At 74.9% G+C, this 50,747-nt stretch carries 44 protein-coding genes; 15 read left to right on the top strand and 29 right to left on the bottom strand.

From position 1 onward, the window contains the following. Positions 1 to 223: 223 nt before the first annotated feature. A complete protein-coding gene (locus DMH08_RS14630; RefSeq protein ID WP_158642307.1) occupies positions 224 to 1,051 on the top strand; it encodes an IPT/TIG domain-containing protein in 828 nt (275 codons plus the stop codon). Between the two features lie 78 nt (positions 1,052 to 1,129). Here DMH08_RS14630 and DMH08_RS40130 read toward each other — a convergent pair whose 3' ends face one another. Beyond that, on the bottom strand, positions 1,130 to 2,581 hold the full coding sequence (locus DMH08_RS40130; RefSeq protein ID WP_157433146.1) for a hypothetical protein: 1,452 nt from the start codon (positions 2,579 to 2,581) through the stop codon (positions 1,130 to 1,132). A gap of 101 nt (positions 2,582 to 2,682) precedes the next feature. Here DMH08_RS40130 and DMH08_RS14620 point away from each other — a divergent pair, with 101 nt between their 5' ends. Then, complete coding sequence (locus tag DMH08_RS14620; protein WP_125614684.1) at positions 2,683 to 3,486, top strand: hypothetical protein; 804 nt, start codon at positions 2,683 to 2,685, stop codon at positions 3,484 to 3,486. On the opposite strand, the gene DMH08_RS14615 is transcribed toward DMH08_RS14620, so the two are convergent. After that, entirely contained in the window at positions 3,487 to 4,647 is a 1,161-nt protein-coding gene (locus DMH08_RS14615; RefSeq protein ID WP_125614681.1) for an MFS transporter, read from the bottom strand. A gap of 186 nt (positions 4,648 to 4,833) precedes the next feature. On the opposite strand from DMH08_RS14615, the gene DMH08_RS14610 reads away from it, so the two are divergent. From DMH08_RS14610 to DMH08_RS14600, 3 genes are all read left to right on the top strand, one after another. Beyond that, positions 4,834 to 6,108 (top strand): lipase family protein, encoded by a 1,275-nt coding sequence (locus DMH08_RS14610; RefSeq protein WP_125614678.1) that lies wholly within the window; start codon positions 4,834 to 4,836, stop codon positions 6,106 to 6,108. A 77-nt stretch (positions 6,109 to 6,185) separates the two neighbouring features. Then, entirely contained in the window at positions 6,186 to 7,133 is a 948-nt protein-coding gene (locus tag DMH08_RS14605; RefSeq protein ID WP_026404560.1) for an acyl-CoA desaturase, read from the top strand. Between the two features lie 136 nt (positions 7,134 to 7,269). Continuing rightward, entirely contained in the window at positions 7,270 to 9,015 is a 1,746-nt protein-coding gene (locus DMH08_RS14600; protein ID WP_125614675.1) for a fatty acyl-AMP ligase, read from the top strand. 70 nt (positions 9,016 to 9,085) lie between these two features. Here the strand turns inward: DMH08_RS14600 and DMH08_RS14595 are convergent, their stop codons facing one another. After that, positions 9,086 to 10,318 (bottom strand): helix-turn-helix domain-containing protein, encoded by a 1,233-nt coding sequence (locus DMH08_RS14595; RefSeq protein ID WP_051301230.1) that lies wholly within the window; start codon positions 10,316 to 10,318, stop codon positions 9,086 to 9,088. A gap of 239 nt (positions 10,319 to 10,557) precedes the next feature. Between DMH08_RS14595 and selA the strand changes: the two genes are divergently transcribed. The 3 genes from selA to selD are packed head-to-tail and all read left to right on the top strand — an operon-like array spanning position 10,558 to position 14,620. Continuing rightward, positions 10,558 to 11,859 (top strand): L-seryl-tRNA(Sec) selenium transferase, encoded by a 1,302-nt coding sequence (gene selA / locus DMH08_RS14590; RefSeq protein ID WP_034520117.1) that lies wholly within the window; start codon positions 10,558 to 10,560, stop codon positions 11,857 to 11,859. After that, positions 11,859 to 13,622 carry a SelB domain-containing protein gene (locus DMH08_RS14585; protein ID WP_125614672.1) on the top strand — a complete coding sequence of 588 codons (1,764 nt, stop codon included), beginning with the start codon at positions 11,859 to 11,861 and terminating at the stop codon, positions 13,620 to 13,622. The genes selA and DMH08_RS14585 overlap by 1 nt, the downstream gene beginning before the upstream one ends. After that, positions 13,619 to 14,620, top strand: coding sequence for a selenide, water dikinase SelD (gene selD / locus DMH08_RS14580; protein ID WP_026404289.1), 1,002 nt, complete (start codon positions 13,619 to 13,621; stop codon positions 14,618 to 14,620). The genes DMH08_RS14585 and selD overlap by 4 nt, the downstream gene beginning before the upstream one ends. A 31-nt stretch (positions 14,621 to 14,651) precedes the next feature. Here the strand turns inward: selD and fdh are convergent, their stop codons facing one another. The 4 genes from fdh to DMH08_RS14555 form a co-directional block, all read right to left on the bottom strand. Then, positions 14,652 to 17,903 (bottom strand): formate dehydrogenase, encoded by a 3,252-nt coding sequence (gene fdh, locus DMH08_RS14575; protein ID WP_199747793.1) that lies wholly within the window; start codon positions 17,901 to 17,903, stop codon positions 14,652 to 14,654. A 93-nt stretch (positions 17,904 to 17,996) separates the two neighbouring features. Further along, positions 17,997 to 19,769: a hypothetical protein gene (locus DMH08_RS14565; RefSeq protein ID WP_199747792.1), complete on the bottom strand. Its 1,773-nt coding sequence runs from the start codon at positions 19,767 to 19,769 to the stop codon at positions 17,997 to 17,999. 154 nt (positions 19,770 to 19,923) lie between these two features. Next, positions 19,924 to 20,703, bottom strand: a complete 780-nt coding sequence (locus DMH08_RS14560) for an SCO6745 family protein (RefSeq protein ID WP_125614663.1) — start codon at positions 20,701 to 20,703, stop codon at positions 19,924 to 19,926. 107 nt (positions 20,704 to 20,810) lie between these two features. Beyond that, the gene (locus DMH08_RS14555) at positions 20,811 to 22,007 is read right to left on the bottom strand and encodes a hypothetical protein (protein WP_125614660.1); all 1,197 of its coding nucleotides are present in this window, start codon (positions 22,005 to 22,007) and stop codon (positions 20,811 to 20,813) included. Between the two features lie 239 nt (positions 22,008 to 22,246). Between DMH08_RS14555 and DMH08_RS14550 the strand changes: the two genes are divergently transcribed. Continuing rightward, positions 22,247 to 22,816: a hemerythrin domain-containing protein gene (locus DMH08_RS14550; protein ID WP_125614656.1), complete on the top strand. Its 570-nt coding sequence runs from the start codon at positions 22,247 to 22,249 to the stop codon at positions 22,814 to 22,816. A gap of 56 nt (positions 22,817 to 22,872) precedes the next feature. Here DMH08_RS14550 and DMH08_RS42375 read toward each other — a convergent pair whose 3' ends face one another. The 3 genes from DMH08_RS42375 to DMH08_RS14535 all read right to left on the bottom strand — a co-directional run bounded on the left by DMH08_RS42375 (position 22,873) and on the right by DMH08_RS14535 (position 26,047). After that, complete coding sequence (locus tag DMH08_RS42375) at positions 22,873 to 24,039, bottom strand: PP2C family protein-serine/threonine phosphatase (protein WP_199747791.1); 1,167 nt, start codon at positions 24,037 to 24,039, stop codon at positions 22,873 to 22,875. Positions 24,040 to 24,292: 253 nt separating this feature from the next. After that, positions 24,293 to 24,766 carry a MarR family winged helix-turn-helix transcriptional regulator gene (locus tag DMH08_RS14540; RefSeq protein WP_158642306.1) on the bottom strand — a complete coding sequence of 158 codons (474 nt, stop codon included), beginning with the start codon at positions 24,764 to 24,766 and terminating at the stop codon, positions 24,293 to 24,295. 189 nt (positions 24,767 to 24,955) lie between these two features. Continuing rightward, entirely contained in the window at positions 24,956 to 26,047 is a 1,092-nt protein-coding gene (locus tag DMH08_RS14535; protein WP_125614649.1) for an Lrp/AsnC family transcriptional regulator, read from the bottom strand. Between the two features lie 71 nt (positions 26,048 to 26,118). On the opposite strand from DMH08_RS14535, the gene DMH08_RS14530 reads away from it, so the two are divergent. Then, positions 26,119 to 27,342, top strand: coding sequence for a M20 metallopeptidase family protein (locus tag DMH08_RS14530; RefSeq protein ID WP_026404297.1), 1,224 nt, complete (start codon positions 26,119 to 26,121; stop codon positions 27,340 to 27,342). After that, complete coding sequence (locus DMH08_RS14525) at positions 27,339 to 28,766, top strand: MFS transporter (RefSeq protein WP_233617597.1); 1,428 nt, start codon at positions 27,339 to 27,341, stop codon at positions 28,764 to 28,766. The genes DMH08_RS14530 and DMH08_RS14525 overlap by 4 nt, the downstream gene beginning before the upstream one ends. Before the next feature lie 39 nt (positions 28,767 to 28,805). On the opposite strand, the gene DMH08_RS14520 is transcribed toward DMH08_RS14525, so the two are convergent. The 3 genes from DMH08_RS14520 to DMH08_RS14510 all read right to left on the bottom strand — a co-directional run bounded on the left by DMH08_RS14520 (position 28,806) and on the right by DMH08_RS14510 (position 32,123). Further along, on the bottom strand, positions 28,806 to 29,540 hold the full coding sequence (locus DMH08_RS14520; protein WP_026404298.1) for a DUF4184 family protein: 735 nt from the start codon (positions 29,538 to 29,540) through the stop codon (positions 28,806 to 28,808). A gap of 113 nt (positions 29,541 to 29,653) precedes the next feature. Next, a complete protein-coding gene (locus DMH08_RS14515; protein WP_125614646.1) occupies positions 29,654 to 31,153 on the bottom strand; it encodes an FAD-dependent oxidoreductase in 1,500 nt (499 codons plus the stop codon). A 4-nt stretch (positions 31,154 to 31,157) separates the two neighbouring features. Then, on the bottom strand, positions 31,158 to 32,123 hold the full coding sequence (locus DMH08_RS14510) for an AurF N-oxygenase family protein (RefSeq protein ID WP_026404299.1): 966 nt from the start codon (positions 32,121 to 32,123) through the stop codon (positions 31,158 to 31,160). Between the two features lie 134 nt (positions 32,124 to 32,257). On the opposite strand from DMH08_RS14510, the gene DMH08_RS14505 reads away from it, so the two are divergent. Beyond that, a complete protein-coding gene (locus DMH08_RS14505; protein ID WP_034519847.1) occupies positions 32,258 to 32,881 on the top strand; it encodes a TetR/AcrR family transcriptional regulator in 624 nt (207 codons plus the stop codon). Here DMH08_RS14505 and DMH08_RS14500 read toward each other — a convergent pair. From DMH08_RS14500 to DMH08_RS14450, 11 genes are all read right to left on the bottom strand, one after another. Then, the gene (locus DMH08_RS14500; RefSeq protein WP_233617596.1) at positions 32,850 to 33,857 is read right to left on the bottom strand and encodes a TRM11 family SAM-dependent methyltransferase; all 1,008 of its coding nucleotides are present in this window, start codon (positions 33,855 to 33,857) and stop codon (positions 32,850 to 32,852) included. The genes DMH08_RS14505 and DMH08_RS14500 overlap by 32 nt on opposite strands. A gap of 224 nt (positions 33,858 to 34,081) precedes the next feature. Continuing rightward, positions 34,082 to 34,711, bottom strand: a complete 630-nt coding sequence (locus tag DMH08_RS14495) for an SMP-30/gluconolactonase/LRE family protein (RefSeq protein ID WP_125614643.1) — start codon at positions 34,709 to 34,711, stop codon at positions 34,082 to 34,084. Further along, on the bottom strand, positions 34,708 to 35,628 hold the full coding sequence (locus DMH08_RS14490) for a sugar kinase (protein WP_199747790.1): 921 nt from the start codon (positions 35,626 to 35,628) through the stop codon (positions 34,708 to 34,710). Before DMH08_RS14490 ends, DMH08_RS14495 begins: the two co-directional genes overlap by 4 nt. Next, positions 35,625 to 36,299, bottom strand: coding sequence for a bifunctional 4-hydroxy-2-oxoglutarate aldolase/2-dehydro-3-deoxy-phosphogluconate aldolase (locus DMH08_RS14485; RefSeq protein ID WP_233617595.1), 675 nt, complete (start codon positions 36,297 to 36,299; stop codon positions 35,625 to 35,627). Before DMH08_RS14485 ends, DMH08_RS14490 begins: the two co-directional genes overlap by 4 nt. After that, positions 36,293 to 37,438, bottom strand: coding sequence for a galactonate dehydratase (gene dgoD, locus DMH08_RS14480; protein WP_026404304.1), 1,146 nt, complete (start codon positions 37,436 to 37,438; stop codon positions 36,293 to 36,295). The genes DMH08_RS14485 and dgoD overlap by 7 nt, the downstream gene beginning before the upstream one ends. Positions 37,439 to 37,478: 40 nt before the next feature. Continuing rightward, complete coding sequence (locus tag DMH08_RS14475) at positions 37,479 to 38,246, bottom strand: SDR family NAD(P)-dependent oxidoreductase (RefSeq protein ID WP_125614641.1); 768 nt, start codon at positions 38,244 to 38,246, stop codon at positions 37,479 to 37,481. Continuing rightward, complete coding sequence (locus tag DMH08_RS14470) at positions 38,243 to 39,232, bottom strand: DUF4380 domain-containing protein (RefSeq protein WP_125614638.1); 990 nt, start codon at positions 39,230 to 39,232, stop codon at positions 38,243 to 38,245. The genes DMH08_RS14475 and DMH08_RS14470 overlap by 4 nt, the downstream gene beginning before the upstream one ends. Then, on the bottom strand, positions 39,229 to 40,290 hold the full coding sequence (locus DMH08_RS14465; protein WP_199747789.1) for a zinc-dependent alcohol dehydrogenase family protein: 1,062 nt from the start codon (positions 40,288 to 40,290) through the stop codon (positions 39,229 to 39,231). Before DMH08_RS14465 ends, DMH08_RS14470 begins: the two co-directional genes overlap by 4 nt. An 18-nt stretch (positions 40,291 to 40,308) precedes the next feature. Further along, on the bottom strand, positions 40,309 to 41,328 hold the full coding sequence (locus DMH08_RS14460) for an ABC transporter permease (RefSeq protein ID WP_125614635.1): 1,020 nt from the start codon (positions 41,326 to 41,328) through the stop codon (positions 40,309 to 40,311). 29 nt (positions 41,329 to 41,357) lie between these two features. Then, on the bottom strand, positions 41,358 to 42,854 hold the full coding sequence (locus tag DMH08_RS14455) for a sugar ABC transporter ATP-binding protein (protein WP_125614632.1): 1,497 nt from the start codon (positions 42,852 to 42,854) through the stop codon (positions 41,358 to 41,360). Between the two features lie 54 nt (positions 42,855 to 42,908). Continuing rightward, positions 42,909 to 43,916: a substrate-binding domain-containing protein gene (locus tag DMH08_RS14450; RefSeq protein WP_125614629.1), complete on the bottom strand. Its 1,008-nt coding sequence runs from the start codon at positions 43,914 to 43,916 to the stop codon at positions 42,909 to 42,911. A gap of 158 nt (positions 43,917 to 44,074) precedes the next feature. Between DMH08_RS14450 and DMH08_RS14445 the strand changes: the two genes are divergently transcribed. From DMH08_RS14445 to DMH08_RS40125, 3 genes are all read left to right on the top strand, one after another. After that, on the top strand, positions 44,075 to 44,773 hold the full coding sequence (locus DMH08_RS14445; RefSeq protein ID WP_034519851.1) for a FadR/GntR family transcriptional regulator: 699 nt from the start codon (positions 44,075 to 44,077) through the stop codon (positions 44,771 to 44,773). Between the two features lie 133 nt (positions 44,774 to 44,906). After that, a complete protein-coding gene (locus tag DMH08_RS14440) occupies positions 44,907 to 45,209 on the top strand; it encodes a DUF6247 family protein (RefSeq protein WP_026404311.1) in 303 nt (100 codons plus the stop codon). Between the two features lie 363 nt (positions 45,210 to 45,572). Then, positions 45,573 to 45,722: a hypothetical protein gene (locus tag DMH08_RS40125; protein WP_157433127.1), complete on the top strand. Its 150-nt coding sequence runs from the start codon at positions 45,573 to 45,575 to the stop codon at positions 45,720 to 45,722. On the opposite strand, the gene DMH08_RS14435 is transcribed toward DMH08_RS40125, so the two are convergent. The 5 genes from DMH08_RS14435 to DMH08_RS14415 form a co-directional block, all read right to left on the bottom strand. Continuing rightward, on the bottom strand, positions 45,715 to 46,392 hold the full coding sequence (locus DMH08_RS14435) for a TetR/AcrR family transcriptional regulator (RefSeq protein WP_125614626.1): 678 nt from the start codon (positions 46,390 to 46,392) through the stop codon (positions 45,715 to 45,717). The genes DMH08_RS40125 and DMH08_RS14435 overlap by 8 nt on opposite strands. Beyond that, positions 46,389 to 46,829, bottom strand: a complete 441-nt coding sequence (locus DMH08_RS14430) for a Zn-ribbon domain-containing OB-fold protein (protein WP_026404312.1) — start codon at positions 46,827 to 46,829, stop codon at positions 46,389 to 46,391. The genes DMH08_RS14435 and DMH08_RS14430 overlap by 4 nt, the downstream gene beginning before the upstream one ends. Next, entirely contained in the window at positions 46,826 to 47,986 is a 1,161-nt protein-coding gene (locus DMH08_RS14425) for a thiolase family protein (protein ID WP_026404313.1), read from the bottom strand. The genes DMH08_RS14430 and DMH08_RS14425 overlap by 4 nt, the downstream gene beginning before the upstream one ends. Beyond that, positions 47,983 to 49,233: an amidohydrolase family protein gene (locus DMH08_RS14420; RefSeq protein ID WP_125614624.1), complete on the bottom strand. Its 1,251-nt coding sequence runs from the start codon at positions 49,231 to 49,233 to the stop codon at positions 47,983 to 47,985. The genes DMH08_RS14425 and DMH08_RS14420 overlap by 4 nt, the downstream gene beginning before the upstream one ends. A 48-nt stretch (positions 49,234 to 49,281) precedes the next feature. Further along, a partial coding sequence (locus tag DMH08_RS14415) for an MFS transporter (protein WP_125614620.1) occupies positions 49,282 to 50,747 on the bottom strand: 1,466 nt, incomplete at its 5' end.

Here is a 50,747-nt window from a genome sequence, read left to right as displayed (position 1 = left end):
GGGTGGGGGACTGCCGGGTGGGGAGCTGCTGCTGTCATGGCGCGCGTTCCCGTCACTAGAAAGCGGTTCGGGAATCGTACGTCCGGAATGCGAGACGGGAAAGGGGCCGGACCCGTCCGATCCGGCCGCCCGCGAAGCGCTGGGACCGGTGTGCCAGGTGGGGCGAAACGCCGATCTCCCCCCGCGCGATATGCCGCCGAGCCCCCCGGCGGAAAGGAGCCTCGTGGCCCAGTCGTCGTCCGCGTCCGCGTCGTCCGATTCTGCGTCGTCGGAGTCGTCGTCCGGCGCCCGGTACGCCCGCACCCGCGACATCGTCGCCGCGTCGGCCGCCCTGCTCCTGCTCACGGCCGCGCTCCTGGTCGTCCTCGTGCAGGTGTGGCCCCCCGCCCCGGAGGTCTCCCCGGACGGACGGACGCAGCTCCCCGCGCGCGACACGACCGTGCACCTGTTCGGCTGGTCGCCCCGCGTGTCCCGGGAGACGTGCCTGTTCGTCGTCGTGCTGGCCGCCGGGGCGCTCGGCGCGGTCGTCCACGCGCTCCGCTCGCTGTACTGGTACGTCGGCAACCGCGCCCTCCGCCGGAGCTGGCTGATGATGTACCTGACGCTCCCGCTCGTCGGGGCGCTGCTCGGGCTCGTCGTCTACCTCGTGCTGCGCGGCGGGCTGACGTCGCCCACCGGCGCCGCGACCGACATCAACCCCTACGGCGTCACCGCGATCGCCGCGCTCGTCGGGCTGTTCTCCCGGGAGACGGCCGAGAAGCTGCGCGGCGTGTTCGCGGCCCTGCTCGCGCCCGCCCCGGCGGGCCGCGACCAGGCCCTGGGGCCCGCGATCGCCTCGGTGGAGCCCGCGTCCGCCCCCGTCGGCGCGTCCGTCACCGTGCACGGGACGGGCCTCGCGTCGGCCTCGGCGGCGCGGTTCGGCGCCGCCGAGGCGCCGGTCGCCGACGTCACGGACACGCGCGTCCGCACGACCGTCCCGCCCGGGGCGACCGGGCCGCTGACGGTCCTCACCCCGTCCGGCCCGGCCGTGGCCCCGTTCACCGTCGAGTGACGCCCGCGGCCCGGACGCCCGCGCCCCGCTCGTCCGCGCCCCGTTCGCCCGGGTTCCGTTCGCCCGGGTTCCGCGCGGTCACTTCCCGTCCGGCCAGTGGCCGTGCCACGCGTCGTACGCGGCGCCCGGCAGCACCCGGGGCAGCGCCGACGTGCGCAGCCGCCCCAGCTCGGCGCCCGTCCCGGCCGCGCCGAACTGGAGCTCGGTCGCGTAGGCGGAGCGGTCGAGGCTCGCCGGGCCCGCCACCAGGCACGTGTACCGGGGGCCGGGCATCTCCTCGTCCGGGATCGCGTCGCCGACCGCGAGGCTGTTCGCCACCGTCACCCAGGTGCCGAGGCCGATGACCTGCCGCTCGGCGCCCTGCTGCTCCCACCGGAACGGCAGGATCGGCTTGGAGAAGATCGGCACGAGCAGGTGCGAGACGCCGCAGGACAGCAGCTCCCGCTCCCACCCGATCGAGCGGCCGAGGTCCTCGCAGATCAGCACCGCCAGCCGGCCGAGCGACGAGTCGAGCACGCTGATCCGCGACCCCGGCCGCGAGTACTCGTCGGCCGTCCCGTCCGCCGGCGCGTCCGGCAGCCGCCACAGCCGCATCTGCGCCGCGTCCAGCGTGAACCCGGACAGCTTGTCCTGGACGAGCAGTTCCCGGCCGGTCCACCGGTCGATCAGCACCGCCCGGTTCGGCGGCGGGTCCTCGTCGCCGAGCGGGCCGGTGCCGACCAGCAGGAACCGCAGCGGATGCCGCTCCCGGTCGCGCCCGGCCGTGTCGAACGCGACCTCCTTCCAGTGCTCCAGCAGCGAGTCCGACAGCGACGACTCCGGCATCACCGCGAGCCGCGCGCCCGACTCGTCCAGCCGCCGGATGATCGTCTTGATCCGGCTGCGGATCCCGGCGGTGTCCATCGGGCGCAGCCGGTACACGGTCATCCCGTGCTTCTCCTCGAACGCGATCTCCACGTCGTCGAACGTCTCCAGCACCGGGGCGCAGCCCACGGCGACCGGTTCGTCCCGGCTGAAGTGCGGGTCGTGCACCGACGGCAGGATCGTGTGGTCGATCCGGTCCCACTCGGCCTTCGGGACGCGGTGCACGCCGAAGAACTCGGCTTTCGTGCGCCGCCCGCGCGGCCGTCCGGGAAAGGCGCAGCGGGGGAGCAGCGCGCCCTCCGTCTCCGGCCCGTTGAACCGCCCCTCGGTCAGGTAGGTCACGAGCGTCCCGGCGAGCGCGGGCGCGTCGTAGTACGGCGAGTACGGGCTGGCGTGCGCGAGCGCGGCGTCCAGCCCGAGCAGCAGCGCGAACCGTCCGCGGTCGCCCTGCTCGCGGACGATCCGCGCGGTCTCGTCCGGGTCGAGCCCCCCGTCCTCGAGGACGGTCTCGGCGACGGCCTCCGCCGCGGCCCGCACCTCGGGATCGTCGTACCAGCGGGTGGCCGTCCAGTCCTCGAAAACGTCGTCGGACACCGAGTCGTAGAGCCTGACGAAGAGATCAGCTGGTGCGGCCGGGTAGGCGGGAGCCCCCAACTGATCCTGCATGAGCACCCTCCGGGGGAAATCAACGAGCGGCGACATCTGGCGGTAACTCGATGCTAACCGGAGGGGCACCCTCCTTCCGTGGCATCGGATACACTCTTCACTTGACAATCACTTGGCACGGGCTGACCCTTGAGGGGTACGGCCACTTCGTCGACCCGGGAGCAGCCGTGAACCTGAGGGCAGAGCCGACCTCCCCGCCGGCCGGTCGCGCGCGCGACCGCCGCAACGAGGTTCGGCGACTCATCGAGACCATGGAGCACGCCAAGGTCATCAGCGACGGGCACTTCAGTGCGCTCGGCATGCTGATCACCGACGCGTCGCTCACCGCCGACGAGCCCGCGCTCGTCGAGGTGCAAGACGGTCTGCAGTGGCTGCACCGGCACTATCTCGACGTCGACGCGCTCGACGGCGCGCAGCGCGAGCAGCGCGGCCGCATCCTCGGCATGATCGACGTCGTGCACTGGGCGCTGCGCCGGCTGCCGTCCGGCCTGCAGCTCGCCCTGCAGCCCGACGGGCACGCGGCCCGCTTCCTCGTCGCCGTCTGCCGCCGCCGCGGCATGTCCAACCAGCAGCTCGCCGCCGAGCTCGGCACCGACGAGACCGAGATCAGCCGCGTCGGCCGCCGGCTGCTGTCGGCCGGCGTCGTCTGGAAGCGCAAGGAGTGGCGCCGCAACTCCTGGGAGATCACCCCGCGCGGGCGCGAGTACCTCGAGACGTCCGGCCTCCTGCCCGAGGAGCCCGACGAGCCCCGCGCCGAGACCCCGCGCGCCGAGCGCCCGGTCGTCCGCGCGTCCGACCCCGACCTGCACGAGCGCCGCCGCGAGCCGGGCCCCGACCAGCCGGGCCCCGACCGGCCCGCCCCCGGCCGGCCGGCGCCGTCGCGCGAACGGCCCCGCCGCGGCTGATCAGCGGCGCCGCCGCGCCAGCGGCAGCGCCAGGAAGATCAGCACGGCGGTCATGGCGAACGCGGCTTCGTGGCCCGCCCGGTCGGCGGCGACCCCGAACGCCGCGCCGCCGACCCCCATGCCCCCGTCGAAGCCGATGTTCCAGATGGCGCTCACCGTCCCGTAACCCGACAGCGGCACCCGCTCGTACATCATCGCCAGGCTCGCGTTCTGCGCCACGCCGAACCCGGCGCCGAACAGCACCATGGCGGCGAACACCGCGGCCGGGTGCGGCGCGAGCACCAGCAGCGCGATGCCCGCCCCGGCGAGCGCGACCGCCGGCGCGAGCAGCCGCCCGGCCCCGTGCCGGTCCCCGGCGCGCCCGGCCCACCAGCGGGCCAACACCGTCGTGCCCGCCTGCACCAGCAGCGCCCCCGCCGCGAGGCCGGTGACCGCGGGCAGGAACGTGACGAGGACGCCCGACGCCATCGACGTCGCGCCGAACGCGAGCGCGGGGAGCACCAGCACCGCCGAGCGCAGCCCGGCCGCGATGCCGAACGCGGGTTCGTCCGCCCCGCCCGTCCCCGTCCGGCCGGGAAGGCCGGGCAGCACGGCCAGCGCGGCCAGCGAGAGCACCGCGCCCGCGGCGAACACCGGCGCGTACCCGATCCGGTCCGCGAGCCACACCCCGAGCGGCAGCGCCAGCACCGACGGCACGCCCGTCATGATCCCGTACAGCCCGAGGCCCTCGCCGCGCCGCTCCGGCGGGACGAGCGCCGCCGCCATCGCGCCCGTCACCACCACCGCGACCGCGAAGCCGAGCCCCCGCACCAGGCTCACCGCGACGATCAGCGGCATGCCGTCCGAGGCGGGCAGCACCAGCGGCGGCGCCCCGAGCAGCACGAGCCCGACCGCGAGCACCGCCCGGTGCCCGAACCGCCGGATCAGCCGGGGCAGCACCAGCTCGGCGAGCACCGTCGTCAGCATCAGCGTCCCGGTCGCCAGCCCCGCGCCGACCTCGCCCGCGCCGCCGGCCCGCGCGTACATCGGCACGACCGACATCAGCAGGAAGAAGCCGGTGAGGGAGGTCAGCGTGGCCGCGAACACCAGCGCCAGGTGCCGACTGACCAGCCGGGGGCGCCGGTCGGAGGTGGTATCGGAGTGTCGGAGGGCTTCGCTCATTACACCGACGTTAGAAGACTCGGGAGACCGGAGTCGCCGCCGGGTGTCGCGGGGGAGCGCTCCCGGTTTGTTGAGTCCGTTGCTAAGAGCGGCGCCCGACCATATGAGAGGACTTCATTTTCCTCGCGCGCCGCGTGGGACACAGTCGGCTGCATCCGTCTTCCCGGCCCACCCCCTGGAGCGAGGATGCGACTACGGACCCTGTTCGCCGCGGCGGTGCTCGGCGCGGCCGCGACGGCGGTGCCCGGCGCGGCCGCGGTGCCCGCCGCCGCCGCGCCGGCCGGGTGCACCGCCACCGACGAGGAGATCTACGCCGCACCGCCCGCGGCCGTCCAGGGGAACGCGGGCGACCTGCTCGCGTGCCGGGAGGCGGTGCTGACGAACATCCCCGGCGACATCCCGATGAAGGCGTGGAAGGTCCGCTACGTCTCGACGGACGCCGAGGGAAGCAGGAACGTCGTCACCGGGACGGTCGCGGTGCCCAAGGCCGAGTGGACGAAGGGCGGTCCGCGTCCGACGGTCGCGTTCAACCCCGGCACCCTCGGCTCCGGGCCGCAGTGCGCGTTCTCCAAGCAGCTCGCGGGCCGGTACGTCGACATGTACGAGGGCGGGAACCTCGCGCTGTTCCTCAAGGAGGGGCACGCGGTCGCCGCGACGGACGGCGTCGGCTACCTCGACGGGCAGGTCCACACGTACATGGTCGGCGCGAACGCCGGGCACGCGCTGCTGGACATCGTGCGGGCGTCGCGGCGGATCCCCGGCGGGCCGCCGGCCGACGGGAAGGTCGGCATCTCCGGCTACTCCGAGGGCGGGGCCGCGTCGCTGTGGGCCGCGCAGCTCGCGTCGTCCTACGCGCCCGAGCTGGACGTCGCGGGCGCCGCCGCCGGCGGCGTCCCCGGCGACCTGAAGGTGACCGCGAAGGCGCTGAACGGGAGCCTGTTCGCCGGGTTCCTCGCGGACGCGCTCGTCGGCCTGAACGCCGCGTACCCGCAGATGCCGTTCACCGGGCTGATGAACGAGAAGGGCGAGAAGGCGGTCCGGGACGTCGGGTCCCACTGCCTGTTCGGGACGCTCGCGGTGTTCCTGGGCGCGCGGGTCGAGGACTTCACCACCGACGGCCTGTCGCTCGACGAGATCTACGCGCTGCGCGGCCCCGGCGGGACGACGTGGGGCGAGATCGTCGACCGGCAGCGGCTCGGCGAGGACATCGGCGGGCCCGGCTCGGGCGCCCGGTACGAGATCGGCTTCCCGGTGTTCCAGTACCGCGGCTGGTTCGAAGAGATCATCCCGCACGAGACGGAGGACGCCACGCGGCGGCGCTACTGCGCCGCCGGCGTCAACACGACCTGGAAGAACACCTACCCGACCGAGCACCTGACGACCGACTGGGGCGCCGCCGGGGACGTGACGAACTTCCTGGACGACCGCTTCGAGGGCAAGCCCGCCGAGGGCGACTGCTGATCGTCCCGGAGGCCGGGCCGCCGGACGGACCGCGGCCCGGTCTCCGGGGATCCATCCAGTTCAAGGAGAGCATCGAGATGACAGCGGATGTCGCCGAAGCCGGAAGCAGAACCCCGCAGCCGGACCTGTCCGGAACGGTCCCGTGGCCGGAGCGGATCGCGATCGCGGTGTTCGTGATCGGGCCGATCGCCGGGGTCCTGGGCGCGATCCCGTTCCTGTGGGGCTGGGGGATCGGCTGGACGGACGTCGCGATCTTCGCCTTCCTCTACCCGCTGAACGCGATCGGCGTGACGGTCGGGTACCACCGGCACTTCACGCACGGCGGGTTCAAGGCGAAGCGGTGGCTGCGGATCGCGCTCGCGATCCTGGGCGGGCAGGCGATGCAGGGGTCGGTGGTCCGGTGGGTCGCCGACCACCGGCGCCACCACAAGTACGCCGACCGGGAGGGCGACCCGCATTCGCCGTGGCTGTACGGGCCGGGCGTGTGGGGGCTCACCAAGGGCCTCTACCACGCGCACATGGGCTGGCTGTTCAGCAAGGACCGGACGTCCCGCAGCAAGTACTGCCCCGACCTGCTGAAAGACAAGGACATCCGGTTCCTGTCGCTCGACCCCGTGTACGCGCTCATCGTGCTGTCGACGTTCGCGGTGCCGTTCGCGCTCGGGGGGCTTCTCACCTGGTCGTGGCACGGCGCGGTCACGGCGACGTTCTGGGCCGGGCTGCTGCGCGTGTTCGCCGGCGACCACATCACCTTCTCCATCAACTCCATCTGCCACGTGTTCGGCAGGACGGACTTCAAGACCCGCGACAAAGCCCGCAACGTGTGGTGGCTGGCGATCCCGTCGTTCGGCGAGTCCTGGCACAACCTGCACCACGCCGACCCGACGTGCGCGCGGCACGGCGTGCTGAAGGGCCAGATCGACATCAGCGCCCGCGTGATCTGGGTCTTCGAGCGGCTCGGCTGGGTCTGGGACGTCCGCTGGCCCGACCAGGAGCGCCTCGCCGCCCGCCGCGTCTCCCCGTGACCGCGCGTGCCCCCGTGACCGCGCGTGCCCCCGTGACCGTGCGTGCCCCCGTGACCGCGCGTGCCCCCGTGACCGTGCGTCCACCGCACCGCGTCTCCCCGTGAATCCGCGTTCCCCGTGACCCCAGGAGCCCACCATGAGCGACCTTCCCGCCCTCGACCGGACGCCGCTGATCGAGCGGCTCGCCCGGTTCGCCAAGGACTTCCCCGACGACCGCGCCTACACGTTCATGGACTACATGTCCGACCCGGACGGCGTCGCCACCGACCTCACCTGGGGCGAGCTCGACCGGCGGGCGCGCGCGCTCGCCGCCGCGATCCGCCGCGCCGCCGAGCCCGGACGCCGCGTCGCCCTCCTCGCCCCGCAGGACCACCACTACGTCGCGGGGTTCCTCGGCGCGATGTACGCGCGGGTCATCGGCGTCCCGCTGTTCTCCCCGGACCTGCCCGGCCACGGCGACCGGCTCCGCGCCGTCTACGCCGACGCCGAGCCCGACGTCGTCGTCACCACGAGCGCCGCGCTGCCGGCCGTCCGGACGTTCCTGGACGGCGACGGCGTGCGCCCCGCGGAGATCGTCGTCGCCGACGAGATCGACGCGTCGCCCGACTGGACGCCCGAGCCGATCGACCCCGACGACGTCGCCTACCTGCAGTACACGTCCGGCTCGACCCGCACCCCGGCCGGGGTGATCATCACGCACGGGAACTTCGCGACGAACGCCGAGCAGCTGTGGCGCGCGTTCGAGGGCGTCCCGCGCGAGTCGACCGGCGTGAACTGGCTCCCGGTGTTCCACGACATGGGCCTGGTGACGACGGTCGCGCTGCCGCTGGTGTACGGGAACCCGGGCGTGATCATGGACCCGGTCGCGTTCATCATGCGGCCGGTCCGCTGGCTGGAGCTGCTGAGCGGGCAGGACCACGCGTTCACCGGCGGCCCCAACTTCGCCTACGAGTACCTCACCGCGCAGGTCACCGAGGAGGAGAAGGCGTCGCTGGACCTCAGCGGCGTGCAGGTGTTCATGAACGGCGCGGAGCCGATCCGGGAGAGCACCCTCACCGGCTTCTACGAGGCGTTCAAGGACTGCGGGCTGCGCAAGGAGGCGCAGGTGTGCGCCTACGGCCTCGCGGAGGCGACCGTGTACGTGTCGGCGTCGTCCCGGTTCCAGGAGCCGACGCGCACCGCGTTCGACCACGAGGCGCTGCGCAGGGGCACCGCCGACCCGTGCGCCGCGGACGCGGCCGGCGCGATCCAGCTGCTCGCCTGCGGCACGTCCTACGGCCAGCTCGTGGTGATCGCGGACCCCGAGACCGGCGTGCGGCAGCCGGACGGGACGGTCGGCGAGATCTGGGTGCACGGACCGAACGTCGCCGCGGGCTACTGGGGGCGTCCCGAGGCGACGAGGGAGACGTTCCAGGCGGAGCTGTCGGGCACGGTCGGGGACGTGCCGCGCGGCCCGTGGCTGCGGACCGGGGACCTCGGCGTCCGGCACGGCGGCGAGCTGTACGTCACCGGCCGCATCAAGGACCTCGTCATCGTCGACGGCCGCAACCACTACCCGCAGGACGTCGAGTACACGGTGTCGAACGCGCACAAGGCGATCCGGAGCGAGTACACGTGCGCGGTCGCGGTCGACACCGGCGACACCGAGGGCCTCGTGGTGATCGCCGAGCGGAACCGGCGCGTCCCGATCGCCCTGCTGGACGCCGAGGAGGTCGGGCGGGCCGTCCGGGCGGCCGTGAAGAGGGACCACGACCTGCGGGTGCACGACTTCGTCCTGATCGAGCCGGGCGGGCTGCTCCGCACCAGCAGCGGCAAGATCGCCCGCGCCGCGTGCCGGCGGGCGTACCTGGAGGGGGCGCTGCCGCGCACGGAGACCGGCTGAGGAGGCCGGCTGAGGAGGCCGGCTGAGGAGGCCGGCTGAGGAGACCGGCTGACCCGTCCCGCACGTCCGCTCAGGGCCGCTCCCCGTCGGCGTCCAGCAGCCAGACGGGGAGCAGGAGCATCAGCTCCAGGCGCAGCTCCGGGTCCTCGATGTCGAAGTCGAACATCTCGTGGAGCTGCGCCATCCGGTACCGGACGGTCTGGGGGTGCACGCGCAGGGCGTCCGCGGCGTCGGTCGCGTTGAACCCGTGCTTGAGGCATTCGAGGAGGGTCCGCGCGAGCCGGGCGCCGCGGTGCGGCCCGGCGTCGGCGAGCGGCGCGAGGCGGCGCCGGGCGGCCGCCTCGGCGAGCGTCCGGCCCTCCTGCAGCAGCAGTTCCGGCAGGTGCCGGTCGGCGTGCAGCAGGCCGCCGCCCCGCGCCTTCGGGCAGTCCGGGGCGAGGTCGAGCGTCCGGTGCGCCCAGTGCAGCGACACCCCGGCCTGCTCGAGCGGCACCGAGGGCCCCGCCGCGCCCGTCCAGTCCCGCAGCGGCGCGGTGAGCCGGTCGATGCCGCCGGGCCGGTCCGGGTCGGGCACCACCAGGCAGGTGCGGCCCCGGTCCAGCCCGGACAGCAGGGCGGGCGGCAGCCCGCGCGGGCCCTCGCCGCCGTGGCCGGGACGGGTGTCGAGGACGATCACCGCGATCCGCTCGGGCAGCGGCCAGCCGGCCAGGGCGGCCTGCTCGACGAGCACGTCGCGCGGGGCGGGCGGGTCCGACAGCAGCAGCCCCAGCAGCCGCGCCCGCCGCTGCTCCCGCTCGCCCGCCGCCTTCTCCCGCGCCCGCGCGTACCCCTGGGCGGCGGCGGACGCGAGCAGGTCGAGGTACGCGAAGTTCGCCTCGGTCAGCCGGATGGCGAGGTCCCGGTGCTTCTTCAGCCGGTCGGCCTCCCGCGCCAGGTACCGCCAGGCCGTCCGCGACGCGACCCGCAGCGCGTTCTGGAAGTGCTCCAGCCCGCGCCCTTCCACGGCCTCGCCGTAGCCGATGTCGAAATAGAGCTGGTGCAGCTCCTTCCACGACGCGTCGGGGTCGGCGATGAGCCGCACGAAGTGCTCCATGCCCCGCGCGATCGTCTTTCGGACGACCTCCACGTAGACGGGGTCTTCGAGGCGCGCGTACTCGGGGACGTGCCGCAGGACGCCCTCGACCATCGCGTCGCCCAGCGCGGGCAGGTGGGGGCGGATCCAGTCGGCCTCCTCGCGGGGGATGTCGCGCCAGGGCTGGTCCGACAGATCGTCGGCGGCGGGCCGGTCGGCTAGCTCGGTCACAGGGGCACCTCCGTGAGCACAAACCCGGGCCGCCAGGCTAGGCAGAGCGTGTCGCGCGCGACACTCACCGCGATGACAACACTCGCCGCGCTTTGCTCCCGGGGCGAGCGTTTTTCACGGCGCGGAAACCCGCCACCGCCCATTTTTGGATGGATTGCACAGAAAGTGGCGGCATATCCGTTGCCGTTTGCCGGTCAAGATCGCGGGTAGAGCACCGGCCGGTGAAGGAGGACCCCCGTATGCGGCACGACCAGGACGGGCGGCGGCGCGTCCCCCGGACGGACGCCGTGCTCGCCGACCCGCGGCTCGCCGAGGCCGCCCGGCGCCTCGGCCGCGGACCCGTGAAAGAGGCGGTCGCCGCCGCCCAGGCGCGCGCCCGCGCGGGCGAGATCCCGCCCGCCGCGGTCGCCGACGAGGCCGCCGCGGCGCTGCCGCCGACCGCGTCCGCGCTCCGCCCGGTGATCAACGCGACCGGAGTGCTGCTGCACACCAACCTCGGCCGCGCGCCCCTCTCGCGGGCCGCCCGGGACGCCGTCGCCGCCGCCTCCGGCGTCACCGACGTCGAACTCGACCTCGCCACCGGCGCCCGCGCCCGCCGCGGCCGCGGCGCGCTCGACGCGCTGGCCGGGCGCGTGCCCGCCGCCGAGGCCGCGCACGTCGTCGGCAACGGCGCCGCCGCGCTCGTCCTCGCCGCCACCGCCCTCGCCGGCACCCGCGAGATCATCGTCAGCCGCGGCGAGCTGGTCGAGATCGGCGACGGCTTCCGCATCCCCGACCTCCTCGCCGCGACCGGCGCCCGGCTCCGCGAGGTCGGCACCACGAACCGCACGTCCCCGGACGACTACGCGCGGGCCGTCGGCCCCGGCACCGGCTTCATCCTCAAGATCCACCCATCGAACTTCCGGATCACCGGCTTCACCCGCGCGGCCGGCATCGCCGAGCTGGCCGGCCTCGGCGTGCCCGTCGTCGCCGACATCGGCTCCGGGCTGCTCGCCCCCGAACCCCTCCTCCCGGACGAACCGGACGCGCAGACGGCCCTCGCCGCGGGCGCGGGCCTCGTCACCGCGAGCGGCGACAAGCTCCTCGGCGGCCCGCAGTGCGGCATCGTCCTCGGCCGCGCGGACCTCGTCCGCACGCTCGCCCGGCACCCCCTCGCCCGCGCGCTGCGCGTCGGCAAGATGACCCTCGCGGCGCTCGAGGCCACCCTGCGCGGCCCCGCCGCCCCCACCGCGCGGGCCCTGCACGCGGACCCGTCCGAGCTGCGCGAACGCGCCGAGAAGCTCGCCGCGGAGCTGACCGAGCACGGAATCGACGCCGCCGCCGTCGCCAGCGAGGCCGCGGTCGGCGGCGGCGGCGCGCCCGGCGTCGCGCTCCCCAGCGCCGCCGTGTCCCTCCCCGCGCCCTGCGCCGCCCTCCTGCGCCGCGGCGACCCGGCGGTAATGGGCCGCGTCGAGAACGGCCGCTGCCTGCTCGACCTGCGCGCCGTCCCGCCGGAGGACGACGCCGCCCTCGCCCGCGCCGTCCGGGAGGCGGCCCGCTGATGCACGTCGTCGCCACCGCGGGGCACGTCGACCACGGGAAGTCGACGCTGCTGCGGGCGCTCACCGGCATGGAGCCCGACCGGCTCGAGGAAGAGCGGCGCCGCGGCCTGACGATCGAGCTGGGGTTCGTGTGGACGGAGGCGCCGGACGGCGCCGCGATCGCGTTCGTCGACGTGCCGGGGCACGAGCGGCTCGTCACGACCATGCTCGCGGGCGTCGGGCCGGTGCCGGCGGTGCTGTTCGTCGTCGCCGCCGACCAGGGCTGGCAGCGGCAGTCGGCCGAGCACCTCGCCGTGCTGGACGCGCTCGGCGTGCGGCACGCGCTGCTCGCCGTCACCCGCTGCGACCTCGCCGACGCCGCGACCGTCCGGCGCACCCGCGAGGACGCGCTCGCCCGCGTCGCCGCGACGTCCCTCGGGCGGGTCGAGGCCGTCGAGGTCAGCGGCGCCACCGGCGCCGGGCTGGACGCGCTGCGGGCCGCGCTCGGCCGCCTCGCCGCGGGGCTCCCGGCGCCCGACCGGGACGCCGACGTGCGGCTGTGGACCGACCGGGTGTTCACCGTGCGCGGCCGGGGGACGGTCGTGACCGGCACCCTCGGCGCCGGGACGGTCCGCGTCGGCGACCGGCTCGCCGCGCCCGGCGGCGGCACGTTCCGGGTGCGGGGCCTGCAGACCCTCAAGGAGGACCGGGGCGAGGTCGGCGCCGTCGCGCGCGTCGCCGTCAACCTGCACGGCGGCGGCGCGATCGGGCGCGGCGAGGCGCTGCTCGCCCCGGACCGGTGGCTCACCGCGGACGTCGTCGACGTGCGGCTGCGCGGCGACCCGGCCGCCGACCTGCCGTCCCGGCTCACGCTGCACGCCGGATCGGCGGCCGTGCCGGTGCACGTCCGGCCGCTCGGCGCCGACACCGCGCGGCTGAAACTGCGGCGGGCGCTGCCGCTGCGCGTCGGCGACACCGCGCTGCTGCGCGACCCCGGGCGGCACCGGGTCGCGGCCGGGATCACGGTCCTGGACGTCCGCCCGCCCCCGTTCGCGCGGCGCGGCGCGGCCGCCGCCCGCGCCCGGGAACTGGACGGGCTCACCGGACGGCCGGACGCCGCCGCCGAACTGCGCCGCCGCGGGCTGGTGCGGCGCGCGGACCTGGTCGCCATGGGCGTCCCGGCGCCGGGCGAGCCCGTCGCCGGCGACTGGCTCGCCGACCCCGGGCACTGGGCCGGCCTGCGGCGCCGCCTCGCCGCCGCCGTCGCGGACCACGCCCGCCGCGAACCCGCCGATCCCGGACTGCCCGCCGACGCCGCCCGCCGCGCCCTCGGCCTGCCCGACCGCGCGCTCGTCGACGCCCTCGCGGACGGGCTGCTGCACCGCGACGGCCGCCTCTACGCCAAGCCCCCCGAACTGCCGCCGCACGTCCGCGCCGCCGTGGACGCGGTCCGCCGCGACCTCGCCGCGGCCCCGTTCCGCGCGCCCGACGCGCACCGGCTCGCCGAACTCGGCCTCACCCCGCGGCTGCTCGCCGCGGCCGCCGCCGCGGGCGCCCTGCTCAGGATCGGCGACGGGCTCGTCCTGCTGCCCGGCGACGACGCCCGCGCCGCCGCCCGGCTCGCCGAGCTCGACGGGCCGTTCACCCTCAGCGAGGCCCGCCGCGCGCTCGGCACCACCCGCCGCACGGCCGTCCCGCTGCTGGAGCACCTCGACGCCCGCGGGTACACGATCCGCGTGGACGACCTGCACCGACGCTGCCGCGACCCCGAGGGGGCACCATGACCGCCACCGCCGAACGCCTCACGCAGTACGCGCACGGCGGCGGCTGCGCCTGCAAGATCCCGCCCGGCGAGCTGGAGGACGTCGTCGCGGGGCTGACCGCCGCGCCCCGGGACCCGAACGGGGAGCTGCTCGTCGGGCTCGACACCGGCGACGACGCCGCCGTCGTCCGGATGCCCGGCTCCCCGGACGCGGTCGTCGCCACCGCCGACTTCTTCACCCCCGTCGTGGACGACCCGTACGACTGGGGGCGCATCGCCGCCGCGAACGCCCTCTCGGACGTGTACGCCGTCGGCGGCCGCCCGCTCGTCGCCGTCAACCTGCTGGCCTGGCCCCGCGACGTCCTGCCGTTCGACGTCGCGCGGGAGGTGCTGCGCGGCGGCCTCGACACGGCGGCGCTCGCGGGCTGCCACGTCGGCGGCGGGCACAGCGTCGACGACCCCGAGCCCAAGTACGGGATGGCCGTGACGGGCGTCGCCGACCCGGACCGGCTGCTGCGCAACGACACCGGCGCCCCCGGGCTGCCGCTCACCCTCACCAAGCCGCTGGGCGTCGGCGTCCTCAACAACCGGCACAAGGCGACCGGCGCGGTGTTCCCGCAGGCCGTCGCGGCGATGGCGGAGCTGAACCGGGACGCGTCCGCCGCCGCGCTCGCCGCGGGCGCCCGCTGCGCCACGGACGTCACCGGCTTCGGCCTCCTCGGGCACCTGTACAAGCTCGCCCGCGCGTCCGGCGTCACCGCCGTCGTCGACGCGGCGGCCGTCCCGTACCTGGACGGCGCGCGGGAGGCCGTCCGGGACGGGTTCGTCAGCGGCGGCACCCGCCGCAACCTCGATTGGGTCGCGCCGCACACCGACTTCGGCGCCGCCGGCGAGGAGACCCGCCTGCTGCTGGCGGACGCGCAGACCTCCGGCGGCCTCCTCGTCGCCGGCGAGGTCCCGGGCCACCCGGTCGTCGGGGAGCTGGTCCCCGCCGCCGGCCGTGCGGTCGTCGTCCGCTGAACCCGCCGCCCGGCCGCCCCGCGCCGGCCCCCTAGATCCCGGTGCCCGTCTCGTCCGTGATGCCCGCGCGGCGCTGGTAGTCGCGGACGAAGTCGAGGAGCGCGGCGCCGCGCGGGCGGCGGCCGGGCCGGATGTCGCAGGCGAGGGCCTTCGTCTCCTGGATGTGGGTGTTCGGGTCCAGCGAGAGGTGCAGCAGCTCGTTCGCGGCGTCGCCGGTGCTGTAGCCGTTCGGGCCCCAGTGGTAGGGGAGGCCGATCTGGTGCAGGGGCCGCCCGTCGACGACGAGGGGCTTCATCCGCTCGGTGACGAGGACCCGCGCCTCGACGGCGCTGCGGCCGTTCACGATCGTCGCCCAGCCGCCGTGCAGCAGGTTCCGCTCGGCGGCCAGCTCCGGCGAGACCTCGCAGAAGAACTCCGGCTGGAGCTCGGCCAGGTAGGGCTGCCACCGCGACATGCCGCCCGCCGTGTGGTGCTCGGTGAGGCGGTACGTCGTCACCACGTACGGGAACACGTCGGCGCCCGGCTCGCCGCCGCTCGGCTGGTACCGGTTCGCCGGGTGCGGCCGCAGCACGTCCCGGACGGGGTTGTGCTGCCGGGCGTACAGCGGGTTCGCGAACGGCGACTCCTGCGGCTCGTAGTGCGCCGGCAGGGGCCCGTCGATGAGGCCCGTCGGGGCGAACAGCCACGCCTTGCCGTCGGCCTGCATGATGAACGGGTCGTTGCCCGCGAGCGCGGCGGGGCCGGTCGAGCCGTGCTCCGGCAGGTGGTCCGGTGCCTTGTCGGCGGAGAAGTCCGGCACGTCGTGGCCCGTCCACCGGCCCTCGCCCGGGTCCCACCAGACGAGCGCCTTGCGTTCGCTCCACGGGTTGCCGTCCGGGTCGGCGGACGCCCGGTTGTAGAGGATGCGGCGGTTCATCGGCCACGCCCAGCCCCACTCGGGCGCGACCCAGTTCTGGTCGCGGCCGGGCTTGCGGCGGGCCGTCTGGTTGACGCCGTCCGCGCGGCAGCCCGCGTAGATCCAGCAGCCGCACGAGGTCGACCCGTCGTCCTTGAGCTGCGTGTAGGAGGAGACCGGGTCCCCCTCGCCGTCGTACCCGTTGATCTCGGCGAGGACGGCTTCGGCGTCGGGCTCGGCGAGGTCGCCCTCCGTGGGGTAGTCCCAGGTGAGGTCGAGGACGGGCCGGTCCATCTCGTCGTCGGAGCCGGCGAGCTTCTCCCGGATGATGCGGCCCAGGTGGTACATGAACCACAGGTCGCTGCGGGCGTCGCCGGCCGGGTCGACGGCCTTGTGGTGCCACTGCAGCATCCGCTGCGTGTTGGTGAAGCTGCCGTCCTTCTCGGTGTGCGTCGCGGCGGGCAGGAAGAACACCTCGGTGCCGATGTCCTCGGTGCGCAGCTCCCCGGACTCGATCTCCGGGCCGTCCTTCCACCACGTCGCCGACTCGATCAGCGAGAGGTCGCGGACGACGAGCCAGTCGAGGTTCGCCATGCCGAGGCGCTGCACCTTCGCGTTGGCGGACCCGACGGCCGGGTTCTCGCCCATCAGGAAGTAGCCCTTGCAGACGCCGTCGATCTGCGCCATCGCCGTCTCGTACGTGCTGTGCGAGCCGGTGAGGCGCGGCAGGTAGTCGAAGCAGAAGTCGTTGTCCGCGGTGGCCGCGTCGCCCCAGTACGACTTCAGCAGGCTCACGAAGTACGACCGCATCTCGCCCCAGAAGCCCTTTTTCGCCGACTCGCCCTCGACGAACCGGTCCAGGTCCAGGCCGGGGTGCGCGTGCGGCATCGGGATGTACCCGGGCAGCAGGTTGTACAGGGTCGGGATGTCGGTGGAGCCCTGGATCGAGGCGTGCCCCCGCAGCGCCAGGATCCCGCCGCCGGGGCGGCCGATGTTGCCGAGGAGCGTCTGCAGGATCGACGCCGTCCGGATGTACTGGACGCCCACCGTGTGCTGCGTCCAGCCGACGGCGTAGGCGAACGCGGTCGTCCGGTCCCGGCCCGAGTTGTCGGCGACGAGCCGGCACACCTCCAGGAACCGGTCGGCGGGGACGCCGGTGATGCGCTCCACCATCTCCGGGGTGTACCGGGAGAAGTGCCGCTTGAGCACCTGGAACACGCACCGGGGGTCCTGGAGGGTCGGGTCGCGCCGCGGGTCGCCCTCGCCTATGCCGGGCCCGCCCGACCCGGCCGTTTCGCCGCGCCCGGACCGCGCCACCGCCCGCCGGTGCGCCTCGTACGCCTGGTCCCGCTGCCCCGACGCCGCCTGCACCTGCATGCCTTCGTACTGCCAGCTCCGCAGGTCGTAGGTGCGGTGCTCCGGGTCGAAGCCGGAGAACACGCCGTCGAGGTCCTCGGTGCCGCGGAAGTCCTCGCTAAGGATCACCGACGCGTTGCTGTAGTTCAGGACGTACTCGTGGAAGTACGCGTCGTTCTGCAACACGTAGTTGACGATCCCGCCGAGGAACGCGATGTCGCTTCCGGCGCGGAGCGGGACGTGGACGTCCGCGAGCGCGCTCGTCCGGGTGAACCGCGGGTCGACGTGGACGACCTTCGCGCCGCGCGCCTTCGCCTCCATCACCCACTGGAACCCGACCGGATGGCATTCGGCCATGTTCGAGCCCTGGATGACGATGCAGTCGGCGTTCTGCAGATCCTGCTGGAAGGTGGTCGCGCCGCCGCGTCCGAACGAGGTTCCCAGACCGGGAACGGTGGAGGAGTGTCAAATACGCGCCTGATTCTCGATCTGCACCGCGCCGAGCGCGGTGAACAGCTTCTTGATCAGGTAGTTCTCCTCGTTGTCGAGCGTGGCGCCGCCGAGGCTGGCGATGCCCAGCGTGCGCCGCACCCGCAGGTCGTCCTGCTCCCACTGCCAGCCGTGCCGCCGCGCCTCGATCACCCGGTCGGCGATCATGTCCATCGCGGCGTCGAGCCCGAGCTCCTCCCATTCGGTGCCGTGCGGGCGCCGGTACAGGACCTTGTGCTCGCGCGCCGACCCGGTGGTGAGCTGGAGGCTGGCCGAGCCCTTCGGGCACAGCCGCCCGCGGCTGACGGGCGAGTCGGGGTCGCCCTCGATCTGGGTGACCGCGTCGTCCCGGACGTACACGTCCTGGCCGCAGCCGACCGCGCAGTACGGGCAGACCGACTTCACGACCTTCTCCGCGGTGTCGACCCGCGGCTTCAGGTTCGCGGTCGCGGCGCTCTTGACGGCCGCGCCGCGCCCGAGCGGGTCGCCGTCGGAGAACTGGCGGTAGACGGGCCACGCGTCGATCCACTGCCGGACGCCCATGCCGCACACCGCCTCTCGTTCTCCCGGAACCACCCGGACGCAGCGTCACCTACCCGGCTCCGGCCCGCTAAACACCGCGGGCGCGGTCTGCGGTCATTTCCCCGCGAACACCGCGAGGTGCTGCGAGATCGGCTCCGGCCGCCCGCCGTGCTGCACGGCCGCCGCGGTGAGGACGTCCAGGTGCTGGTACCCCGGCGCGACGATGTCGCCGGGCCGCGGGTCGCGGGCGCCGAGACCGTCCCCGGCCTGCAGGTTCAGCGTCGGGTTCGCGTCGATCCCGCCGGTGTGGACGGCGTCGTCGGCGATGCCCGGGGCGTCCGCGAGCGCGATGTCGGCGATCAGCTTCGTGGGGAAGTAGTGCTCCGTGAAGTCCAGCGGATGCTCGGACAGGCTGCGGGCGAGCTGCGCGATGTCGGTGGCCTCCTTGGCGGCCGTCGTGAACGGCCCGCCGTGCTTCGACGCGTACCCCGGGTCGTCGGGGGCGCCGACGAGGTCGAAGTTCCGCCACGTGTACAGCGGGCCGTGCGGGGTGTCGGGGACCGCCTTGCGGTCGGGGCCGAGCAGCGCCGCGAGCCCCCCGAGGCCCAGCCGGTCCAGGTCGTTCGGCGCCGGGAACTCCTTGTCGACGACCTTCCCGCCGTCCCAGAACCCGACGCTGGCCTGCATGAACGCGAGCGGCTGCGAGTTGTCGTCCAGCAGCCCGCCGAGCGCGGCGGCGTTGGTGAACCGGAAGTCGCGGACGGTCGGGGTGCCGGCGATGAACGTCGGGTAGTCCTCGGCGAACAGCAGCCGGTAGGTGGTGTCGGTGTTGAACGACGACGGGACGTACGTCGCGAGCTCCGAGACGCCCTCGGGGTCGAGCCGCGCGGCGAGGCCCGCGATCGCGAGGAGGTTCATCGTCTCGGTGTTGACGACGGCGGGCGCCGACAGCGCGCGCGGGACGACCCCGGCCGCCAGCCCCACCCGGACGACGCCCGCGCCGAGCGCGACGAGCGGCACCATGTCCGCCGGGAACCCCTCCATCCCGAGGATGCCGGTGTCGATGCGGGTGTCGAGCGCGAAGTACCCGGCGCACTGCGCGTGCCCGGCGTCGGCGGTGGTGGCGCGGTCGCCGTCGAAGTCCCACATCGCGAAGTAGGCGGTCAGGACGCCGCCGAGCGAGTGCCCGCCGCACATCACCTTCCGCTTGCGGAGCTCCTGCTCCGGCAGCTCCCGGACGAGGAGGTCGTACTGGTCGCGGACGGTCTGCTCCAGCCCGACGTGCTGGAGCCACTCCACCTGCTCGTTCGTCCGGTACCCGGCGAACCTCCGGCCGTCGACCTCCTTCTGCCGGTAGTAGTAGTCGACGGCGAGGCGGACGTCCCCGGCCGCCAGCCCCGCCTGGATGCCGGTGCGGTCCTCCAGGCAGTTGGACCGCCGGTCGAGCGCCCAGAACTCGACGCGGTCGCCGTTCTCCGCCGCCGCGCGGACGGTGTTGCGCGCGAGCCCGTCGAACGATCCGGCGCCCGCGAAGATGCCCGGTTGCGCGACGAGGATCCGGTCCGCGTCCGCCGGGTCCGCCGGGCCGTCCGCGTGCCGGTACCGCAGGTACGACAGCCAGTCGCACGCCTCGGGCCGCGGCCCGGCCGACTCCGGCAGCGGTATCCGGACCCGCACCACCGACTCGGCGACGTCGGTGACCGGCGAGCTCGACGCGACGGGCGTCTCGGTCCGGTCGGCGGCGCGGGCGCCCGCGGGCGGCGCGGACGGGACGCCGGCGGCGAGCGCCGCGGCCGCGAGCGACGCGGCCGCCAGGACCGCCGCGGCGCGGCTCCGGGACAACGGGGAACGGGCGGTGCGGCGTCCGGCGCCGGGGCTCGGCCTCATCACGCTCTCCTCGGGGGAGGACCGGTCGATGAGTCGACAATGGACGCCGCGGCCCGCCGGAGCTAGCCTCCGGCGGATGAATCGCCGCCCGCCGGTTGTCCGCGGCCGCCAAATTTCCGGACGGCTGCCCGGTGCGGCCGCCCGGTGCGGCGGCTCAGGCCAGCGCGACCGCGCGGGCCTTCTCGACGAGCTCGGCGTACTCGGCGAACTCGGGCGGCGTCAGCGCGCGCCCGTACACGGCCGCGGTCAGGCGGTTCGTCGCGGCCTCGGCCTCCGCGCGGCGGGCCAGCGCGGACGCGTCGGCGGCCGTGCCGTCCTCGACGCCGCGCCAGCCGAGGAACCGGGCCCGTGCGGGGCCGCCGCTCTCGTACCCGGCGAGGATCGCCTCCAGGGGGCGGAGCCCGGCGGCGGTCGTCGCGCACAGGTGCAGGGCGCCGCGCCACTCGCGGAGCACGTTGATGAGCTGCATCAGCCGGGCCGGGCCGCCGTCGGCGGTCGGCTCCGCGCGCCAGCCGCAGAACAGCGGGAGGCCCGATCCGTCGGCGGCGTCGACGACCCGGCCCGCCAGGTCGGTGAGCCGCTCGACGTCGGCGGCGCCGAGCCCGGCGAGGTGGTCCTCGCCCCACCGGGCGCAGGTGCGGCCGTACCGGCGGGCGGCCTCGCGGGCGCCCGCGACGGCCACGCCCTCGTCCCAGAAGAGCCGGACGGCGCCCGGCTCGAACCAGCCGAACGCGGCGCAGATCACGCTCGCGTCGACGTCGCCGAGCACGCCGCCGCGCCCGGCGAAGTAGAACGCGAACGGGTTGGCGTACCCCGCCTCCTTGCCCCGCTCCCCGGTGACCGGGTCGAGCATCCAGGCGGCGCCGATGTCGTGCACGGTCCGGTCGACGGCCGGGACGGTCTGGTCGATGTCGGTTACGGTCGGCTCGCCCACTCGCGGCACCCTTCCCACGTGAAACCGAATGGCTTTCGGTGTGGGGAGCGTACCGGCCCGGGCGCCCCGCGGTCACGGGGGCCGCCCCGCCCGCCCGGCCGTCCGGGCTACCCGAGGCGCAGCCGCTCGACCGGGTGCGCGCCCTCGGTCTCCAGGCGGTACTCCTCGCCGTACTTGTCGATGTGCTCCTCGATGACGCGCTGCTGCGGCGGCCGCTCGGCGTTGATCTTGGCCTGCCACTCCTCGAACCGGCGGTGCGCCTCCTGGACGTAGCCGGTGCCCAGGGTCGTCCAGTCGATCTGGGTCGCCAGCACCTCCCGGACGTACTCCTTGTTCGGCTCGAACCGGACCGGCTCGGGCAGTGCGGGCGCCAGGATGCTCTCGGGGTCGCGGCCGTCGTGCTGCCGCATTAGGTCGCACGCGATGTGCAGGTGCTCCAGCTCCATGTTCAGGTGGAGCTCCCAGATGCTCTTGACCCGCGGATCGGTCTCGGTCTGCATGAACGAGTAGTAGAGGTAGCACTCGTTGTACTCGTGGTTGACGAGCCGCTCCCACCAGGTCTCGCCCGGGTCGACCAGCGACTCGTAGTGCGTGACGTGCTCCTCCTCCACCAGGCCGATCTCCTGGTAGAGCTGGCGGGCGATCGGCTCCATGTACATGGGGCCGACGTTCATGTAGAAGTTCATCGTCTGCTGCTCGGCCGCCATGATGGTCAGCGCGTGCAGCTTCGACAGCGGCGCGGCCGTCTGCCGGTCGTAGGGCTCGCGGACGTTGTCCATCGGGTGCCGGTGCTGCAGGGGGCCGGGGCGTCCCGGCATGACCTCGGTGAGCTGGTCGACGATCTTCTCCGCCCGGCGGTGCTCGATCATCTCGTACAGGTTCGCGTACCGGTAGAGGTGGTCGAAGTCCTCCAGCAGGCCGAAGTCGTACGCCTGCTTGAGGTAGGGGTCGGGCTCCATCCGCGCGACCCAGCCGGTGAGGTCGACGGCGACCTGCTCGTAGGACAGGGTCGTCTCCAGGACGGACGCCTGGCCCGGCAGCAGCCAGTTGACGGTCTTCTGCTGCTGCTGCTCCATGTAGCGGACGTGCGCGAGCTTCTGCTTGACCTCGGGGTCGGGGCAGACGCGGTTGAAGTGGTGGCTGAACATGATCGCCTCCACCTCGATGCCGTTCATCGTGATGATGCGGCACTTGGTGTAGGGATCGGCGTGGTCCGGGTCGACGGGCGCGACGTCGAGCTGGCCCCAGTCGCGCAGCTGGTCGTCGAGCGGGATGCCGCGGTGTTCGAGCGGGTTGAAGGCCACCAGGCTCACCCTCCTGTGGAGACGTTCGTCGGGTCGGCCGCCGTTCCCGCCGGCCGCTTCTCGTGGGCATTGCCGCACGTACCCCGCCCGTCCTGTTCACACATGTGCCGGACGACCGTGTACGGGATCTTTGCCCGCTCATCGCCCCTTCCTCGCTTACCGGTCCGGGTCCCGGGTACTCCCCGGGCGCCCGCGCCGTGCGCCGGGCCGACCGTTCGCCGAGACACCGGAGGATCCGCATGAGCACCGCACCCACCACCGTCGAGAACGACATCGTCGACCTCCTGCGCGCCCAGCACGGCCAGATCCGCGACCTGTTCGACAAGGTCGAGCACACGACGGGCAAGGAGCGCACGGAGGCGTTCCAGTCGCTCGTCCGGCTGCTCGCGGTGCACGAGACCGCCGAGGAGGAGATCGTCCACCCGGCGGCCCGCAAGGCGCTGCCCGGCGGCGACGCGATCGTCGCGGACCGGTTGCGCGAGGAGCGCGCCGCCAAGGAGCTGCTCGCCGAGCTGGACGGCATGGACACCGCGGCGCCCGACTTCCTGGAGAAGCTCGACCGGCTCCGCGTCGAGGTGCTGACGCACGCGCGCGCCGAGGAGCGCTACGAGTTCGACCGGCTGGGCGACCAGTTCAGCGAGAGCCAGCGCAGGGGGATGGCGGCGGCCGTCAAGGCGGCCGAGGCGAGCGCGCCCACGCACCCGCATCCCGGCACGGAGACCGCGACGAAGAACATGCTCGTCGGGCCGATGGCGTCGGTCGTCGACCGCGTCCGCGACCTCATCCGCGACGCCCGCGACAAGGGCTGACGGCACGGCGGCCGTCCCGCCCGGTGCCGACGGGGGCCGGTGCCGGCGGGGGCCGGTCAGTGCCAGTCGAGGCAGACCACGACGGCGTCGTCGGCCAGGTCGGCGCCCTCGTGGTACTCGATCAGCTCGTCGATGACGGCCAGCGGGACCTCGCCGGCGTCCTGCAGCCGGGTGCGGCGGGTGGCCTGCTCCAGCGCGGCGGCGCCGAACTCGCCGCGCGCGGTCCGGGCGGAGAACACGCCGTCGCTGACGACGACGAGGCGGTCGCCGGGTTCCAGCCGGAACCGCTGCGGCTTGTACTCGGTGTCGGGGAACATGCCGAGCGGGAGCTGCTGCTCCAGCTCGACGGCGGTGACATCGGTGCCGCGCATGCGCAGGATGCGCGGCGACCCGGCGTCGATGACGTGGACGACCCCGTCGGCGAGGTCGATGCGCATCACGAGCGTCTCGGTGAACTCGCGGCCGCCGTAGCGGACGTGCACCATGTCGTTGGCGAGGCTGGCCTGCTCGGCGATGTCCGCGCCGGAGCGGCGGGCGTTGCGCATCGCGCCGACGGTCAGCGACGTCAGCAGCGCCGCCTGGATGCCGGTGCCGGAGCCGTTGGTGACGGTGAGCGCGAGATGGTCCCGCTCGGCGGACCAGTCGAAGTTGTCGCCGCCGATGGAGTACGCGGGCTCCAGGTGCCCGGCGAGGGCGAACCGGTCGCCGGCGCAGGCGTGCCCGGGGAGGAGCTGCCACTGCAGCTCGGCGGCGAGGGTGAGGCGCTTGTGCCGCCGGGCCCGCTCGTAGCGGTCGGTGTGGGGCCACGCGACCTTCAGCGCCGAGCCCAGGATCTCGCCGACCTCCTCGAAGCGGGCGAGGTCGTCGTCCGTCCACGGGTCCGCGGCGGCCAGCTCCAGCACGCCCATCCGCTCGCCGCGGCTGACGACGGGCACGAACAGGACCTCGGGGGCCGCGCCGCCGCCGTCCCGGCCGGGGGAGGACCGGACGGGGCGCCGCGACACGAACGCGCGGCCCGCGGCCGTCCCCCGGACGCGCAGGACGCCGCCGTCCCCGGCCGGTTCGGCGGCGTCGCCGTGCGGCGGGACGGGCAGCAGGAGGCGCGAGTGGTAGTCGTTCAGCAGCAGGCGCACCGCGGCGAGCCCGGGGCGGCCCTCCGCGAGGGCGGCGGCCAGCGCCTCGGGGAGCGCGTGCGCGGGCGCGGACCGCAGTGCCCGCTCCACCTCGCTCCAGGGACTCGCAGACCCGCCACCCACTTCGTCCCCCGTCCTGCCCCAACAGCGATGATCATGACGAACGGCGACCGCCTGCCCCCGGGCCCGGTTCGTCCGGTGGGTCCTACCCGCTCGGGACGGAGAACCGCAGGGGAAGACTGCCAGAGAAGTTTGCCATATGGCAAATACTTGACGGCGCGCGGGGCGGTCCGGCGGCGCCCGCCGTGCTCCGCGTCCCGGGCGCGCCCGTCCGGGCGCCCGGTCAGGCCGTCCGCGGGCCCGCCGCGCGCACCGCGCCCGGTCCGGCCGCCTCCAACCGGTCGCAGGCCGTCCCGAACTCGGTCAGCGCGTCGATGAGCCGGCCCCGGGACGTCGGCGACAGCTGCTCCAGCACCTCGCGCACCGCCTCCCGGCGCCGCCGGGTCAGCTCCCCGTGCAGCCGCTCGCCCTGGTCGGTGAGCCGCACGATGATCTCGCGCCGGTCGGCCGGGGCCGGCTCGCGCACCACCAGCCCGGCCGCCTCCAGCCGGTCGCACAGCCGGCTCGTCGAGGACGGGATCGCGCCGAGCTCCTCCGCGAGCCCGCCCAGGTTGAGCCGCCCGAACCGCGCGATCGCCTCCACCGCGCGGAGCTGGATCGGCGACACCGCCGGCTCCAGCCCCTGGTCGGCGCGGCTCCACAGCTGCGCCGCCGTGCTCAGCGCCCGTTCCACGGCGGCCGTGACGTCGCCCGGCACGCCACCCGGTACGGGGCCGGCCCCGCCGGCGCCCGTCCCGTCCGCCGCTTGCCCGCCGGTCGGCGGCCCAGGTCGTCGCTGAGTCACACCCCCGCCTTTCTGGAGCTCCTCCACCGCGCCCCCGGCGCGCCGCCGTGCCCGCCCCGCCGGGGTTCCGGGCGCGGTGCGGGCGGTATCCCACGATACGCCTCAGGCGGGGCCCCGCCGGGCCGGGCGGGGACCGGTGCGCAGCCGGTCCACCAGGTCGCCGAGCGCCGCCTCCGACAGCGGGTCGTCCCAGGTCCAGAACGGGACGGTCCGCAGGTGGCGGCCCCGCGGGTCGAGGATCTGCCCCGCCAGCTTCATCTGCCACAGCCCCACCGCGCGGTCGGTGACCGTCAGCTGCGGGAAGCTGCGGCGCAGCGCCGTCTCGAACGCCTGGACCCGCTCGATCGACCGCAGCCACACCGCGAACAGCATGTTGTCGGAGCCGGACAGGGACGCGCACATCCGCGTCTCGCGCAGCCCCGCGAGCCGTCCGGCCAGCCGCGCCACCTCGTCCGGCGGCGCGCTCGCCCACAGGTACACCGTCACCGGCCAGCCCGACAGCGACCGCGCGACCTCGCACCGGTACATCAGCGCGCCGCCCCGCTCCATCCGGGCCAGGCGCCGCCGGACGGTCGTGGGGCTGAGGCCGGTCCGCTCCGCGAGCCGCGCGACCGGCTGCCGGCAGTCCTCCACCAGCAGCCGCGCCAGGTCGCGGTCCTCCTGCCGCAGCGCCCACTCGCCGGTGCCGCTCGGGCGGTCGCCGAGCAGCACGTCCCGCTGCCGGTCGTCGAGCCGGTCGAGGCGCCACCGGCTGCCCTCCGAGTGCAGCGTCGTCGCGATCTGGGTGCGGGTCGCGGTCACGCCCGCCAGCCGCCCCAGCCGGAACCCGACGTAGCGGGCCAGCTCGGCGTTGTCCCGCAGGACGACCGTCGCGATCAGGTCCCGGCCGCCGGTGACGTGCTCGAGGTTGAACACGTTGGGGTCCTCGGCGATCTCGGCGGCGACCTCGTGCAGCCGCCCCGGCGCGCAGTCGATGTCGATGAACGCGACGACCGGCGTCATCCACTCCACCGCCACCGGGAAGCACGCCAGCCAGGCCAGCCCGGCCGCGGTCAGCCGCGCCCAGCGGCGCGCCGCGGTGGAGGCGTCCACGCCGAGGGCCGCGCCGATCCGGCGCCAGTCGGCGCGGGGCGCGGTCTGCAGCGCGGTGACGAGCTGGTGGTCGAGTTCGTCGAGGGTGCCCGATGCGTGCATGGAATCCGGGTGTCGTGGCGGATATCGGCAGGTGGCGACCGGATAAACGGTGCGAACCGCACCATACCCGCATGTCGATCCGTGAAGACGCCGCCGACCTGCGGGAAGAGCTCTCCCTGCTGCGGCGGGACCTGCACCGCGAGCCCGAACTCGGACTGGAGCTGCCGCGCACCCAGGAGAAGGTGCTCGCCGCCCTGGACGGCCTGCCGCTGGAGATCTCCACCGGCACGGCCCTCACCTCCGTCACCGCCGTGCTGCGCGGCGGCCGCGCCGGACGACCGGACGGGACGCGCGGGCCCGCCGTGCTGCTGCGCGGCGACATGGACGCGCTGCCCGTCCACGAGGACACCGGCCTCGACTACGCCTCGGCGATCCCCGGCCGGATGCACGCCTGCGGCCACGACCTGCACGTCGCGGGACTCGTCGGCGCCGCGCGGCTGCTCGCCGCCCGCCGCGCCGAGCTGCCCGGCGACGTCGTGTTCATGTTCCAGCCGGGCGAGGAGGGCATGGGCGGCGCCAAGATCATGATCGACGAGGGGGTGCTGGACGCCGCCGGCGACCGCGTCGCCGCCGCCTACGCCCTGCACGTCTTCTCCACCGTCCTCCCGCAGGGCATGGTCGCCACCCGGCCCGGGCCGATGCTCGCCGCGTCCGACGCCGTGCGCGTCACCGTCCGCGGGAAGGGCGGCCACGGCTCGTCCCCGCACGCCGCCAAGGACCCCGTCCCCGCGCTCGCCGCCATGGTCACGGCCTTCCAGACGATGGTGACCCGCGACCTCGACGCCTTCGACCCCGCCGTCGTCACCGTCGGGTCCGTGCACGCCGGGACCGCGGGCAACGTCATCCCCGAGACGGCCGTGCTGGACGCCACCGTCCGGTCGTTCTCCGCGGACGCCCACCGCCGGGTGCGCGCGGGGATCGAGCGGGTGGTCCGCGGCATCGCCGAGGCGCACGGCGTCACCGCCGACCTCGACTACACCGAGCAGTACCCGGTCACCGTCAACGACGGCGCCGAGGCCGCGTTCGCGATGGACACCGCGCGCGACCTGCTCGGCGGCGAGCGCGCCGTCGAGGCGCCGCGCCCGATGGCCGGCTCCGAGGACTTCTCGTTCGTCCTGGCCGAGGTGCCCGGCGCGTTCCTCGGGCTCGGCGCCTGCCCCGCCGACCGCGACCCCGCCACCGCGCCCATGAACCACTCCCCGCAGGCCGCCTACGACGACGCCGTCCTGCCCGACGCCGCCGCGCTGCTCGCCGAACTGGCCGTCCGCCGGCTGGGCCGCGGGGAGACCGCGTGACGGCCACCGCGGGCGCCGCGGCGCCCGGCCCCGGGAGCCCGGGCGGCGCGCCGCCCGTCCAGTCCGTGACCGCCGTCGTCGGCGTGCTGGTCATGTTCGAGGTCGTCAGCGGCTTCCTGCAGGCCGGCGTCGCGCCGATGCTGCCCGGCATCGCCGACCACCTCGGCATCTCCGACTCCGCCGTCACCTGGGTCGTGTCCGTCCAGCTCCTTGCCGCCGCCGTCGGCGTCCCCGCGTTCGGGCGGCTCGGCGACCTGTACGGGCACCGGCGGATGCTGCGCGTCGCGCTCGTGTCCGTCGCGATCGGCTCGGTGCTGGTCGCGCTCGCGCCCAACCTCGCGGTCATGCTGGTCGGCCGCTTCCTGCAGGGGCCGCTCGCCGCGCTGCTGCCGCTGGAGATCTCGCTCGTCCGGGACCGGCTGCCGGTCGAGCTCGCCCGCCGCGCGATCGCCCGGCTCATCGGCGCCCTCACCTTCGGCGGGCTGCTCGGCGGCGTCGGCATGGGCGTCGCGGACGCCGCGTTCGGCGACGTCCGGCTCGTCCTCGCCGTCCCCGCCGTCCTCGCGGTGCTGTGCGTGCCCGTGGCGTGGACGCTCGTCCCCGAGGCGGTCACCCGCGCCACCGGGCGGGTCGACTGGCCCGGCATCGCCCTGCTCGCCCTCGCGGTCGTCGGCGTCCTCGCGGGCGTCTCGCTCGCCGGCGAGCGGGGCTGGACGGACGGCGCCGCCCTCGGCTGCCTCGCGCTCGCCCTCGCCGTCCTCGCCGCCTGGGCGGTCATGGAGCTGCGCGTCCGGCAGCCCCTCGTCGACCTGCGCGCCATGGCCGGACGGCACGTCGCGCCCTACTACTTCGCCTCGTTCGCGTTCGGCGTCGTGTACTTCGGCGTCCTGTCCCCGAACTCGACGTTCATGGCCACCGACCCGGACGAGGCCGGCTACGGGTTCGGCATGTCCGCCCTGGCGATCTCCATGGTGACGCTGCCCGCGCTGGCCTGCAGCATCGCGACGTCCGCGCAGACCGCGCGGCTCGCCGCCAAGGTCGGCTACCGCAACGCGCTCATCGGCGCGTACGCGCTGGTGGCCGCCGGGTTCGCCGGGAAGGTCGTCGCGCACGACGAGATCTGGCAGTTCGTCGTCGAGACGATGCTCCTCGGCGCGGGCCTGGGCGTCGCGCTCAGCGCCATGCCCACCGTGATCGCCGAGGCCAGCGACCCGTCCCGCACCGGCGTCTCCACCGCGCTGTACAACAACGTCAAGACGATCGGCGGCGCCGTCGCGGGCGGCGTGTTCGGCACCGTGCTCGCCGCCGCCGCGGGTTCCGAGCATCCGAGCGAGGGCGCGTACATGACCGTCTGGTTCGTCAGCGGCCTGTGCGCCCTCCTCGCCGCCGGGCTCGCGTTCCTCGCGGGCGGGCGGCGCGCCTGACCCCGGTCCCGGGCCCCGCCGCGGGGCCCGGGACCGCGCTCAGTGCTCCAGCGCCGCCGGGCGGGCGGCGTGCCACCAGACGGCGTACGCGGTGAGCGCGAGGCCCGCCGCGGCGATCGTCCCGACCGCCCCGTAGTACAGGACCGTGTGGACGCCCCGCTCGTCCGGCAGCAGCAGCGCGCTCAGCAGGCCGCCCGCCGCCGTCACCGCCCCCAGGCCCGCGCACACCGGCACGCGCCACGGCCCGCTCCCCGCGCCCGCCGCGTCGCCCGCCGGGGGAGCCGTCCGCAGCCAGCGGGCCAGCCACAGCAGGACGATCGCCAGCCCCGCCGCGCCGCTGACGTACTGGAGCCAGACGTACACCGCCATGCCGCCGAACGAGCGCGTGAGCCATGGCAGCTCACCGGCGAAACTCCAGTTCAGGTGGGTGAAGGCGTCCCAGAACACGTGCGTGGCGGCCCCGAGGACGAGCGACGGGACGGCCCACCCCCAGCGCACCGGCGCGTCCATCGGCAGCCGCCTGCGGACCGCCGCCGGGGCCAGCGCCGCCAGCGGCCGCTTCCACACCAGGTGGAACACCGCGAACGCCGCGAGGCCGATCAGCAGGTCGACGGTCACGACGCCGTGCGCCCGATGGGTCGCCCCGCGCAGCTCCATCGCGAAGAAGAAGTACGGGATGTCCGGCGCCATCGACCCGATGACCAGCGCCGACGGCACCAGCGGCCCCCGCGCCAGCGGCAGGACGGCGGCGGGATGGCTCAGCGTGAACGGCACGCGCGCTCCCTCACAGCACTCGACTCACAACTCTCTACGGGATCGTCCGTCCTGTACGACGGGCCGCCGCCGCACCGAGTTGTGGAGAGATCGTGAAGAACCGTGGCGGCCCGTCAGGCGGGTTGCGGGGCCGCCCGCGACGCCAGCAGCCGCTCCAGGCCGCCGGGCGGCTCCGCGGGCTCCGGCAGGAGGCCCGCGTTGAAGTCGTCCACGAGGGTCCGCACGGTCTCGCGGGCGCACGACTTGTTCGTCCCGATGAAGCCCGTCGGGCCGCGCTTGATCCAGCCGGCGACGTACGCGCCGGGCACGGGCTCGCCCGCCCCGACCCGGCCCGCCGTGTTCGGGACCGTCCCGGTGGCCTCGTCGAACGGCAGGCCCGGCACGGGGCGCCCGTGGTAGCCGATCGACGACAGCACCAGGCCCGCCTCGACGAACTCGCTCTCCCCGGTCGGCACCGCCCGTCCGTCGACGAGCTCGTTGCGGACGAACTCGACGCCGTCCGCCGCGATCCGCGCGGGCGACACCAGGTACCGCAGCGTGATCCGCCGCTTCCCGGACGGCGCGCGGTCCCCGAGCTCGCGGAGCATCCGCAGCTTGTGGACGGTCGAGTGCGGCGCGCCGCCGTCCGGTTCGGCGTCGGGGCCGGCCCCCTCCACCGCGACGCCGATGCCCGGGACGTCGAGGAGGCCGCGCAGCTCGGCGACCGTGAACGCCGACTGGGCCGGGCCGCGCCGGCCCGCCACCACGATCTCCTCCACCCGGCTCCCGCGGAGGGCGTCGAGCGCGGCGGGGGAGATGTCGGTGCCCGCGAGCCGCTCGGGGTCGCTCGCCAGGATGCGCGCGACGTCCAGCGCCACGTTCCCGTTGCCGACGATCACCGCGCGCCGGTGCGACAGGTCGAACGTCCGGTGCGCGTGGTCCGGGTGGCCGTTGTACCAGGCGACGAACTCCGTCGCCGTCCCCGCCAGCTCGGCGCCCGGGACGTTCAGCCGCCGGTCCGACGACGCGCCGACCGCGTAGACCACCGCGTGGTAGTGGGCCAGCAGCTCCTCGTGCGTCACGTCCCGGCCCACCTCGACGCCGCGGAGCAGCCGGAAGCCGTCCTGGGCCGAGATGCGGTCGAACAGGTCGGTGACCTGCCGGGTCTTCGGGTGGTCGGGCGCGACGCCCGTCCGGGCCAGCCCGTACGGGACGCTCAGCCGCTCGAACACGTCGACCCGCGCGCCCGGGATGGTCAGCAGCTCGTCCGCCGCGAACATCGCGGCCGGGCCCGACCCCGCGATCGCGACCCGCGGCGGCTCGCCGCCGCGCACCCGCAGCGGCGGCGGCGCGGGCGCGAGGAGCGGCGCCGGCGGGCGCGGCGCCCGGTAGAAGTCGGCGTTCAGCGGCAGGAACGGGAGCTGCTCCTCCGCCAGCTTCGTGTGCGGGACGATCGCGCCCACCGGGCACGCCGACACGCACGCCCCGCAGTCCACGCACGTCGCGGGATCGATGTAGAGCATCTCCGCGGTGCGGAAGTCCGGTTCGTCCGGTGTCGGATGGATGCAGTTGACCGGGCACGCGTGGACGCACGAGGCGTCGTTGCAGCACGACTGCGTGACGACGTGGGGCATCGGGCTACGCCGCCTGCCGCGCCGGACGGTGCGGCTCGCCGCGGTACCGGGACGCCGCGCCGTCGATGCCGCACAGCCGCCACACCCGCTTCGCGACCGGGTTCATCAGGCCGAGCTGCCGGGCCAGCATCCGGACGTCCCCGAAGTAGCCGCGCAGGATCTCCCGCGAGTGCGGGCGGCTCCAGAACGCCTCCCGGATCACCTTGCGGGGGATGCCGAACTCCTTCGCCATCTCCGGCGGCGGCGCCATGATGGCGCCCGCCAGCCAGCGCATGATCAGCGGGTACGCGATCGAGGTGACCGCGCGCCCCGCCTTCGTCTGCCGGGACACGTGCTCGTGCAGGAACCGGTGCGCGAACGAGATGTGCCGGGCCTCCTCGGCGATGTGGATCTGCATCGTGCGCAGCAGCGCCGGCGGGCGGGCCGCGCCGTCGTGGATGACGCTCTTCTGGAAGTGGTCGATGGGCTCCTCGCCGGCGAGGATGCCGATGAAGAACAGGATCGGCAGGTGCGCGCCCAGGTGCCAGTACTGCGACGTGAACCGGTAGTGCCGCCGCATGCCGGGCACGTCCGCGCCCGTCCGGTTCACCATCTCCTGGAACATCTGGATGTGGTTGCACTCCTCGGTCATCTCGTGGAGGCAGTACCGGAACTCGGGCGACCCGTTCGGCAGCCGCATCGCGTACTGCATCATGCCGCGGATCAGCACGCTCTCGAACTGGAGCCCGACCTTGGTGATGTTGGCGGACCGCCACATCCCGATGGCGATCTGCTTGTCCTCGGGCAGCGCCTTGTACCAGGGGTGCGCGCCGAGCGGGTCGCAGTCCGGGAGGATCCACCGCGGGTCGTTCGGGTCGACGGCGAACTCGGGGGAGTCCCAGTCGATGTCCAGGTAGGGGTCGAAGCGCCGGTGGACCGATCCCTCGGACAGGGTCTGCAGCACGTCCCGGTAGTCCTGATCGATCTTCACGATCGCCTCCAGCCGAGCGACGTTTACACTTACATGGGCGACTGTAAGCAGCAGATGACCAAGGGGTCAATACCTCGGACCGGCTTCGCGGGGTGACGTGGGATACTTTCCGGGACGGATCCGGAAGGAAGGCCATGGTGACCCAGACGAAGAGCGCGCCCCGGCGCCCGTCCCTGTCACCCGAGGAGATCCGGGCCAGGATCCTCGACGCCGCCGCCGACTGCCTCGTCGACGGCGGGTTCGCCTCCGGGCGCCTGCTGTCCGCGATCGCCCGCAAGGCCGGGCTGTCCCGCCCGACCCTCTACAAGTACGGCGGCACGATCGACGACATCAAGCAGGCCCTGCTCGAACGCGAGCTCGCCGCCTTCCTCGACGAGCTCGCCCCCCGCCTGCGCGCCCTGAGCTGGTCGGTCGACGGCATCGCCGACCTGCTGATCTTCATCGTCGGCTACGCCCGCGGGCACACCCTCCTCAACGCCGCGCTCCGCGACGTCCCCGAGCTCGTGCTCCCCGTCTTCACCCTGCAGGCCGCGGACTCCATCCGGCTCATCACGGAGATGGCGGAGCCGATCGTCCGGGAGCAGATCGACGCCGGGAACCTCCCGCCGGTCGACGTCCCCGTCCTCACCGACGTCCTGTTCCGCGTGACGCTCTCGACCGTCCTCATCCGCAGCGACCTGGACTTCGACGACCCCGCCACCCTCCGCAGCTACCTGCACACCGCGATCAACTTCGCCGCCGAGCTCCCGACGTCCTGAGCTCCAGCGCCGCCACGGTGACCGGACCGCCGAACAGGCTCAGCCGCTGCGCGAACACCGGGACCAGGCCGCTCGCGACCGCCCGCACCAGCCCCTCGTCCGGGACGAGCACCACCGCGCGGCCGTCCGGGGCCAGCACCCGCGCGATCTCCCGCCACAGCCGCGCGGGACGGTCCGCGAGCCGTCCCCGCGCCCCCACCTGGACGCCCCACGGCGGGTTGCACAGCACGCGGTCGACGCTGCGGTCGTCCACGGGCAGCGCCCCGGCGTCGCCCCGCCGCACCCGGACGGGCGCCGCGCCCGCGTTCCGCGCGGCGGCCCGCAGCGCCCCGGCGTCCAGGTCGAAGCCCTCCAGGGACGCCCCCTGCCCCGCGGCCTCGATCAGCAGCGTGCCCGCGCCGCAGCACGGGTCCACCACCCGGTGCCCCGGCCGCACGTCCGCGAGCTGCGCCATCGCCGCCGCGACCGGGGGATGCAGCGTCCCGGGCACGCTCTCGACCTTGTACGCCCGCCGGTGCGCGGGCCGCTCGCCCACCCGGAGCAGCACCGACGCGCGCGTCCCGTCCAGCGTGACGCGCCAGCCCGCGTACCCGTCCGGCGGCGCCGTCCCGTCCCGCCGCGCGTGGTAGGGGACCCCGGCGCGCTCCGCGAGCACCCGCCCCACCGCGTCCTCGACGTCGAACCGGTTGAAGTTGCGGCGCCCCAGGAAGGACGCCGACACCTCCACGCCCGCGAACCCCCGCGGCCCGCCGAGCGCCGCGCGCTCCCGCACCAGGCCGTCGAGGTCGACGCCGCGCGCCAGCCGGGCCAGCGCCCCGAGCCCGTCCTTGCGCCTCCCGACGTCGTCGCCCCGCGCGGCCGCCAGGAACACGTCGTCGGCCGTGCGCAGCCGGCCCACCGCTCCCCGGAAGCCGACCTCGCGGTGGCCGACCGACTCGACGCACGCGGACCCCGTCCGCAGAATCTCCGTGCTCACCACGGGCTCCAGCCCGCGCACGCACCGCGCCACCAGGCGCGCCCCCGTCACGAGACGGCGGACGCACCGGGACGCGAGGAACCACCGAACGCACGCATGACAGCGTTCTCCCACGTCGCAACCCGGGACGGCGCACACCGCCGCCCCGCATCGCCGGCGCCGGGCCCTGCCGCGCCGCGCCGACGGGCCGCTAACGCAGGTGGAAGAACGTCATGATCGCCAGACTAGCGCCCGATCCCCGCCGACCACACGCAGCCCTCGGCGTCGACGGCCATCCCGTCCGGGGAGCCGCCCGACACGCGGGCGAACACCTCCCGCTCGCCCGGGGCGCCGGACGCCGGGTCGACCGGGACGCGGTAGATCACCCCGCGCGGGCTGTCGGCGAGGTACATCGCCGTGCCGTCGGGCGTGAACACCGGGCCGTTCGGCACGGTCAGGCCGTCCATCACCCGGTGCACGGACCCGTCGCGGTCCGCGCGGTAGAGGGAGCCCGCGCCCTCCGTGCCGTCGTAGGCCATCGACCCCGCCCAGAACCGGCCGGACGGGTCGGCCGCGCCGTCGTTCATCCGCATCGGCGTCGGCGCGCCGTCCTCGGGGCGGGCGAGCCACTCGGGGGCGGCGTGCTCCCGCAGCAGGACGACGCCCGTGCCGGCCGCCGCGATCCAGCCGTCCCCGGCGGGCGCGACGGCGCCGAGCGGGAACGGGACGGACGCCGCGAGGGTAGGGGGTTCGAGCCGGTACAGGTTCCCGGCGAGGAGGTCGACGGCGACGAAGCCGCCGCCGACGGCGCGCAGGCCCTCGCCGAGTTCCCACGGGCCCGCGCCGGGCAGCGGGGTGAACGGTCCGGCGGTCATCGCAGCGCGGCTCCTTCGGGCAGGCCGGCGAGGTCGAGCTCGTCGCGGCGGGGGAGCCCCTCCCAGTCGCCGCGGCTCTGCACGGCGAACGCGCCGACCGTGTGGGCCCGGACGAGCCGGGCTTCGGCGCCGAGGCCGTCGAGCAGCCCGGAGAGGTATCCGGCGACGAACCCGTCCCCGGCGCCGACCGAATCGACCGGGCGGACGCGCCGCGCGGGGACCGCGCGGGTGCCCTCGGCGGTGTGCGAGCGGGCCTCGGCACCGTCCTTGACGACGACCTCGCGGACGCCGCCCGCGAGGAGCCGCTCGGGGTCGCCGACCAGCGGGAGTTCGTCGGGCGACGCGACGACGTGGTCGGCGCGGGCGGCGAGCGGGGCGAGGACCGCGGCGGCGTCGTCCCGGGACCAGAGCCGCTCGCGGTGGTTGACGTCGAGGCTGACGCGGGCGCCGCGGGCGCGGGCGAGGTCGCACGCGGCGGCGACGGCGTCGCGGCACGACCGGCCGAGCGCGGGGGTGATGCCGGTGACGTGGACGATCGCGGGTTCGACGGCGAGGGCGGCGACGTCGTCCGGGCCCAGCCGCGACCCGGCGGAGCCGTCCCGGAGGTACTGGACGCGCGTCACGTCGGGCAGCCGCTGCTCGAACATGATGACGCCCGTGGGGGCGGCGGGGTCGCGCCGGACGCCGGAGACGTCGACGCCTTCGGCCCGCAGGGTGCGGGTGACGAGGTGGCCGGGCTCGTCCGTCCCGACGCGCCCGGCCCACGCGGCGGCGTGGCCGAGGCGGGCGAGCCCGATCGCGACGTTGCTCTCCGCGCCCGCGATGCTCGTCGCGAACCCGGCGCCGAGGCGGATCGGGCCCGCGGCGCGCAGGGCCATCATCGTCTCGCCGAGCGTGAGGACGTCGACCCGGGTCACGGCCGCACCGCCGCGGTGAACGCGCGGGCGCGGCGGCGCAGCGCGTCGAGGTCGCCGCCGTGGGGGGCGTCCCCGCACAGCGGCGAGCCGACGCCGACCGCGACCGCGCCGAGCGCGAGGTACTCGGCGGCTTCGGCCTCGCCGACCCCGCCGACCGGGACGAACGGGACGTCCGGGAACGGGTCGCGGAGCGCCTTCAGGTAGCCGGGGCCGTGCGCGCTCGCCGGGAACAGCTTCACGGCCGCGGCCCCGGACGCGACGGCGGACGCCGCCTCGGTCGGCGTGAGCGCCCCCGCGAGCACGGGGAGGCCGAGCCGCAGCGCCTCGTCCACGCCGGCGCCGAGCGACGGCGTCACCGCGTACCCGGCGCCCGCGTCCCGCGCCCGCCGCGCGTCGTCCGCCGTGCGGACCGTCCCGGCGCCGACCCGGACGCCCGCGCGCGCGACCTCCTCGATCACCCGCAGCGCGTCGGCGCCGCTGAGCGACACCTCGACCAGCGCGATGCCCTCGTCGGCGAGGGCGAGCGCCGTCCGGACGGACGCCGCGCGGTCCCGGCCGCGCACGATCGCGACCAGCCGGTGCCGCCGCAGGTCGCCGAGCATCCGGTCGGCCGCGGTCTTCCGGTCGGCTGTCGTCTTCCGGCCGCCTGTCGTCTTCTCGTCGTTCACCATTCCGCGTGCCCTCCGTCGGGGTGCCGCCACACCGGCGGCCGCCAGCGGTGCCCGGTCCGCCCGGCGGCGCGCACCGCGTCCTCGTCGATCTCGATGCCCAGGCCGGGCGCGTCCCACCGCTCGATCGAGCCGTGCACGAACGCGAACGGCGACGTGTCGGCCAGGTAGTCGAGCACCTCGGCGCCGTCGTTGTAGTGGATGCCGATGCTCTGCTCCTGGATCAGGAAGTTCGGCGTCGCGAACGCCACCTGCAGGCTCGCCGCCAGCGACAGCGGGCCGAGCGGGCAGTGCGGGGCGAGCAGCGCGCCGTGCGTCTCCGCCAGCGACGCGATCCGCCGCACCTCCGAGATGCCTCCCGCGTGCGACAGGTCGGGCTGCGCCACCGCGATCCCGGCCCGCAGCGCGGGCAGGAAGTCGGTGCGGGAGAACAGCCGCTCGCCGGTCGCGATGGGCGTCACCGTGGCGGCGACGACGTCCCCGAGCCGGTGCGTGTACTCCGGCAGCACCGGTTCCTCGACGAACATCGGCCGGTACGGCTCCAGCAGCGGGACGAGCCGGCGCGCGGCGGCGACGCCGATCCGCCCGTGGAAGTCGACGGCGAAGTCGTTGCCGTCCCCGACCGCGTCCCGGACGGTCGCGACCCGCCGGACGATCGCGTCGATCTCGCGGACCGTGGGGGACGGGCCGACCCGCCCCGACGCGTTGATCTTCACGGCGGTCAGGCCCGCGTCGAGCTGCGCGGCGACGGCCTCGCCGACCTCGCCCGGCTCGTCGCCGCCGACCCAGCCGTACACCCGGACCCGGTCGCGGACGGCGCCGCCGAGGAGCTGGTGCACGGGCGCGCCCAGCGACTTCCCGAGGATGTCCCAGAGCGCCTGGTCGAGGCCCGCGACCGCGCTCGACAGCACGGGCCCGCCCCGGTAGAACGCCGCCTTGGTCATGAGCTGCCACAGCCGCTCGATGCGGCGCGGGTCCTCCCCGAGCAGCAGCTCCGCCACCTCGTCGACGGCGGCGCGCACCGTCTCCGCGCGTCCCTCGACGACGGGCTCGCCCCAGCCGACGAGGCCGTCGTCGGTCTCCACCCGGCAGAACAGCCAGCGGGGCGGCACCAGGAACGTCTCCACTGCGACGATCTTCACGCGGCCCCCTCGGCGGTGCGCCGCCCGACGGTCGCGGCGGTCACGCCGACCCCTTGGTGATGCTCCAGCCGCCGTCGACGAACAGCGACGCGCCGGTGACGAACGAGGCGTCCGGTCCGGCGAGGAACGCGATCGCGGCGGCGACCTCCTCCGGGCGGCCGAGGCGGCCCGCGACGGTCTCGGCGGCGCTGCGCTCCCGGTCGTCCTCGCCGATCCCGTCCCACTGCGCGGTGAGCACCGGCCCCGGCAGGACGGCGTTGACCCGCACCCCCGGGCCGTACTCGACGGCGAGCTGCCGGGTCAGCCCGGTCAGCCCCGCCTTCGCCGCCGCGTACGCGGGGCGGGCGGGCAGCCCGAACGCGGCGTGCACGGACGACACCACGACGACCGACGCGCGCGGGCTGCGGCGCAGGTCGTCCAGGACGGCCCGGACGCCGAGGAACGTGCCGGTGAGGGTGACGTCGAGCTGCCGCCGCCACGACTCGAGCGGCATCTCGCCGGCCGCGCCCGGCTCGTAGCGGACGGCGTTGGAGACCAGGACGTCGACCGGGCCGAGCGCCGCGCGGCAGGCGGCCGCGGCCCGCTCCCAGTCGGCGGCGTCGCCGACGTCGCAGCGCACGCCGAGCGAGCGGGGCAGCTCCGCCGCGACGGCCTCGACCTCCGGCGCGACGTCGAGCAGCGCGACGGCGTACCCGTCGGCCGCCAGCCGCCGCGCGGTCGCCGCGCCGATCCCGCCCGCCGCGCCCGTCACGACCGCGACGGGCCGCTCCCCCGCGGACGCCGGCCGTTCCCCCGCAGACGACGTCATCGTCCCCCCGTCTCCATCGTTCGCGTCTCCTCGCTCTCCGCGTCGCTCTCCGCGTCCGGCGCGCGTTCCACGCCCACCCGGACGGCGAGCGACGTCGCCCCGCCGGGCGCGATCGGCTCCCAGGGGCCGAGCGCCTCGCACTCGACGATCCGGTCCGGCGGGTTCAGCCCGCCGAGGTGGTCCAGCGGCCGGGGCAGCGGGTGCTCCATCCACACCTCGGCGCGCGACCCGCCGTCGGGGTAGGCGGCCCCGTCGCGGACGCCGAAGTCCATCGTCAGCCGCCGCCCCGCGCGGGTGTAGGCCAGCCGCCCGGTGGCGCCGGGGAAGCCGAGCTTGCCGACGGCGTCCTGGGCCGGCACCTCGATCGCACCGGGTCCGGGACGCGTCCACGCCGGCGCGGCCGTCCCGACCGCGAGCTCGACCGGGTCGGCGGAGCCCGGGGCGACCTCGACCCGGACCGTCCCGCCGCCCGGGTACTGGGCGACGTTCCACAGCGCCCACCGCACCGGCGCGGCCGTCTCGTTGACCGCCGTCAGCCGCAGGTCGTAGGCGGCCCCGGCGGCGAGCCGGATCTCCCGCCGCAGCCGCAGCCCCGTCCGCGGGTCGTGCTCGCTGGTCAGCGTCACCGCCGCGAACCCCGGACCGGTCCGGACGTCCGCCCCGTACGGGCCCGAGTCGAGCACCGGGTCCGGCGGCCCCGCCCATTCGGCGTCCGACGACCAGCCCTGCGGCGCCGGCCAGGTCTTGTCGCCGCCGAAGTTGCGCCAGTTCGCCATCGGCCCGGACGTGCGCGCGGGCCGGTGCCCGCCTGCCGGGTGCAGCCGGTCGTCCAGCAGGGCGGGGTTGCGCCACAGCAGCTCCTCGCCCTCATGGACGAGCGCGAGCAGCCGCCCGCCGAGCGCCGGGACGATCCCGAGCCGCAGCACCCCGTTGTCGAGCCACACGACCTCGTACGGGCCGGAGGCGTCGGTCCGGACTTCCGTCATGAGGCGTCCGGCACGAGGACGACCTTGCCCTTGCTGCTCCCGGCGGCGAGCGCGTACGCCTCGTCCGCGCGGGAGAACCCGAAGACGTCGCTGACGACCTTCTCCGGCCGCAGCCCCCAGCCGACCAGGTTGCGAGCCAGCTCGCTCATCGCGGGCAGCGACGTCACCCAGGACGCGTGGATCGTGAGCTGCTTGTGCAGGAGCGTGTCCGACACCTCGGTCACCAGGTCGCCGCCCTCGCCGACGAGGGACACGTGCCCCCACTCGGCGGCCGCCTCCAGCGCGAGGCTCCGGCCCGGCCGCGAGCCCGAGCAGTCGATGGTGACGGCGGCGCCGCCGCGCCCGGTGAGGTCCGCGACGGCGCCGGCCGCGCGGTCGTCCGCCGGGAGCGTCGCGTCGAACACGCCGAGCCCGTCCGCCCACGCGCGCCGCGCCTCCGACGGCTCGACGCCGATGACCCGGCGCGCGCCCATCCCGCGGCCGATCATCCCGGCGGCGAGGCCGACCGGGCCGAGCCCGACGACGAGCAGGTCGGCGTCGCCGCTGACGCCCGCGCGCCGCAGCCCCTCGTAGGCGGTGCCGAACCCGCAGGCGACGAGCGCCCCGTCCACGTACGACAGCTCGTCCGGCAGCGGCACGCACGTCCGCTCCTCCGCGAGCAGGTACGGGGCGTGCCCGCCGTCGCGCTGCCACCCGTACGACTCGCGTCCGGCGCCGCAGCTGATGTAGTGCCCGCGGCGGCAGTTGTCGCACAGGCCGCAGCCCACGATGTGGTACACGATCACGCGGTCGCCGACGCCGAAGCGCCGCACCCCCGGGCCGGCCGCGACGATCCGGCCGGACGGCTCGTGCCCCGCGACCACGCCGCGGTAGGCGGGGCCGTCGACGCCCCGGTACCCCTTGTACTCGCGGTAGATGAAGCCGATGTCGCTGCCGCAGATCCCGGACGCGCCGACCTCGATCAGCACCTGCCCGGGGCCCGGCTCCGGCACCGGGTACGCGCGGAGCACGGCCGTCGAGTCGCCGGGCAGGAAGACGCCCCGCATCGTTCGTTCCATGGAGAGCACCCCCGGTTCTCAGGCCGCCGCGTTCGCCCGGCCGCGCCGCGCGACGAGCACGTTGATCAGCACGGCGCCGACGATGATCACGCCGCGCACCACGTTCTGCAGGAAGGAGTCGACGCCGAGCAGCACGAGCCCGTTGCCGATGACGGTGATGAACACGACGCCGAGCAGGGTGCCGAGCATCCCGCCGCGGCCCCCGGCGAGCGCCGTCCCGCCGATCACCACGGCCGCGATCACGTCGAACTCCAGGCCGGACGCCGCGCCGCCGCTGCCGGAGCCGAGCCGGGCGGCGAGCAGCACGCCGGTGATCGCCGACAGCAGCCCGGTCGTCGCGAACAGCAGCACCCGGACGCGGGTCAGGTTGATGCCCGCGAGCCGCGCGGCCGCCGCGTTGCCGCCGATCGTGTAGATCGACCGCCCGTACGCGGTGAACTTCGCGATGTAGGCGAACACGGCGAACAGGACGAGCATCACGATCGCGGACGTCGGGACGCCGAGGACGTCGCCGCCCAGCACGTCGAACAGGCCGCTGTCGGGGAGCGTCACCGGCAGCGCGTCCGTCAGGTACAGGCCGAGGCCGCCGAGGACGCTCCACAGGCCGAGCGTCGTGATGAACGACGGCACGTCGAACGCGGCGCGCAGCCAGCCCGCGAGCGCGCCCCACGCGACGCCGAGGGCGAGCGTCACCGCGATGGCGCCCACGGGGCCGAGCCCCCACTCGGTCGCGCCCTTCGCGACCAGCACCGACGCGAACGCCGTCGCCGGGCCGACGCTGATGTCGATCTCCCCGGCGATGATCACCAGCGTGACGCCCCACGCGGCGATGCCGACGGACGCGGCGTCCCGCAGGATGCCGAGCTGGTTGTCCAGCGTCAGGAACCCCGCGGCCGAGCTCGTCAGCGCCGCGTACAGGACGACGATGGCGACCAGCAGCCCGATCTCGTTCAACTGGTGCGCCCGGCCCTGGAGCAGGCGCGCCGCGCCGCCGCCGGTGCGCGCCCCGCCGGGCGGGGCGGTCTGCGTGGTGGTCATGGGTCTCTCCTCGTTGTTCCGGCGGCCGCTCACGCGGCCATGGCGGCGGACAGGACGGCGTCGACGGTCACGTCGTCGCCGGCGAACTCGGTCGCGACCGTCCCGCCGCGCAGCGCGATCACGCGGTCGCACACCAGCGGCAGCTCTTCCAGCTCCCCCGACACGAACAGCACGGCGGCGCCCTGGTCGGCCAGCTCCCGGACCAGCCGGTAGATGCCCTCCTTGGCCTCGACGTCGACGCCGCGGGTCGGCTCGTCCAGCAGCAGGATCCGGCTGCCCGCGTGCAGCCACCGGCCGATCACGGCCTTCTGCTGGTTGCCGCCGCTGAGCGTGGCGATGGGGGAGCGGCCGGACGCGGTCCGGATCGACAGCCGCTCGATCAGCCCGCGCGCGACCCGGTCGACCTTCGCGGGGACGACGGACGTCCCGCTGCTGACCGCCCGGAAGTCCGACATCACCATGTTCTCGCCGACGCCGAGCAGCGGGACGATCGCCTCGCCCTTGCGGTCCTCGGGCGTCAGGCCGACGCCGCGCCGCTTCATCGCCGCCGCCGTGACGCGCGGCACCGCGCGGCCCTCGATCCGGACCGTCCCGGCGGCGGCCGGGTCGAACCCGGCGATCGCCCGCAGGATCTCGGTGCGTCCGGACCCCATCAGCCCCGCCAGCCCCAGGATCTCCCCCGGGTACAGGTCGAACGACACCTCGGTGACCTTCGGCGGCACCCGCAGCCCCGACACCGACAGCAGCGGGACGCCGTCCCGCCGCACGTCCCGCGACGGCGGGCGCACCGCGGCCTCGTACGCCGAGCCGAGCATCATCGCGACGGCCTCCTCGGTGGAGGTGGCCGCCATGTCGACCGTCCCGACGACCTCGCCGTTCCGCATGATCGTCGCGGTGCGGGCGATCCGCCGGATCTCGTCCAGCCGGTGGCTGACGTAGACCACCGCGACGCCGTCCGCCGCGATCCGCCGCACCGCCTCGAGGACGATCTCGACCTCGGCGGCGGCGAGCGCGCTCGTCGGCTCGTCCAGGATCAGCAGCTTCGGGTCGCGGCGCACGGCCCGGCAGATCTCCACGAGCTGCTGCTCGGCCAGCGGCAGCGCGCCGACGCGGGCGTCGGGGGAGACCGCCAGCCCCAGCCGGTCGAAGACCTCGCGGGCGGCGGCGCGCATCGCGGCGTGGTCGACGCGGCCCGCCGCCGTCCGCGGCCAGGCGCCGAGGAACAGGTTCTCCGCCGCGGTCATGCCCGGCACGAGGCTCAGCTCCTGGTGGACGGTCCGCACGCCGAGCTCCCCGGCGCGGCGGACGCCGCCGTCGCCGAGCGCGGCGCCGCCGATCTCGACGGTGCCCGCGTCGGCGCGCTCCACCCCGGACAGCACCTTGATCAGCGTGGACTTCCCGGCCCCGTTGCGGCCGAGCAGCGCCCGGACCTCCCCGGGCTCGATCTCCAGGCTCGCCCCCGTCAGGGCCCGGACGCCCGGGTAGTGCCTGGTGACGTCGGCGACGCGCAGCAGCGGCGTGCTCATGGCGCTCCTTCTCTCCTCGGACGGGACGACGACGGCGTGCGGCGCGCGGCCGGCCTACGGGATGCCATCGGGGTGCTCCCGCATCCAGCGGGCCCCGTCCCGCGGGCCGAGGTAGCGGTCGACGGGCGCCGGGACGATGAGGTCCGCGGGCGGGTTCCCCGCGAGGACGTTCGCGACGGCCTCGCCCGCCAGCCGTCCGACCTTGATGCCGGAGATGTCGGCGACGCCCTTGAGGACGCGGCCGTCCTGCAGCTTCCCGGCCGCCTCGACGGACATGTCCCCGCCGAACACCGCGACCCGCCCGGTCTTGCCGCGCGCCTCGACGGCCCGCACGGCGCCGAGCATCTGCGACCCGGCCTCGCCGTAGAAGGCGTCGATGTCCGGGTGCGCGGTGAGGAGCTGCTCGCCGCGCTGCACGGCCTCGTCCATCGTCAGGCCCTGCTGGTTCGCGACGATCTTCGCGCCCGGCACGGCGGCGGTCAGCGCCTTCTCGAAGCCCTGCCGGCGCTGGATGCAGACCTCGAACTGCTCGCAGTTGATGACGCCGACCTTCGGGGCGGCGATCCCGGCGGCGCGGAAGTGCGCGGCCATCTGCTCGCCGCTGACCCGCCCGAACTCGAACGGGTCGCCGAGCACGAAGGCGTCCACGTACTCGCGCGCGGCGGCGTCCTCGACGCAGGTGTTGTAGCAGATCACCGGCACGCCGCTCTCGTGGGCGAGGCGCAGCGCCGGGATGGACGCGGTGGCCGAGGCGGGCGACACGACGAGCGCGTCGACCTTCGCGGAGCTCATCGTGTTGACGAACGAGCTCTCCTTGGCGGGGTCGGACTGGATGTTGGTCTGGACGAGCTGCGGCCGGTCCGCCCCCTGCCCGAGCACCCCGCCGAGCCCCCGTTCGACCCCGGCGTAGTAGCCCTCGGCGTTGAGGTAGACGACGCCGATGCGGCCGTTCTCGCCCACCCTGTCGCAGGCGGCCGTGACCGCCAGTACCAGAGCCGCGAGCAGGGCCGGCACGAGCACTGCCCGGCCGACCGGCCGCCTGCGGCGCTTGGCATGGTTCATCGACGTTCTCCTCGTTCCCGGCTGCCCGGATCGTTCCCGGATGCCCGCTGACCTTGTCTAATGCCTCTCCGGCGGCCCTGTCAATATTAATTCATAATTTATGGATAGTCTGGTCACCGTTAGAGTGCTCGCCGGACGACCAGGAAGGACCGCCGCACGTGGTGCACTACTCGGAGCGAGGGCTGCACGGCCAGACGGTGCAGGAGATCGCGCGCCGCATCCTGACCGGGGAGCTGGAGCCCGGCGACACGATCGACGTGGCGGCCCTCGGCGCCGAGCTCGACCTCAGCCTGACCGCGCTGCGCGAGGCCCTGAAGGTGCTCGCCGCGAAGGGGCTGGTCGCGTCCCGGCAGAAGCGCGGCACGTTCGTCCGCCCCCGGGCGGACTGGAGCCTGCTCGACCCGGACGTCATCCGCTGGCAGTTCGCCAACCGCAACGACCAGGCGTTCCTGGCGAACCTCGCCGAGGTCCGCGGCATCATCGAGCCGCAGGCCGCCCGCCTCGCCGCGCTCCGCCGCACCGCCGACGACCTCGCCGCCCTCGACGGCGCGCTGCGCGCCATGGCGGAGGCCGACGGCGACATCGCCCTCGCCGTCCAGGCCGACCTCGACTTCCACCGCGCCCTGCTCACCGCGACCCACAACGAGCTGCTGCAGCGCATGGAGGTCGTGATCGAGGTCGGGCTCGCCGAGCGGGACCGGCTCGTCCACGGCGTCCGCCGGCACGACGACCCGGTGCCCAGCCACCGCGCCGTCCTCGACGCCGTCCACGCCGCCGCCCCCGACGACGCCGAGCGCGCCATGCGCGACCTGCTCGCCAAGGCCGCCCGCGACCTCGACACCCTCGACCGCGACTGATCCAGCGTCGAGATCAGCCGAGTGTCCCTCCGCGAGAGTCCTCGGCGAACGGTATCCAGCCGTGCGGCACGGCCGGAGCCCGTAGACTCGGCCAAAGGTATTGCGGGCAGGAGAAGCGCTGAGGAGGGGCGGAGTGACAGCTGATCCACTCGAGCACGGCCCACTCGACCCGGAGGAGATCCTGCGTCGGCTGCCTCATGAAGAGCGGGACCGGTTCGTCCACGAATACCGGAGCGCTCTCGACGCCGCGCATGAGATCTGGCGTTTCCGGCAGCTGCAGGAGGTGCTGCGGCTGTGGCACCTCCGGGCGGTCGCCTACGCTCAACCCGACTTCAAGGAGCGGGCGGAGCAGGCTCGTGCGGGGACCGGCGACTTCATCTCGGCGGATGAGGCATTTCCGGAGTGGGCGGCCAGGCGCAGGGACGGTTCTCGTTGAGCTTCCGCGTCGAGCTCCACGCAACGGCGCTCGCTCAAATCGGTGGATTGCCGACCGACGCCTTCGATGAGCTGGTGTCCGCGCTGGCCGACGTCTGTGAACGTCCCTGGGACGCCATGGCCGCTTAGACGGGGGAGCCGGAGTTCCGCCAAGTCATCTTCGGTGGGCTCGGTCTGGTCTCTTTCTACGTCGACGACACGGCCGGAATCATCTGGGTCTTCGACATCACCTGGGCGGGCTGACCGCCGCGGGCGACGTCCTGCTGCTGCGGACGGGCGCCTCCCCCTGCAGCGGCGCGGCGCCGACGTCGGGCCGGGCCGGTCGCCGGGCCACACCTGGGAGTGCGCCCGCTGGCTCCGCGACATGGGCCTGCTCCTCGGCGAGATGTTCGACTTCGAGGACCTCGCCGCCGACTGCGCCGCCGACGGCGTCCACGAGGTCCTGTTCACCGCGTCCCCCCTGAACGTCCCGTACGCGGTCGGCTCCCCCCTCAACCCGATCGCCGTCAAGTGAGGGGGGCGGTGGGGCGGGGTGGGGCGGGGGCGCGGAGGGCGGTGAGGCAGAAGCGCCACACGTTGTCGGCGAGGAGCCGCCGGTCCGGCGGATCGGCCATGCCGATGATCAGCGACAGGAACGAGTTCGTCACCATCGACGTGATGATGTGGACGTCCCAGTCGAGGTCCGCCGGGGACAGCAGGCCCGCGTCGGACGCCTCCACGATCAGCTCGCGCATCAGCGCCTCGTACGCGCGGCCCGTCGCGGCGATCGTCTCCGGGCTGGTCGCGGCGATCCGCACGTGCTCGTGCGCGATGACCCGGCTGAGCGCCTCGTTCTCCCGGTGCCACTCCAGCGGGCGGGTCACCGCGAGCCGCAGCCGCTCGAGGGGGTCGTCCGTGCTGGTCAGGACGTGGTCGCGGATGCGCGGCGTCGAGTCGGTGACGATCGTGGTGAAGACCGTCCGGAGGAACTCCTCCTTGTTGGCGAAGCAGCGGTAGAACGTCTTGATCGCCACGCCCGCGCGGCGGACGAGCTCCTCGATCGTGTACGAGGAGTCGCCGTGCTCCAGCAGCAGCCGGTGGCCGGCGGTGACGAGCTTCGCCCGCGGGCCGACGAACGTTCCCGGGCGGGGACGCGCGGTGGCGTCGCGCTCGACGCGTTCCGCCCAGCCTGGCTCCAACGTCACCCGGAAAGGCTACCGCGCGGCCGATCACGGGCCGGGCGAAAGACCGGAAGCACGACATCCGGGGCGATCTCCTCGAACGCCACCTCCAGCCGCATCCCGATCTCCAGCCGTTCCGCGCCGAGCACCGTCGCGTGGACGAGCGGTCCCTCGTCCAGCTCCACCAGCGCGACGTTCGGCGGCGCGCCCGCGAACGACGTCGCGTACCGCTGGTGGACGACCGTCCAGGTGACGAGCGCGCCGCGCCCGCTCGCGTCCGTCCAGGCCATCGGCGCGGCGCCGTGCCGCGGGCAGGCGCCGGCGGGCCACACCGCGTGCCCGCACGTCCCGCAGCGCATCACCAGGTACCGGCCGTCCCGGCACGCCGCCCAGAACTCGGCGTCCGCCGCGTCCGGCGCGACGTCCCCGGGGAACGGCCGCGGCGCCCCGCTCCCGCTCACCGGGCCCTCCCGAGGACGAGCGAGACGTGCGCCCACGAGCCGTGCACGCCGCCGTTGCCGCCGCTGCCGCTCACCAGGCACAGCTCCGCGTCCGGCACCTGGCCGGTCGGCGCGTCGCCCCGAATCTGCATGATCCCCTCCGACAGCGGGGTGAAGCCGGTCGCGTAGAAACCCGAGTGCTGCCCGCCCCCGGTGTTCGTGGGCAGCGTCCCGCCGGGCCCGGTGCGCCCCTCGCGGACGAACGCGGGCGCCTCGCCCGGCCCGCAGAACCCGTACTCCTCCAGCTGCAGGAGGGTGGCGATCGTGAACGGCGCGTAGAGCTGCGCGACGTCGATGTCGTCCGGGCCGACGCCCGCCTGGCCGAACGCGCGCGGGGCGGCGTCCGGGAGCGCCCCGAACCGGCCCGCCATCGTCCCGTCCCACCAGTTCGCGATGTTGTGGCCGGTGCCCGCGCCGAGCACGGCGACGGGCGCGCCCGCGCAGTCCGCCGCCCGCTCCGCCGTGGTGACGACGACGGCGGCGCCGCCGTCGGTCGGCCGCGAGCAGTCGAGCAGCCGCAGCGGGTCGACGATCATCCGGGACGCCTGGTGGTCGGCGACCGTGATCGGCGCGCCGTACCCGACGGCGCCCGGCCGGACGCTGCCGTAGCCGCGCTCCACGACGGCGACCTCGGCGAGGTCCGCCGAGGTCGCGCCGTGCGCGTCGAGGTACCGGCGGGCGGCCATCGCGTAGACCGCGCCCGGCCCGACCAGCCCGTACAGGTACGGGTAGCCGTAGCTGTACCCGCCGATGTCCGACCTGCCGCCGCCACCGCGGTGGGGTTCCAGCCGGGGCGCCGCCCCGGTGAACGCCTCCCCGTAGACGCTGAGGACGTACTCGGCCTGCCCGCTCGCGAGCAGCCCCGCCGCGACCACCACCGAGAGGGCGGGCGTCGCGCCGCCCGACATCAGCGCGAACGACGAGCGCGGCGACAGGCCCGCGTACCGCAGGTCCTCGGGCAGCGCGCCGAAGCAGATGACGGTGTCGATCCGCTCGCGGGGCACGCCCGCGTCCGCGAGCGCGGCGTCGATCGCCCGCCGCCGCAGCTCCCGGGGGGAGATCCCGAGCCGGCGCCCCTGCTCGGTCAGGCCGAGCCCCACGATGGCGGCGCCGGTCACGCGGTCCCGCCGGGCGCGGGAAGCGCGGCGGTGTCCGCGGGCGTGAACTCGAACAGCCGCTCGGCGTTGCCGCGCAGGATCTTGTACTGGGTCTCGGCCGGCAGCCCGGCCAGCCGCTCGTGCGCGAGCTTGATCGAGTGCGGCCAGGTCGAGTCGGAGTGCGGGTAGTCGGTCTCGATCATCACGTTGTCCTCGCCGATGAGGTCGAGGTTGCGCAGCCCCGCGATGTCGTCGATGAAGCACCCGTAGACGTGGTCGCGGAACGACTGCCGGATGTCGAAGTTCAGGTAGTCGATCGTCTGCGCGCCGCCGTCCTTGCGCTCCTGCTTGCTGCCCTTGCCGGGGTCGTAGTCGACGCCGCGCTGCACCCAGTACCGCTGCTTGTCGATGACCTGCTCGGCCCGCTCCAGGAAGTAGGGGATCCAGCCGATGTTGCCCTCGGCGAGGGAGATCTTGAGGTTCGGGAACCGCTCGAACACGCCGCTGAACAGCCAGTCGAGCATGGTGCCGGACGTCCGCACCGCGCCCCACGACAGGTTCGCCATGAAGGACGTGTCCTTGTTGATGGACGGGATCTGCGACGACGAGCCGACGTGCATGCAGATGACGACGCCGCATTCCTCGGCGGCCTGGAAGAACGGGTCCCAGTAGCGGTCCGGGTCGTTGATGGTGGGCAGGCCGAGCGGTTCGGGGTTCTCGCTGAACGCGACGGCCCGCACGCCCCGTGCGGCGACCCGCCGCACCTCGGCCGCCGCCTTCTGCGGGTCCCACAGCGGGATGAGGGTGAGCGGGATGTACCGGCCGGGGGCCGCCGCGCACCACTCGTCGATCATCCAGTTGTTGTACGCCTCGATGCAGGCGAGGCCGAGTTCCTTGTCCGCGCCGCGGTAGAACGTCTGGCCGCAGAACGCGGGGAACGTCGGGAAGGTCATCGAGGCGAGGATCCCGGCCTCGTTCATGTCCTCCGCGCGGGCGACCGGGTCGTAGCAGCCGGGCCGCATCTCGTTGTAGCCGAGCGGCTCGGGGCTGTAGCTGCTCTTGTCGCGGCCGATGCAGGCGGACAGCCCGCTCGCCCGCATCTCGAAGTCGAGGTAGTACCAGGTGCCCTTGCCGTCCGCGTCGATCTCGAGGCGGGGGCCGCGCTCGCGGTGCTTGGCGGGCAGCCAGCGCTGCCACAGGTGGCCCGGCTCCAGGACGTGGTCGTCGACGGAGATCAGCCAGTTCAGGTCGGGAGTCGCTTGCGTCATGACGGGTCGTTCCCTTTCGTCTTCGGTGCGGGACGGGCGGTGCCGGGGTCACGCCTCGGCGGGGGCGGGCTCCGGTTCGGCCGCCGTCGTGCGGCCGCCGCGGATGAACAGGGCGAGGACGGTGCCTGCGAGGGACAGGCACGTGAAGATCACCACGGTGGTGACGAAGGAGCCCTGCGTCGGGATGTGGGTGCCCTCGACGGTCGAGGTCGCGAGGATCACCGAGGTGACGGCGAGGCCGCAGGCGACGCCGGTGTTGAGCGTGACGCGGTTGACCCCGGTGGCCTCGCCGGTGTTGCGCACCGGCACCGCCTCGACGACCAGGATCGGCAGCGCGGTCAGCGCGAAGCCGTTGGCGAGGCCGGTGAGGCACAGGCAGAACATGGTGCCGGCGAGGGACTTGTCCAGGAACATCCAGAGGAAGATGCCGACGGCGTAGATGAGGGTGCCGAGGACCAGGCAGGGGCGGGCGCCCATCTTCCCGGCGATCCGCCCGCTCGCGATCGCCCCGGCGTAGGCGACGACCGCGACGACGAGCAGCACGTACCCGGCGTCCGTCGGGGACAGCCCGAGCCCGACCGGCGCCGTCTCGGGCAGCTGCAGGACCATGTGCGACAGGATCGACACCGCGCCCATCGGCCCGGCGCCCACCATGAAGGCCGCCGCGGTCGCCAGCGCCACCTTCCGGTTCCGGAACAGGTCGATGCTGACGAGCGGCTCCGGCGTGCGCCGCTCCCAGGCGACCCAGGCGAGCAGGACGGCGGCGCCGACCGCGATCGACAGGATCACCCGCGGGTCGCTCCAGCCCCAGTCCTCGGTCTGGCTGACGCCGAGCAGGATGCCGCCGACGCCCGGGGCGAGCAGCAGGGCGCCGACCACGTCGACCGACGGCCGGGGCGCGATGCCCGGGGTGCGGGGCAGCGCGAACAGCGCGATCAGCGCGGCGGCCGCGCCCATCGCGGTGGCCGCGACGAACATGTTCCGCCAGCCGCCGTGGTCGATGAGCAGGCCGGCGAGGAGCGATCCCGCGCCGGTGCAGACGGGCACGACGCCGCCGAGCAGCGACATCGTGAACGGGACGCGGCGTTCGGGCAGCAGCTCGCGGACGAGCCCGAACGACAGCGGCAGCGCGCCCGCCGCCATCCCCTGCACGCCGCGGCCGGCGACCACCAGCCACAGCGAGGTGGCGAGGACGCTGATCAGCGACCCGACGGCCGCGATCGCCAGCACGGCGACGAGCACGTTGCGGCGGCCGAAGATGTCGCCGAGCCGTCCGGCGGTCGCGGCCGACACCGCGCCGACCAGCAGGTAGGCGGTGCCGGTCCAGCCGACGGCCGCGGAGTCGGCCTCGAAGACCCGCATGAACGTCGGGATGGCGGCGAGCGCCATCGCGGTCTCGAAGACGGCGAAGATCTCGATGGCGACCAGGGCCGCGACGATGCCGGCGGGCCCGAGCCCGCCGGGGGACGCGGGCGGCGGGGCCTTCTCCGGCGGTGGACGGTCGGGGGTGGTGG

The sequence above is a fragment of the Actinomadura sp. WAC 06369 genome (genome assembly GCF_003947565.1).
Classification (GTDB): domain Bacteria; phylum Actinomycetota; class Actinomycetes; order Streptosporangiales; family Streptosporangiaceae; genus Spirillospora; species Spirillospora rifamycini.
This window is presented reverse-complemented; position numbering and strand designations above follow the sequence as displayed.

What these genes read in the sequence shown, in the direction of transcription:
- DMH08_RS14470 (WP_125614638.1), bottom strand. Translation starts at nt 39,232, where the DNA reads ATGACGGAAGTCCGGACCGACGCCTCCGGCCCGTACGAGGTCGTGTGG.
- DMH08_RS14475 (WP_125614641.1), bottom strand. Translation starts at nt 38,246, where the DNA reads ATGACGTCGTCTGCGGGGGAACGGCCGGCGTCCGCGGGGGAGCGGCCC.
- selD (WP_026404289.1), top strand. Translation starts at nt 13,619, where the DNA reads ATGACCGCCACCGCCGAACGCCTCACGCAGTACGCGCACGGCGGCGGC.
- DMH08_RS14605 (WP_026404560.1), top strand. Translation starts at nt 6,186, where the DNA reads ATGACAGCGGATGTCGCCGAAGCCGGAAGCAGAACCCCGCAGCCGGAC.
- DMH08_RS14610 (WP_125614678.1), top strand. Translation starts at nt 4,834, where the DNA reads ATGCGACTACGGACCCTGTTCGCCGCGGCGGTGCTCGGCGCGGCCGCG.
- DMH08_RS14495 (WP_125614643.1), bottom strand. Translation starts at nt 34,711, where the DNA reads ATGACCGCCGGACCGTTCACCCCGCTGCCCGGCGCGGGCCCGTGGGAA.
- DMH08_RS14585 (WP_125614672.1), top strand. Translation starts at nt 11,859, where the DNA reads ATGCACGTCGTCGCCACCGCGGGGCACGTCGACCACGGGAAGTCGACG.
- DMH08_RS14485 (WP_233617595.1), bottom strand. Translation starts at nt 36,299, where the DNA reads ATGGTGAACGACGAGAAGACGACAGGCGGCCGGAAGACGACAGCCGAC.
- DMH08_RS14535 (WP_125614649.1), bottom strand. Translation starts at nt 26,047, where the DNA reads ATGCACGCATCGGGCACCCTCGACGAACTCGACCACCAGCTCGTCACC.
- DMH08_RS40130 (WP_157433146.1), bottom strand. Translation starts at nt 2,581, where the DNA reads ATGCAGGATCAGTTGGGGGCTCCCGCCTACCCGGCCGCACCAGCTGAT.
- DMH08_RS40125 (WP_157433127.1), top strand. Translation starts at nt 45,573, where the DNA reads ATGGGCCTGCTCCTCGGCGAGATGTTCGACTTCGAGGACCTCGCCGCC.
- DMH08_RS14420 (WP_125614624.1), bottom strand. Translation starts at nt 49,233, where the DNA reads ATGACGCAAGCGACTCCCGACCTGAACTGGCTGATCTCCGTCGACGAC.
- selA (WP_034520117.1), top strand. Translation starts at nt 10,558, where the DNA reads ATGCGGCACGACCAGGACGGGCGGCGGCGCGTCCCCCGGACGGACGCC.
- DMH08_RS14565 (WP_199747792.1), bottom strand. Translation starts at nt 19,769, where the DNA reads ATGAGGCCGAGCCCCGGCGCCGGACGCCGCACCGCCCGTTCCCCGTTG.
- DMH08_RS14515 (WP_125614646.1), bottom strand. Translation starts at nt 31,153, where the DNA reads ATGCCCCACGTCGTCACGCAGTCGTGCTGCAACGACGCCTCGTGCGTC.
- DMH08_RS14455 (WP_125614632.1), bottom strand. Translation starts at nt 42,854, where the DNA reads ATGAGCACGCCGCTGCTGCGCGTCGCCGACGTCACCAGGCACTACCCG.
- DMH08_RS14465 (WP_199747789.1), bottom strand. Translation starts at nt 40,290, where the DNA reads ATGGAACGAACGATGCGGGGCGTCTTCCTGCCCGGCGACTCGACGGCC.
- DMH08_RS14550 (WP_125614656.1), top strand. Translation starts at nt 22,247, where the DNA reads ATGAGCACCGCACCCACCACCGTCGAGAACGACATCGTCGACCTCCTG.
- DMH08_RS14505 (WP_034519847.1), top strand. Translation starts at nt 32,258, where the DNA reads ATGGTGACCCAGACGAAGAGCGCGCCCCGGCGCCCGTCCCTGTCACCC.
- DMH08_RS14530 (WP_026404297.1), top strand. Translation starts at nt 26,119, where the DNA reads ATGTCGATCCGTGAAGACGCCGCCGACCTGCGGGAAGAGCTCTCCCTG.
- DMH08_RS14460 (WP_125614635.1), bottom strand. Translation starts at nt 41,328, where the DNA reads ATGACCACCACGCAGACCGCCCCGCCCGGCGGGGCGCGCACCGGCGGC.
- DMH08_RS14600 (WP_125614675.1), top strand. Translation starts at nt 7,270, where the DNA reads ATGAGCGACCTTCCCGCCCTCGACCGGACGCCGCTGATCGAGCGGCTC.
- DMH08_RS14450 (WP_125614629.1), bottom strand. Translation starts at nt 43,916, where the DNA reads ATGAACCATGCCAAGCGCCGCAGGCGGCCGGTCGGCCGGGCAGTGCTC.
- DMH08_RS14615 (WP_125614681.1), bottom strand. Translation starts at nt 4,647, where the DNA reads ATGAGCGAAGCCCTCCGACACTCCGATACCACCTCCGACCGGCGCCCC.